Below are 56714 nucleotides of genomic sequence, written 5' to 3' on the forward strand. Positions count from 1 at the left end.
AATAGACGGTCAGCCCCGATAGCAGGACAAGCAACGTCAATGGACCGGCATAGCGCCAGGCGACAAGTGCGAACAGGGCTTTGATCGACATGGCCAGAGCGGCCAGCAGAAGAACTTCCAGCACGATGAGCGGGCGAATTTTGGCTGACATTTGAACCTCTTGGTGTGTGTCCGGTCTTGATGCCGCTCCGCCTGTGATCAGATGCAAAAAAGGCCGCCCTCAGGGCGGCCTTTTCAGTTGGCGATCGGGCTGACGCCTATTCGTGACGCAGCGCCGTGATCGGGTCGAGGCGGCTGGCCTGGTGGGCCGGGTAGAAGCCGAACAGCACGCCCACCACCGTTGAGGCGCCGATGGCGACCAGCGCGATGGTCGGTTTCACCGCGACATTGAGGTTCACGCCCAGGGCAGGGGCAAACTGTTCGATGCTAAGCGCAAGGCCCAGACCGAACAGCAGACCCAGAACCCCGCCGACAGAACACAGCACAACCGACTCGATCAGAAACTGGTTGCGGATATCCGCCCGGCGGGCGCCGATGGCGAGCCGCAGGCCAATCTCCCGCGTCCGTTCGGTCACAGACACCAGCATGACGTTCATGATGCCGATGCCGCCGACGATCAGCGTGATCAGACCCGCGACCGCGAGCAACAGGCCCATCACCGTCTCGGTGGCCCGGAAAGCGGTGATGAATTCTGCGAAGTTGCGGACCTGGAAGTCGTCTTCGTCACCCGGATCAATGCCGCGCCGCACCCGCAGGAAGTTCTCAAGCTCGGCGGTGGCGTAGTCCATGTCTTCACCGGCCGCGACTTTCACCCAGATGCGCTGGACCGGATCGCGGACGCCGGCGCGGGCAAAGCCCACCACCCGCGAACGGACGGTAGAGATGGGCGCCATGATAATGTCGTCCTGATCCTGCCCGAAGCTCGACTGGCCGCGTTCGGACAGTATGCCGATCACTTCAAAAGGCTGGCTGTTCAGGCGCACGGATGCTCCAAGCGCGCCGCCTGATGGAAACAGCTCCTCAGCCACGGTCTGACCCAGCACCGCGACCCGGTTACTGCGTTCCACATCGACCACCGAGAACATGCGTCCTTGCGAAATGGTCCAGTCCCGGATTTCGAGATAGTCCGGATGCACGCCGCTGATCTGGGTCGGCCAGTTCACGCCGTCGACGACTGCCGTGACCGAGCCGTCGATCGTGCCGGACGCGGCCACGATGACGTCTACCTGATCGCGGATGGCGTCCACATCATCAGAAGAGAAGGGCGTGCCGCTGCCGGCGCCGCCGCGTCGACCGCCCCGGTCATTGGATCCGGCGCGAATGTTCAGGGAGTTGGAGCCCAGTGAGGAAATCTGGTCCTGGACCGCCTGGCTGGCGCCATCGGCGAGAGACACGGTCGTGATCACCGCCATGACGCCGAAAATGACGCCCAGAATGGCCAGAAAGCTGCGCAGCGCGTTCACGCGCAGGGCTGTCAGAGCAACCCCGATCGCCGCCATCATATTCATTGGCTGTCCTCCACGATCAGGCCGTCGCGGAACCAGATCCTGCGTTTGGCGCGGGCGCCCACCTCATCCTCGTGGGTGACAAGGATGATGGTGATGCCTTCGGCATTGAGTTGATCGAGGATGTCCAGCACCTCGATGGTGGTTTGGCTGTCGAGCGCGCCGGTAGGTTCGTCGGCCAGGAGGATGGAAGGCTTGCCCGCCAGTGCGCGTGCAATCGCGACGCGCTGTTGCTGACCGCCCGAGAGCTGTGAGGGATGGTGATCCATCCGCTCGCCCAGCCCGACCATGCGCAGGCATTCCGCCGCCCGTTCATTGCGTTCCTTGTGCGGCAGACCGCGATAAAGGAGCGGCAGGGCCACATTGTCGAGCGCGGTGGTGCGGGGCAGCAGGTTGAACTGCTGGAAGACGAAGCCAACCTTGCGGTTGCGGAAATCGGCCAGCTGGTCCGGGCTCATGCCAGACAGGGCTTCTCCGGCGATGATGAGCTCGCCGGAGCTCGGTCGATCCAGCGCGCCCACCATGTTCATGAAGGTGGATTTGCCCGAACCGGACGGCCCCATGATGGCGACGTACTCGCCTGCATTGATGTCGCAATCCACGCCGGCGAGCGCATGCACATCGCCGCCCCCGAGGGTGTAAACCCGGGTCAGATTGCGCGCCTGAATGAGAGGCTCGGTCATCCGGCGGTCTCGCGCACGCGGGTGACGACGCGGTCGCCTGCGTTCAGGGCTTCGCCCACGATCTGGGTGTACTGGCCGTCTGACAGGCCGATGCCGACCGGACGCTCCTGAAGGCGGCCGTCTGCGGTTTCCACCCAGATCGAGCCGCGACGCACCTGATCGCGTTGCTGGGCGCGTTCCTGGCTCAGCTGGTCATAGCGCGCCAGCTGGTCCGTTGTGAGCACGCCAGACAGGGCGCGGCGGATCAGGGCTTGCGGGTTGGGCGGCGGCGCGCCGGGCGAGGGGTTCTGGAACTGGGCGCGCATCTGCTGGAAGGTTTCGCGCATGACGCGCTCGACTTCGGGGCGTTGCTCGTCCGTCAGCTCCAATTGCTCGGCCAGCCGTTCGATCATGGCTGCGCCGCGGCCTTCGCCGCCACGACCGCCCTGTTCAGCCTCATTGGCGACCACCAGCGATTCTGCAGCGCCCCGGGGCGTAAAGCGCAGGGCGGCGTTGGGCACCGACAGCGCGCCGTCGACCTGGCCGGTGACGATGGAGACGTTCGCCGTCATGCCGGGCAGCAGGCGCTGGCCCGGATTGTCGGCCTGGATCACCACTGTATAGGTGACGACATTGGCTTCATTGGTTGCCGCCAGACGCACCTGGGTGACTTCGCCGGCGAAGTCGCGATCAGGATAGGCGTCAACGTCAAAGGTCACGGTCTGGCCTTCGTCGATCTGGCCAATATCAGCCTCGTCAATCTCGGCTTCGATCTGGATGCGCGATAAATCTTGCGCGATCAGGAACAGCACCGGCGCGTTGAAGGAGGCGGCGACCGTTTGGCCTTCGTCGATCTGGCGGTCAATCACCACGCCTTCGATGGGAGAGCGAATGAAAGTCCGCTCCAGATCTACTTGTGCGCTTTCCAGCGAGGCGCGGCGTTGCTGTTCGCTAGCGCGGGAGTTTCGCAGATTGGCCTGGGCCACCAATAGCGCGGCGTTGGCGGCTGCGAGCGCTGATTCTGCAGTGTCATACTGCGCCTGTGAATAGGTGCCGCGCTGCACGAGTTCCTGCGCGCGGTCAAAGCTGCGTTGGGAGACTTCCAGATCAACACGGGCGCGTTCGAGGTTGGCTTGAGCCACAGCGACCTGCGCGCTGGCGACTTCCAGGCTGGCCTGAGCCTCCTCAACCCGGGTCTCGAAGGTTTGCGGATCGATTCGCGCCAGCAAATCGCCGGAAGAGACCGCGTCATTGAAGTCAGCGTGCAGTTCGAGGACTTGGCCGGACAGCTGCGAGCCGACTTCCACGGTGATAAGCGGAGCAATGGCGCCCGAGGAGGAAACGATTCGCGAGATGTCGCGCGCTTCGGCGGGCGAGGTTTCAACAACAAGGTCACCTGTCGCCGCCGAGCCGCCACGGAAAAAGATGAACCAGATCAAGGCGGCGGCGACGAGAATCGCTCCGCCTGCGTATAGAATGCGTGTCACGTGTTTGCCCCTGGCGAAGTCGTGGCGCTCATGCGCCGTCTTGCTTGAGATACGCCGTATCACGGTCTCATCCGTTGCTGAAAATGAAACAGATGACAGAATTGCCATCGCAGTTGAGAGGCATTCGCAAATATAGCCGTGTTTTCCCCACTTTAGAGCGCATTTGGACGGAGCTTTCAGCTTGCGAGGCCGCGGTCAGAAGACTAGCTTCCGCCCAACCGCGGCCGGGGATTCACTGTGCAAGCGTTTGTTCGGATTTATGTGGCCGGATACGCAAAACGGAATCACCGGTCCATTTGGCCATCTTGATGCGGGGAAGGGTGCGACCTCACATGAACGCGCTCCTGTTGGAATATCTGCCGATCCTGATCTTTCTGGGCATAGCCGCCGGGCTGGGCCTCGTGTTCATTCTCGCCGCCTTCGTGCTGGCGCCGTCTGATCCCGATCCGGAAAAGGTCTCCACGTATGAATGCGGCTTCAACGCCTTTGACGACGCACGGATGAAATTCGACGTGCGCTTCTATCTGGTGGCGATCCTGTTCATCATCTTCGACCTCGAAGTCGCCTTCCTGTTCCCCTGGCTGTTCCCGATCTTTGACGGCAGCATCGCGGCCTTCTGGTCGATGATGGTCTTCCTGGGGGTTCTCACGGTGGGCTTTCTTTATGAATGGCGCAAAGGCGCGCTGGACTGGGAGTAGGGCACATGTCTGACCTGATTGTTCCGGCGGGCTCCGCCGCTACGGCCAAGACGCCGCATTACGACCCGCAAAAGCACGACCCGTTCTTTGACGGCGTCAGCGATGCGCTGGCGGACAAGGGTTTCCTTGTCGCCGCAGCTGATGACCTGATCACCTGGGCGCGCACCGGCTCTCTGATGTGGATGACCTTTGGTCTGGCCTGTTGCGCGGTGGAGATGATGCAAGCCTCCATGCCGCGATATGACGTTGAGCGTCTGGGCGCCGCGCCGCGTGGTTCGCCCCGTCAGTCCGACGTGATGATCGTGGCGGGTACGCTCACCAACAAGATGGCTCCGGCCCTGCGCAAGGTCTACGACCAGATGCCCGAGCCGCGCTACGTGATCTCGATGGGCAGCTGCGCCAATGGCGGCGGCTATTACCATTATTCCTATTCTGTGGTGCGCGGATGTGACCGGATCGTTCCGATCGACATCTATGTTCCAGGGTGTCCTCCGACCGCTGAGGCGCTGGTCTATGGCATCCTGCAGCTTCAGAAGAAAATTCGCCGCGAAGGCTCGATCGAGCGCTAAGGCGCCCGTTTAGGAGACGCTCTTATGAGCATGACCGAAACGATGACTGAACTGGGCGCGCATATTTCCACCGCGCTGAGCGATGATGTCCGTAGCGTGGACGTCGCCCATGATGAGTTGACGCTCACCATTCACCGCGACCGCGTTGTGAAGGTGCTGCGCTTCCTGCGTGATGACGCCCTTTGCCGCTTCACGACGCTGATCGATATCTGCGGTGTGGACTGGCCGTCCCGCACGGATCGCTTCGACGTGGTCTACCACCTTCTCAGCATGCATCTGAACCAGCGTATCCGCGTGGTTCTGAGCACTGATGAAGACACCCCGGTCGCGTCAGCGGTCGAGTTATTCCCGGCTGCGAACTGGTTCGAGCGTGAGGCCTTCGATATGTACGGCATCCTGTTCGACCATCACCCGGATCTGCGTCGTATCCTGACCGATTATGGTTTCCATGGTCACCCGCTGCGCAAGGACTTCCCGCTGTCGGGCTTCAATCAGGTCGTCTATGACGAAGAGCAGAAGCGCGTGGTTTATGAACCGGTCGAGCTGGTTCAGGAATACCGTGACTTTGACTTCCTCAGCCCCTGGGAAGGCGCGAAATACGTGCTGCCCGGCGACGAAAAAGCGGGTGGGGAGGGCGCTTGATGTCTGAACCTGTCCAGGGAAGCTGTCTGTGCGGCGCCTGCTCCTTCTCGGTCACCTTGCGTGACGAGAATGTGGACGCCTGCCATTGCGGACAGTGCCGGACCTGGTCTGCGGGCCCCTTCATGGATGTGATGGCGGTCTCGGCCCCGGCTTTTGACAATGAGGACGCTGTTGGCGTGTTCCGCTCTTCTGAGTGGGGCGAGCGCCTGTTCTGCAAGACGTGCGGTTCGGCCTTGGCCTGGCGCATGGCGGATGATCACAACAAGATCGCCATCTCCGCCTTCGCTGTTCCGCTCAGCGACACTGCGACTTTCCGTTCGGAAGTCTTCATCGACGCGAAACCGCGTTTTTATGACTTCGCGCAGGACACCAAGAAGATGACCGGCGAAGAATTGATGGCGGCCATGGCGCCGCAGGGGAACGCCTGACATGGCTGAAACCGATATCCGCAATTTCACGATCAACTTCGGCCCGGTGCACCCCGCCGCTCACGGCGTGCTGCGCATGGTGCTGGAGTTGGATGGCGAAGTCGTCGAGCGCGTTGACCCGCACATCGGTCTCCTGCACCGCGGCACCGAAAAGCTGCTCGAACACAAGACGTACCTGCAGGGCATCGGCTATTTCGACCGCCTTGATTACGTCGCGCCGATGAACCAGGAGCACGCGTTCTGCCTGGCGATCGAGAAGCTCGCCGGCATTCCCGTGCCCAAGCGCGCCTCCTATGTGCGCGTTCTGTATTCCGAAATCGGCCGCATCCTGAACCATCTCCTCAACGTCACCACTCAGGCGATGGACGTCGGCGCGCTGACCCCGCCGCTGTGGGGCTTTGAAGAGCGCGAAAAGCTGATGGGCTTTTACGAGCGCGCCTCGGGCGCCCGTCTGCATGCTCATTACTTCCGCCCGGGCGGGGTGCACCAGGATCTGCCGCAAGAGCTGATTGATGACATCATCGCGTGGTGCGAGCAGTTCCCGCAGCATGTGGATGATCTCGAGACCCTTCTGACCGAGAACCGCATCTTCAAGGCGCGGAACGTCGATATCGGCGTCGTGACCAAGCAGGAGGCGCTCGAATGGGGCTTCTCCGGCGTCATGGTGCGCGGATCGGGCCTCGCCTGGGACCTGCGCCGCTCGCAGCCTTATGAGGTCTATGACGAGCTGGAATTCCAGATTCCGCTGGGCAAGAACGGCGACAATTACGACCGCTATCTGTGCCGCATGGAAGAGATGCGCGAGTCCGTGAAGATCATGAAGCAATGCTGTGACTGGCTCTCCCGCGAGGAGAACCAGGGCGATGTGCTGCCGGTTGACACCAAGTTCGCACCACCGCGCCGCGCCGAGATGAAGCGCTCCATGGAAGCGCTCATCCAGCACTTCAAACTCTACACCGAGGGCGTTCACGTGCCCGAAGGTCAGTATTACGCCGCCGTTGAAGCGCCCAAGGGCGAGTTCGGCGTCTATCTGATCGGTGACGGCACCAACAAACCCTACCGTCTGAAGATCCGTGCGCCCGGTTTCCCGCACCTTCAGGCCATGGACCATCTGAACAAGGGCCACATGCTTGCGGACGTCTCCGCAATCCTGGGCTCACTCGACATCGTGTTCGGGGAGATTGACCGATGAGCGCGCGTCGCATCGCCGCCGAGCAACCCGAAAGCTTCGCCTTCAACGAGAAGAGCGAAGCCAAGGTCGCATTCTGGCTCGCCAAATATCCTGAAGAGCGCAAGGCGTCGGCGGTGATCCCGCTGCTGTGGATTGCGCAAAAGCAGGATAACTGGGTGTCCGAACCCGCCATGCGCGAGATCGCAGCCCGCTGCGGCATGCCGTATATCCGCGTGTACGAGGTCGCGACCTTCTACACCATGTTCAACCTCGAACAGACCGGCAAACACCTGATCCAGGTTTGCGGCACGACCCCGTGCTGGCTGCGCGGCGCTGATGCGCTCAAGGCGGTCTGCGAGAAGAAGATCGGCAAGAAGGGGCGCGAGCACGTCTCTTCCGATGGCATTCTGGCCTGGGAAGAAGTCGAGTGCCTGGGCGCCTGCGCCAACGCGCCGATGGTCCAGATCTCCAACACCGAGGGAGACCTCTATTACGAAGACCTGACGCCGGAAGCGCTCGAGCAGATGCTTGATGATCTGCGCGCCGGCAAGGATGTGAAGGCGGGGCCGATCTCGGGCCGCTCCTGTTCCGAACCGACCCAGGCGACCGTGAAGACGCTCGTCGACGAGAGCCTTTATGACGGCTCTCGCGCCAAGAAAATCACGCTGCCCAACACAAAGGGCGCCGAGAAAGCCGAAGCTCCGAAAGCCGAACCGGCCAAGCCGCAGGAGAAGGCCGCCGAGAGCAAGGCCAAGCCCAAAGCGAAAGCCAAGTCGACTGCTCCCAAAGAGACGGCGTCGGATGCGGGCGCGGGCAAGAAGCCGTCGCTTCTGAAGAAGCCCAAGGGCGAAGCCGATGATCTGAAAAAGCTTTCCGGTCTCGGTCCGAAACTGGAAGCCTCGCTTAACGAAATCGGCGTGTATCATTACAGCCAGATCGCAAGCTGGTCGGCCGAGGAATCAGCCTGGGTTGATGCAGCGCTGAAGCTGCGCGGCCGTATCGAGCGCGATAACTGGATCGACCAGGCCAAAGACCTGGCCGGCAAGGCGGAAGGGTAATCCATGACCCAGCTGTTGCAGGATAAGGACCGGATCTTCACCAACCTCTATGGCCGCCATGACTGGCGCCTTGAGGGGGCGAAGCAACGCGGTCACTGGAACGCCACCAAGGAGATCCTTGAGCAAGGCCGTGACTGGATCATCGACGAGATGAAGAAATCCGGTCTGCGTGGCCGTGGTGGCGCAGGCTTCCCGACGGGCCTGAAATGGTCGTTCATGCCCAAGGAAGTGGGGGCGCGCCCTCACTATCTGGTGGTGAACGCTGACGAATCCGAACCGGGCACCTGTAAGGACCGGGAGATCATGCGTAATGATCCCCAGACCCTGATCGAGGGCTGCCTGATCGCGTCTTTCGCCATGCAGGCGCACGCTTGCTACATCTATATCCGCGGTGAGTACCAGTTCGAGCTGGGCCGGATGGAAGCCGCCATCAAGGAGGCGTATGACGCCAAGCTGATCGGCAAGGACAACATCCATGGCTGGGATTTCGATCTCTACATCCACCACGGCGCCGGCGCTTACATCTGCGGCGAGGAAACCGCGCTGCTGGAAAGCCTGGAAGGCAAGAAGGGCCAACCGCGCCTGAAGCCGCCTTTCCCGGCGAATGCGGGTCTTTATGGCGCGCCGACCACCGTGAACAACGTGGAATCCATCGCCGTTGCTCCGACCATCCTGCGCCGCGGCGCAGACTGGTTTGCGGGCTTTGGCCGCGAGGGCAATGCGGGCACGAAGGTGTTCTCGATCTCAGGCCATGTGAACGCGCCGTGCAATGTCGAAGAGGTGATGAGCATCCCGCTCAAGACCCTGATCGAGACCCATTGCGGCGGCGTGCGTGGCGGCTGGGACAATCTCAAGGCGGTCATTCCGGGCGGCTCGTCCGTGCCGCTGCTGCCCAAGGACATTTGCGACGACGTGCTGATGGACTTTGATGCCCTGAAGGAACACCGCTCGGGCCTGGGCACCGCCGCGGTGATCGTGATGGACAAGTCCACTGACCTCGTCAAAGCGATCGCGCGCATCTCGTACTTCTACAAGCACGAGAGCTGCGGCCAGTGCACGCCGTGCCGTGAAGGCACCGGCTGGATGTGGCGCGTTCTCGATCGCATGTCCCGCGGCGAAGCGGAGACCAGCGAGATTGACGATCTTCTGGATGTGGCCGGCCAGGTGGAAGGCCACACCATCTGCGCGCTCGGCGATGCGGCGGCCTGGCCGGTTCAGGGTCTGATCCGCCACTTCCGCTCCGAGATCGAGGATCGCATCAACAACTACCGCGCCGGCAAGCCGGTGTTCGTGCCCCAGGCTGCGGAGTAGGAACCAGACATGTCTGACAATCTGCGCACCATCGTGATCGACGGCGAGGAAGTCACCGTCCCCAACGATTACAACCTGCTGCAGGCGTCTGAAGCGGCGGGCCGCGAAATTCCACGCTTCTGCTATCACGAGCGCCTGTCGGTGGCCGGTAACTGCCGCATGTGCCTGGTGGAGCTGGTGGGCGCGCCCAAGCCCGTCGCCTCCTGCGCCTTTCTGGTGCGCGACATGCGCGGCGGGCCGAATGGCGAGCCGCCGCAAATGCGCACGCTCAGCCCGCTGGTGAAGAAGGCGCGCGAAGGGGTGATGGAGTTCCTGCTCATCAACCACCCGCTCGATTGCCCGATCTGTGACCAGGGCGGCGAATGCGACCTTCAGGACCAGTCTCTGGCCTATGGCCGCTCGGGGTCTCGCTTTGACGAGAACAAGCGCGCGGTCGAAGAAAAATACATGGGTCCGCTGATCAAGACGGAGATGACCCGCTGCATTCAGTGCACGCGTTGCGTCCGCTTCTCCACCGAGATCGCGGGCGTGCCCGAGCTGGGCGCGATCGGCCGTGGCGAGAACATGGAGATCACCACCTATCTGGAACAGTCCATGACGTCCGAGCTTTCGGGCAATGTCATCGATCTGTGCCCGGTGGGCGCGTTGACCTCTCGTCCCTACGCCTTCAACGCGCGTCCGTGGGAGCTGACCAAGACCGAGACCATTGATGTGATGGACGCGCTTGGGTCCAACATCCGCGTCGACAGCCGCGGCGGCGCCGTGCTGCGCATCATGCCGCGCCTGCATGACGACGTGAACGAGGAATGGATTTCCGACAAATCCCGCTTTGTGTGGGACGGCCTTGGCCGCCAGCGTCTGGATCGCCCGTTCGCCAAGACCAATGGCAAGCTCGCCCCGATTTCCTGGGATGATGCGCTGACCATCGCCGAAGAGAAGCTTTCCGGCGACGCCTCGAAGATTGGCGTCATTGCGGGCGACCTCAATGAGGTCGAGGGCCTGTACGCGGCGAAGAGCCTGTTTGATGCGCTCGGTGTGAAATCGCTGGACGCGCGTCAGGATGGCTCGAAACTCGGCGCGGGTCCGCGCGAAAGCTATCTGTTCAACTCCACCATCAAGGGGATTGATCAGGCCGACGCCATTCTGATCGTCGGCTCCAATCCGCGCGTTGAAGCGGCTGTGATGAACGCCCGCATCCGTCAGCGCTGGCTGACCGGCAAGTGCGAGATCGGCGTCATCGGTGAAGCCCATGACCTGACCTATGATTACACGCATGTGGGTGAGGGCGCGTCTGACCTGGCGGCTCTGTCCGGCAAGCGCTCTGGCTTCATCAAGACCCTCAAGGACGCTGAGCGTCCGATGATCATCCTCGGCGCTGGCGCGCTGGCCCGTGAAGACGGCCTGCAGGTGCTGCGCGCGGCGGGTGAGCTGGCTGACAAGATCGGCGCAGTCAAGGACGGCTGGAACGGCTTTAACGTGCTGCACACGGCGGCAAGCCGCGTTGGCGCGCTCGATCTGGGCTTCATCCCGGGTGAAGGCGGTCGCGATACGAACGCCATCCTCGACGGCGCGGTCGCGGGCGAGGTTGAAACCGTCGTGCTTCTGGGCGCGGACGAGATCGACATGTCCAGGCTGGGCTCCGCCTTCGTCATCTATGTGGGCCATCACGGCGACAAGGGCGCGCAGCGCGCAGATCTGATCCTGCCGTCCGCCGCCTATACCGAGAAGCCGGGCCTGTATGTGAACACCGAAGGCCGGGTGCAGATGGCGGAACGCGCCGTCTTCCCCAAAGGCGAGGCGAAAGAGGACTGGGCCATCTTCCGCGCTCTGTCCGCGCGCCTTGGCAAGACGCTGCCCTATGACAGCCTGAACGCGCTGCGCGCCAAGCTGATCTCCGATCACGAGATCCTCGGCCAGATCGACCATGCGCCGGGTGCTCTGTCGGCGGCTGAGTTCAAACCGGCCGAGCTGGGCGAAGCGGGCGATGTGTCCGATGCGCCGTTCAAAAGCCCGGTTGAGAATTTCTACTTTACCAACCCGATCGCGCGGGCGTCCAAGACCATGGCTGAGTGTTCAGCCGCGGCGGCCGTTGCGCGTCAAACCCTGCAAGCGGCGGAGTAGGGCGCATGTACGATTTCGTCACCCAATGGGGACCGCTTTTGGGCACGCTGGCGTCTGTCGGCCAGATCCTGGGCTTCATGGTCGTCCTGCTGCTCTCGCTGGCCTTCCTGCTGCTGATGGACCGCAAGGTCTGGGCGGCGGTTCAGATGCGCAAGGGGCCGAACACGGTCGGCGCGTTCGGTCTGCTGCAGTCCTTTGCCGACTTCATCAAGTTCGTGCTCAAGGAAATCATCGTCCCCGCCGGCGCGGACCGCCCGCTGTTCATCCTTGCGCCGCTGATGACCCTGGTTTTCGCCTTCATTACCTGGGCCGTGATCCCCGTGGCGCCGGGCTGGGTCATCTCCGACCTTAATGTGGGCATCCTGTACATCTTCGCGATCAGCTCGCTCGGGGTGTACGGCATCATCATCGGCGGTTGGGCGTCCAACTCGAAATACCCGTTCCTCGGCGCTCTGCGCTCGGCGGCGCAGATGGTCTCCTACGAGGTGTCCATCGGCTTCGTGCTCGTCACCATCCTTCTGATGGTGGGCAGCATGAACCTGTCTGACATCGTTGAGGCGCAGGCGGGCGGCTTCTGGAACTGGCACGTGCTGTCGTTCGACATGCTGCCGTGGCCGACTTTCGTGATTACCGTTCCGATGTTCGTGATCTTCTTCATCTCGGCGCTGGCGGAAACCAACCGTCCGCCGTTCGACCTTCCCGAGGCGGAATCCGAACTGGTGGCCGGTTATCAGGTGGAATACTCCTCCACCCCGTACCTGCTGTTCATGATCGGCGAATATCTCAACATCGTTCTGATGTGCGCCCTCATGACCGTCCTGTTCATGGGCGGCTGGCATGCGCCGTTTGATTTCGCGCCGTTCACCTGGGTGCCCCCGGTGTTCTGGTTCGCCATCAAGGTCGTGGCTTTCTTCTTCATGTTCGCCATGGTCAAGGCGCTGGTGCCCCGGTACCGCTATGACCAGCTGATGCGTCTGGGCTGGAAAATCTTCCTGCCGACCTCGCTGGCCGCCGTCGCCGTGATGGGCGCCATCGTCGTCTACTCGAACGCTGCTTAAGGGGCTTAGGATCTGACATGAGCCGGATTGCACAAACCCTGCGCGGCGCCGCCCTGATGGACTTCTGGGGCGCGTTCGCACTCGGCATGAAGTACTTCTTCCGCAAGAAGCCGACCATCAACTATCCCTTTGAAAAGGGACGCCTGAGCCCGCGTTTCCGCGGCCAGCACGCCTTGCGTCGCTACGCCAATGGCGAAGAGCGTTGCATCGCCTGCAAGCTGTGCGAAGCGGTGTGTCCGGCCCAGGCCATCACCATCGAGGCCGAACCGCGCGCTGACGGCTCCCGCCGCACCACGCGTTACGACATCGACATGACCAAATGCATCTATTGCGGTTACTGCCAGGAGGCATGCCCGGTGGATGCAATCGTTGAGGGCCCGAACTTCGAGTTCGCCACCGAAACCCGCGAAGAGCTTTACTACGACAAGGCGAAGCTCCTCGACAACGGTGATCGTTGGGAACGTGAAATCGCTCGGAACCTCGAACTCGACGCGCGCTATCGCTAACGCTATTACGGCGCGCGACTCCATACCGGGGCTGGGGATTCTCTCCAGCTCCACTTGATCTCAGTCCGGCGAGCCTCGCTCGTCGCCCGCAAGGGGGGCAACAGTGCTGTCAGCAGCGGCCTTCTACATTCTCTCAGCGACCGCGGTGCTCTCCGCCTTGATGGTGGTGATCGCCAAAAACCCGGTTCGGGCGGTCCTGTTCCTGATCCTCGCCTTCTTCTCGGCGGCGGGGCTGTTCGTCCTTCTGGGGGCCGAGTTCCTGGCGATGATCCTGGTCATCGTCTATGTGGGCGCGGTCGCGGTGCTCTTCCTGTTCGTGGTGATGATGCTCGACATCGACTTCGCCCAGCTCAAGGAAGGCTTCATCAATCACGCGCCGCTGGGCGGGGTTGTGGCGCTTGCGCTGGCCGGCATCCTGGCGATGACCGGGCTGAGCTGGGTCAGCGCCGACAGCGCCTCCGCCGCGCTGCAATCGCCGACGCCGGAGGACATGACGAATGTCGCCGCGCTCGGCGCGCTCATCTACGACCGTTACGTCCTGTTCTTCCAGATTGCGGGCCTCGTGCTGCTGGTCGCCATGATTGGCGCCATCGTTCTGACCCTGCGCCATCGCGATGGCGTCAAGCGTCAGGACATGCACGCCCAGGTGAACCGCAAGCGCGAAGACTCCGTTGAAATCGTCGACATCAAGAGCGGCGAGGGGATTGGCTGATGCTTGAAATCGGATTGGGTCATTACCTCGCCCTCGCGGCGATCCTGTTCACCATTGGCGTGTTCGGGATCTTCGTGAACCGCAAGAACGTCATCATCCTTCTGATGTCGATCGAACTCATCCTCTTGTCGGTGAACATCAACATGGTCGCTTTCTCCGCCCATCTCGGAGACCTCACCGGCCAGGTGTTCGCCATGTTCATCCTGACCGTCGCCGCCGCCGAGGCCGCGGTCGGTCTCGCCATCCTCGTCGTCTTCTTCCGCAACCGCGGCGACATCGCGGTTGACGACGTCAACCTGATGAAGGGCTAGCGCACGGTCATGGCTTATATCGTCGTCTTCGCCCCGCTTCTGGCTGCTGCGATCGCCGGTCTGCTGCAAAAGCAGATCGGGGACCGTCTGGCCCAGATCATCACCACCGGTGCGACCATCTCCGCCGCCCTGTGCTCCATCGCGCTGTTCTTTGACGTCGCCGTCAACGGCAATGCGCGCACCATCGAGCTGGCGCAGTGGATGGCGGTCGGCAATTTCGAGATCAACTGGGCGATCCGCCTGGACACGCTGTCGTCGGTCATGCTGGTCGTGATCACTTCGGTGTCCTCGCTGGTGCACGTCTATTCCTGGGGCTACATGTCCCACGATCCGCACCGTGCGCGCTTCTTCTCCTATCTGTCGCTCTTCACCTTCGCGATGCTGTCGCTGGTGACCGCGGACAACTTCATCCAGATGTTCTTCGGCTGGGAAGGCGTGGGTCTCGCCTCCTATCTGCTGATCGGGTTCTGGTACCAGAAGGACAGCGCCACCAGCGCCGCCATCAAGGCGTTCGTGACCAACCGCGTCGGCGATTTCGGCCTCGCGCTCGGCATTATGGCGATCTATCTGGTCTTCGGTTCGCTGCAGTTTGACGAGGTCTTCGCCCAGGTTCCGGCCATGGCGGAAGAGACGATCGCCTTCTTCGGCATGAACTTCCAGGTGCTCGAGCTGATCGGCTTCCTGCTGTTCATCGGCGCCATGGGCAAATCGGCCCAGTTCTTCCTCCACGTCTGGCTGCCGGACGCGATGGAAGGCCCGACGCCGGTTTCCGCGCTGATCCACGCCGCCACCATGGTGACCGCAGGCGTGTTCCTGGTCTGCCGCGCGCACGCCATTTTCGAACTGGCGCCGAACACCTCCGCCTTCATCACCTTCATCGGCGCGACGACGGCTCTGTTCGCCGCGACCGTGGGGCTGGCGCAGAACGACATCAAGCGCGTGATCGCGTACTCGACCTGTTCGCAGCTGGGCTACATGTTCTTCGCGGCGGGCCTGGGCCTGTATTCGGCGGCCATGTTCCACCTGTTCACGCACGCCTTCTTCAAGGCGCTTCTGTTCCTCGGCGCAGGCTCGGTCATTCACGGGCTGCACGACGAGCAGGACATGCGCAATATGGGTGGCATCTACAAGCTACTGCCGATCACCTGGATCATGATGATCATCGGTACGCTGGCGCTGACGGGCGTGGGCATTCCGCTGCTGGGCATCGGTTTTGCGGGCTTCTACTCGAAGGACATGATCATCGAGGAAGCCTTCATGATGGGCCAGGACGGCGTCGCCTTCGGCATGTTCGCCTTCTGGATCGGCGTCATCGCGGCCGGCCTCACCAGCTTCTATTCCTGGCGTCTGATCTTCATGACCTTCCACGGCAAGCACCGGGGCGAGCCTGAAGTGCTCAAGCACGCCCATGAAAGCGGCCCGGTCATGCTGATCCCGCTGGTCTTCCTGGCGGTCGGCGCCCTGTTCGCCGGCGCGGTCTTCAAGTCCGACTTCGTGGGCAAGGGCGCTCTGACCTTCTGGGAAGAAAGCCTGCCGGCAGGTCCGTACGCCGAGGGCAATTACGGTCACCTGATGGAAGACTATGGCCAGAGCCATGCGACCGAGCATGGCGTCGAGCTCAGCGAGGCGGAAGCCGCATCGCTGGAAGCGGCCATGTCCGAGGACGAGGCGCACGCCGCCCAGGAACATGCTGTTGACGCCGCAGACGCTCATGGTGACAGCCACGCCGTCGCTGGCGCGGATGACCATGGTGAAGGCGCTGACGCCGAACATCATGGCCATCACCCGCCGACCTGGGTGCTGTTCAGCCCGTTCGTTGTGACGCTGCTCGGTTTCGTGCTGGCCTGGTACTTCTACATGGCCAACCCCGAACTGCCGCGCCGCATCGCCGCCAATAACGGTCCGCTGCACCGCTTCCTGTCCAACAAGTGGTATGTGGACGAGATCTACAACGCCACCTTCGTACGTGCGACGCGCGTGCTCGGGGATGTGTTCTGGAAGTTCGGCGACCAGAAGATCATCGACGGGCTGGGCCCGAACGGCATCGCCGCCACGGCGCTGTCCTCGGCCCGCCGTATCGCCAAGCTGCAGAGCGGCTATCTCTATCACTATGCATTCGTGATGCTTATCGGGGTCCTTGGACTGGCCCTGTGGCTGATCGCTGGCGCTGGAGCGTAGGGTCTCATGCTGAGTCAACTTCCCATCCTCTCCGCCATCACCTTCCTGCCGGCCCTCGGGGCGGTGGCGATCCTCCTGCTGCGCGCGTTCGTTCGCTCCGAGGAGGGCGACGTGGTGGACCGCAACGCCAAGGGCATCGCGCTGTTCGTGACGGGCTTCGTGTTCGTGCTCTCCTTGCTGATGCTGGCGGATTTCGACGCCGGTCAGGCGGGCTTCCAGTTTGTGGAAAATCTACCCTGGCTGCCGGCGCTCGGCATTTCCTACAAGATGGGCGTGGACGGCATTTCGGTGCTGTTCGTGGTGCTGACGGCGTTCCTTATGCCGATCTGCATCCTGTCCAGCTGGAAGATCGACAAGCGCGTCACCGACTATATGGCCGCCTTCCTGCTGCTGGAGACGCTGGTCATCGGCGTGTTCTGCGCGCTCGACATGTTCCTGTTCTACATCTTCTTTGAAGGCTCCCTGATCCCGATGTTCCTGATCATCGGCGTCTGGGGCGGTCAGAACCGGATCTACGCGGCGTTCAAATTCTTCCTCTACACCTTCCTCGGCTCGGTTCTGATGCTGGCCGCGATGATCGTGATGTTCACCCAGGTGGGCACGACAGACATCGAAGTGCTGCTGGCGCATCCGTTCGCCCGTGATCTTCAGATCTGGCTGTGGCTGGCCTTCTTCGCTTCCTTCGCGGTGAAGATGCCGATGTGGCCGGTACACACCTGGCTGCCGGACGCCCACGTGCAGGCGCCGACGGCGGGCTCGGTGATCCTGGCGGGCATCTTGCTGAAGCTGGGCGGCTACGGCTTCCTGCGCTTCTCGATCCCGATGTTCCCCAACGCCAGCGAGTTCTTCGCGCCGATGGTGTTCATCCTGTCAATCATCGCGATCGTGGTCACCTCGCTGATCGCCTTCCGCCAGACCGACATCAAGAAGCTGATCGCCTATTCATCTGTCGCGCACATGGGTTTCGTGACCCTTGGCATCTTCACGATGACCGAGCTCGGGGTGCAGGGCGCGATCTTCCAGATGCTCAGCCACGGCGTGATCTCCGCCGCGCTCTTCCTGTGCATCGGCGTGATCTATGACCGCTTCCACACCCGCGAGATCTCCTTCTATGGCGGTCTGGTGCACAAGATGCCGGTCTATGCCGCCGTCTTCGGCCTGTTCGCCATGGCCAATGTGGGCCTGCCGGGCACGTCGGGCTTCATCGGCGAGATCATGACCATGACGGGCGCCTTCCAGGTCGATCCGCGGGTTGCGGCCGGCGCTGCGCTCGGCGTGATCTTCTCGGCGGTCTACATGCTGGTCGCCTACAAGAAGGTCGTCTTCGGCGTGATCACCAATCCCAAGCTGGAAACCGCGACCGATCTGAACTTCCGTGAATGGATCAATCTGGGCGTTCTGGCGGTTCTGGCGGTCTATTTCGGCTTCTTCTCCACGCCGATCACCGACACCACCCGCGCTTCCGTGGACCAACTCATTCAGCACTACCAGTCCGCACAGACGGTTGAGGCGCCTGCCGCCGAAGCCGCTCCGGCTGAAACCGCTGCGCACTAGCAAGGACAGGACATGACTGTTTCCACGCTGCTCGCTGACCTTCAACTGCTGACGCCGGAGCTTCTGCTCGCTATTGGCGCAATGGCGTTGTTGCTGATCGGGGTCTACACCAAGGGTGAAGCCAAGGCCGCCCAACGCATCATGACGCTGGCGACTGTGTTGCTGATCGCCGCGGCGGGCGTTTCTGTCTGGAAAGCGCAAGGGCCGGGCGGAACCGCTTTCCACGGCGCTTTCGTGCTCGACTCCTTCGCCATGTACGCCAAGACGGCGGTCTACCTTGCTGGTGCGGTCGCGCTGGTGCTGGCCGGTCATTATCTGCGCACCGAACAGCTCGCTCGCTTCGAGTTCCCGGTGCTGGTGACGCTCGCCGTCCTGGGCATGAGCTTCATGGTGTCGGCCAATGACCTTATCACCCTCTATCTGGGTCTTGAGCTGCAATCACTGGCGCTCTACGTGCTCGCCGCCTTCAACCGCGACTCCCTTCGCGCGTCGGAAGCCGGCCTGAAATACTTCGTGCTGGGCGCGCTCAGCTCGGGTCTCCTGCTGTACGGCTCTTCGCTTGTTTACGGGTTCTCCGGCTCGACCAGCTTTGACGCCATCGCGGTCGCGGCGGCGGAAGGCTCCCAGAATCTGGGCTTGCTGTTCGGTCTCGTGTTTGTGGTCGCGGGGCTGGCCTTCAAGGTTTCCGCCGCGCCGTTCCACATGTGGACCCCGGACGTCTATGAAGGCGCGCCGACCCCGGTCGCGGCCTTCTTCGCCACCGCGCCCAAGCTGGCCGCCATGGTGTTGCTGGCCCGCGTGCTGATGGAGCCCTTCGGCCCGATGACCGAGCAATGGCAGCAGGTCACCATGGTGATGGCGGTGCTGTCGATGGCGTTCGGCTCGTTCGGCGCGCTGATGCAAACAAACATCAAACGTCTGATGGGTTACTCCTCGATCGGCAATATGGGCTATGTGCTGGTCGGCCTGTCCGCCGGTACGGCGCTCGGCCTGTGGTCTGTGCTGTTCTACATGACCCTCTATGTGATCGGCGTAGCAGGCGCGTTCGCTGTCATCCTGTCCATGCGCCGTTCTGAAGGCATGGTGGAACGGATCGAGGATCTGGCCGGCCTGTCCCAGACGCGTCCGGCGCTGGCCTGGTCCATGACTGCGCTGATGTTCTCCATTGGCGGCATGCCGTTCATGATCGGCTTCTTCGGAAAGCTGTTCGTGTTCTACGCTGCCGTGCAGGCCGGTCTGATCTGGCTGGTGGTTCTGGCCGTGATCTTCTCGACGGTCTCGATCGCTTACTATCTGCGGGTCATCAAGGTGATCTGGTTCGATGAGCCGAATGGCGACTTCCTGCCGGCTCCGACCGGGGCCGCGATCATTTCCCGCCTTGCGGCGCTGATTGCTGTCTCCATGCCGGTCGTGGGCGTGATCATCGCCCTGGTGATGAACGCCGGGGCGGGCATTGGCGGCTAGTCAGCCCGACCTGCCCATCCGGTATTTCGAGACGCTGGACTCCACCAACGAGGAGGCCAAGCGTCAGGCTCTTGCGGGCGCAACCGGTCCCTTGTGGATCGTTGCGCGCCGCCAGAGCGCCGGGCGCGGCCGTCGAGGCCGTCCCTGGGCCTCCGACATCGGCAATCTCTTCACCACCGGGCTGTACCGGCTTGATTGCGATCCGGCGCGGGCGGCCCAGCTGTCCTTTGCGGCGGCTCTGGCGGTCGGTGATCTCTGCGCCAGCGTGATCGGGCCTGAAGCCGTTACTCTGAAATGGCCCAACGACGTTCTGGTTCATGGCCACAAGGTCAGCGGCATCCTGCTGGAATCCGGACAGCATATCCGGGGCGGGCTGTGGCTGGCTGTGGGGATTGGCGTCAATCTCGCCAATCACCCTGCAGACTCTGAACGACCCGCGACGGATCTTCATGTCCATGGCGGTGATATCTCTATCGAGAACGCCGCAGAGCGTTTGTCCCAACGCTTTGATTTCTGGCTGAACCGCTGGGCGCAGGATGGCTTCACGCCGATCCGCGAATCCTGGCTGTCACGCGTACACGGTCTGGGAGAGCGCTGCGTCGTGCGTCTGGATCATGAGACGCTGGAAGGCGTGTTCGCCGATCTCGGGCCCGACGGCTCGCTGCGTCTTGATTTGAAAGATGGCGGCCGGCGCTTTATCTCGGCGGGTGATGTGTTTTTCCCCGGCGCGCCGTCCTGACGCGCCGTCTTCAGGAGCCTGTTTATGCTTCTCGCGATCGATTGCGGCAACACCAACACTCTGTTTGCAGTGCATGACGGCGAGGGCTGGCGCGCGCAATGGCGCACGGCGACCTATTCGACTCGCACCGCAGACGAGTATGCGGTCTGGCTCCAGCAATTGTTGCAATTGCAAGGCCTTAGTCTGCAAGACTTAAAGGGTTGCGTGATCTCGTCCGTGGTGCCGCAATCGCTGTTCAACCTGCGCAATCTGGCGCGGCGCTATATCGGCGCCGAGCCGGTGGTCGTGGGGGATGCGCATGTGGATCTGGGCGTCGGGGTGAACCTGCCGCGTCCGGAAGAGGCGGGTGCGGACCGTCTGGTCAACGCGCTTGGCGGACGTGTCGTCTATGACGGCGCGATGATCATCGTGGATTCCGGCACCGCCACCACGTTCGACGTCGTGTCAGCGGACGGAAACTTTGAAGGCGGCATCATTGCGCCGGGCATCAACCTGTCCATGCAGGCGCTGCACCAGGCGGCGGCGCGTCTGCCGCGCATCGCCATCGAGAAACCTCAACGGGTTATGGGCAAGGATACGGTCGGCGCCATGCAGTCGGGCGTGTTCTGGGGCTATGTTGATCTCATCGACGGGCTTGTGACGCGGCTCAAAGCCGAGTACGGCCAACCCATGACTGTTATCGCAACTGGCGGCGTCGTCTCCCTGTTCGAGGGGGCGGCCCGGACCATCGACCATTATGACCCTGATCTGACCATGCGGGGCCTCCTGGAAATCTGGAAACGCAATGCGCCTCAGGGCGAGGGGGCATCGGTCTGATGAGCCAGGACGACAACGCGCTTTATTTCGTACCGCTTGGCGGCTCGGGCGAAATCGGGATGAACCTGAACCTTTACGGGTTCGGTCCCGAGGAAGACCGCAAATGGATCATCGTCGATTGCGGCGTGACCTTTGGCGATCTTACGACGCCCGGCATTGATATCATTACGCCTGATCCGCGCTTTATCGTGGAGCGCAAGCACCAGCTTCTGGGCATTGTGCTGACCCACGCCCACGAGGACCATATGGGCGCCGTGGCGCATTTGTGGCGTCAGCTTGAGTGTCCGATCTACGCGACGCCCTTCACCGCCTGGCTGATGCGTGACCGTCTGGCCGAGCACGGGCTTATGGGAGAGGCGGAACTGCACGAGATCGGCCTGCATACGCGGTTCGAGCTTGGCCCGTTCGATATGCAGCTGGTCACGCTGACCCACTCCATCCCCGAACCTAACGGCCTGATCATCCGTACGCCCGTCGGCACGGTGCTTCATACCGGCGACTGGAAGATCGACCCCGAACCGCTGATCGGCAATTCCACCGATGTCGCCGCGCTTGAGGCGGCTGGCGAAGAGGGCGTGATGGCGATGGTGTGTGACAGCACCAATGTTTTCACCGAGGGCGAGTCCGGTTCTGAAGCCGATGTGCGCGACAATCTGATCGAGCTTGTTGGCCAGCAGGAAGGCCGGGTGGCGATCGCCGCTTTCGCCTCCAACGTCGCCCGGCTTGAGACCGCAATCCGCGCCGGCGAGGCCAATGGCCGCCGGGTCTGCCTGGTGGGTCGGTCCATGCACCGCATGACCCAGGCCGCGAAAGCCGTGGGCCTTCTGGCCGATTGCCAGCCCTTCATCGAGGAAGAGGAAATCGGCTATTTCCCGCCCGACAAGGTGCTGCTTCTGTGCACCGGATCCCAGGGTGAGCCGCGTGCGGCGCTGTCGCGCATTGCTGAAGGATCACATCGCAATGTCACGCTAAGTAAAGGTGACAGCGTGATTTTCTCGTCCCGGATCATTCCGGGCAATGAGCGCGGCATCTTTGATCTGATGAACAGGCTGGCCGAGCGCGGGGTGAAGATCATCACCGAACGCGACGAGCATATTCACGTTTCCGGCCACCCGTGCCGGGATGAGCTGCGCCAGATGTACGCCTGGGCCAAACCCAAAACGGCGATCCCGGTTCACGGCGAATACCGCCACCTGGTGGAACACGCCCAGCTGGCGCGCGATCTTCAGGTGCCCAATGCTCTGGTGCCGCGCAACGGGTCGATCATCCGCATCACCCAGGACGGCGCGTCCATCGTGGACGAGGCCCCGGCCGGGCGGATGCATGTGGACGGCAACTTCCTTGTCGATGCGGATGCAGAGTCCATCAAGGAACGTCGGCGCATGGCCTATAACGGCCATCTGACCGTGGCGGCGGTGCTGGCGGACGGCAATCTGGTGTCCGAGATTGATGTGCGCGCCATGGGCGTGGCTGCGACCTATGAGTATGATCTCGATGACTTCCTCGATGATCTGGCCGATGCCGCGGAAGCCGCGTTCAAGCGCCTTGATCGCCGTGATCGCCGGGATGCGGGGGCTGTCGAGGAAGCCATTCGCCGGGGCGTGCGCCGGGAGGCCAGCCGCATCTGGGGCAAGAAGCCCCATGTGGAAGCCATTGTTCTGACCGTTTGAATTCGGGAGATGCCAGGATGAAGCTCGGACGTTTGAACCATGTGGGTGTAGCAACGACTGATGTTGAAGCGGCGGCGAAGGTCTACGCCCAACTCTATGGCGTCACCGAACGCACCGAAGCCAAGGACTTCCCGCATCTGGGCGTTCGCGTCGTCTTCGTGACCTTGCCGAACATGCAGATCGAGCTGATCGAGCCTCTGGGCGAGCAAAGCCCGATCCACAAATTCCTCGAGAAAAACCCCAAGGGCGGCCAGCACCATATGTGCTTTGAGGTCGCTGATATCGTCAAAGCCCGTGACGCCATGGTCGAGCGCGGCGCCAGCGTGCTGGGCACGGGCGAACCGTATATCGGCGCCCATGGCGTGCCGGTGATTTTCGTCCATCCCAAGGATACGGGCGGCGTGCTGGTCGAGCTGATGCAGGATCCGGCGCTTTATGACGGTGAGGGCGGTCATTGAGACGGATCGCCGAATACGCCCTTCTGGGCCTCGTCTTTGTGATCTGGATCGCCCAGGGCTTCCTGCCTGATCGGGGCGTGGGCGTGGTCACGGGCGTCGTGATCTACCTCATTTCCTGGTGGATGCTGTTTCTCGGCTCGCTGCCGCTTCAGGTGCGCGGCCAGTTCGAGGATGGTGAAGTCGTTGAAGGCTCAGAACCCGGAGCCCCCGTCTCGCCACGCATCAAGGAAAAGATGTGGCTCGCCGCCGTCCTGGCGGCCGGTGTCTGGCTGGTCCTGTTCTGCATTCTGGAATTTGGACTGATCAGCCTGGATTCCATCCCCTGGGGCCCGGCCTTCGTGGAATACGAATAGGGTCAGCCTTCTTCCGCACCTCCCTCCGACATTGAGGCGTGCTCCCAGCTCATCAGCAGGACGCCAGCGAATACGACGGCGAATCCAGCCAGGTGGACCCAGCGAAACGCTTCGCCCAGAAGCATGTAGGAGAGGACTAGCGCGGAGACCGGCATGACGCCCATAAAGGCCGCGGCTGTTGACCCTTCCGCTTTCTGAACGCCCGCATACCAGAGCCAGCTACCGAGCGCGAGCGTGCCTACCCCATACCAGATCAAAGCGCTCCATACGCCTGCGTCAAAGTCCTGTGGCGTGAAGTTTGGCCACTGCCAGAGCGCCAGCGGTACGAACAGCGGTATGGACAGGGCCGAGGCGAGAAACGTCACCAGCACCGGGTCGATGGATTTCGTCAGCGTCTTGCCCAGAAGCGTATAGGTGCTTTCACAACACACTGCGGCGAACACGAGTGCGCCGCCCAGAAGCGCGCCTTCGGTTTCATTCAATGACGCGCCGAGCTGGAGAATGAGAACGCCCAGAACGGCGAGGGCGATGGCGGTGAGTTTGCGCCAACTGGCCTGATCGCCCAGAAATATCATTGATGCCGCCGCTGTTACGGCGGGCGTTGTGCTCATCACAATCGCGCCCGTCACGCCAGACGCGAGCCGCATGCCGTAGAGCATGAAGGCGGAAAAGCCGACCATTCCGAACACAGCAATGAGGCCAATCCTAATCCAGTCACCAATGCTGATGTCTGAAATGTGCGCCCGCTTGACATAGGCGGGGGGTGCCAGGAAAAGCGCGCCCAGTCCGACGCGGAGCAGGGATGCGATAAAGACCGGCGCAGCCTGGGTGACGATCTTGCTCACCGGTGTCGCGGAACCAAACATCGCCATGCCCGCGAACAGCCGGGCGATGGTCAGGCTCCTTGAAGGCGACGAGGGGGCGGTGTCGTCAGAACCGTTGCTCATGTGGCGGGTCTCTTTACCGGACGCCATGTGAGATCACCCGCATACGGTGCGCAGGGATGGCTTGTTCTTAGCCAACGCTAAGTCTAATCGTGGGGTTCCGCAGTTTTTCATTCACGCCGGATTCTTCCCATGCGCCTGTCTCGCTATTTCCTGCCCGTTCTGAAGGAAACTCCCTCTGACGCGCAGATCGTCTCTCATCAGCTCATGTTGCGCGCCGGCATGATCCGCCAGGAAGCGGCGGGGATTTACGCCTGGCTGCCGCTGGGGCTTCGGGTCCTGCGCAAGATCGAGAAGATTGTGCGTGAAGAGCAGGACCGGGCCGGGGCGATCGAGCTTCTGATGCCGACCCTGCAGCCTGCCGATTTGTGGCGCGAAAGCGGTCGCTATGACGATTATGGCAAGGAGATGCTGCGCATCGTGGATCGCCATGAGCGCGATCTTCTGTACGGACCGACCAATGAGGAGATGATCACGGAGATCTTCCGGGGTTATTGCCACTCCTACAAGGACCTGCCGAAGATCCTCTATCATATCCAGTGGAAGTTCCGTGACGAGATCCGCCCGCGGTTTGGCGTCATGCGGGGGCGCGAATTCCTGATGAAGGACGCCTATTCCTTCGATCTGGATTACGAAAGTGCGGTAAAGGCTTACAACAAAATGTTTGTAGCCTACCTGAACACCTTCTCGCGCATGGGGCTGAAGGCTGTGCCGATGCGCGCTGATACCGGGCCCATTGGCGGCGATCTTTCGCACGAGTTCATCATCCTGGCTGAAACCGGCGAGAGCGAGGTGTTCTGCGACTCCCGTCTGGTGGATATGGCGGCTCCGGGCGAGGTGGATTTCGACGGCGATCTGCAGCCCTATGTGGATCAACGCACAGCTCTGTACGCCGCGACCGAGGAAATGCATGACGCCGCGCGCTTTGAAACTGAAGTGCCGCAAGAGCGTCGTCTCTCCGCCCGCGGCATTGAAGTGGGCCATATCTTCAATTTCGGCACCAAGTATTCGGACCCGATGAAGGCGCTGGTCGCCGGACCTGATGGCAAGGATACGGCGGTTCATATGGGCTCTTATGGTGTTGGCGTGTCACGTCTTCTGGGCGCGATCATCGAGGCCAGCCATGACGAGAACGGCGTGATCTGGCCTGAAGCCGTCGCGCCGTTTGGCGCGGGCGTGATCAATATGCGCGCAGCCGATTCGGACTGCTCCAAAGCGGCGGACGAGATATACGCCAAGCTGGATGCCGCCGGGCTGGAGCCTTTGCTGGATGATACCGGTGCGAGCGCGGGCGCGAAGTTTGCGACCATGGACCTGATTGGCGTGCCCTATCAGGTGATCGTGGGGCCGCGTGGTTTGAAAGAGGGCAAGGCCGAGGTGAAGATCCGCGCCAGCGGCGAGCGCCTTGAGCTGAGCCTTGAAGACGCCGTCAATCGCCTTGTGGAGGGCGCATTCAAGTGAGTTCAGACGCCGCCGCGACCGAAGCTGCCCCGCAATCGGGCGCGGCGCCGTTTTCCCGCTATGAATTCCTTCTGGCGTTCAAATATTTGCGGGCAAGGCGCAAGCATGGCGGCGTCACCCTGATCTCCATCATTTCCTTTGTCGGCATCATGCTCGCCGTGGCGGCGCTGATCAGCGTCATGAGCGTGATGAACGGCTTCCGGCATGAATTGCTGACGCGGCTTCTGGGCGTTCAGCCGCATATCTATGTCACCGTTCCTGTGGATCAGGCCGAGACGTCTCTGACCCTGGCGGACCGTATCCGCGAGCTGGAGGGGGTGCGTCAGGCGGGGCCGGTTGCGACCGGACAGGCGCTGGTGACGTCAGGCCGCTCGGCGACTTTCGCATCGGTCTCCGGTGTCCGCCCTGAAGACCTCGCCCGCTTTGATCTCATCACGGGCGCGCATGGCGCAGAAAACGCTGGCGGCGGGCTCGTCTCCGGGTCAATCGCCCAGTTTGGCGAGGGCCGGCATGGCGGCGACATCATCATCATGGGCACCGTGATGGCCAACCAGCTGGGCGTGGGCGTGGGCGACCAGGTCCGGCTGATCTCGCCCCAGGGCGCGAACACGGCGCTCGGCATGACGCCGCGCTCAAAGTCCTACACCATTGGCGGGCTTCTCAGCGTGGGGGTTCAGGATCTCGATCAGATCCTGATCTACATGCCGCTGGAACAGGCCGCCTTGTTCTTCAACAAGTCCGCCCAGGGCGATTACATTGATGTCCGCATCGCCAATCCCGATGCACCCGAGCCGGTGATGGAGGCGATCCGCGCCATCGCCCCCCAGGGAAGCGTGATGTTTGACTGGCGGCGGCAGAACCAGGCGTTCTGGAACGCCCTGCAGGTTGAACGGGTCGCCATGCGGCTGATCCTGTCGATCATTGTGGCCATCGCCGCCATGAACATCATTTCCGGTCTGGTGATGCTGGTGAAGAACAAGACCCGTGACATCGCCATCTTGCGCACCATGGGCGCCAGCCAGGGCTCCATCATGCGCATCTTCCTGATTTCAGGCGCGGCTGTAGGCGTGCTGGGCACGTTGGGCGGTCTGGTGCTGGGGCTGCTCATTGTGGTCGGCATCGGTCCGATCCAGGACTTTGTAAGCTGGGCAAGCGGCGTGAATGTGTTCGATCCCAGCGTCTATTCGCTCTATCGCCTGCCAGCGCGGCTGGACTGGGGCGAGGTGGGCTTCGTGACCTTCTGGGGCTTCTTCACTGCGCTGATCGCCACGCTGGCGCCCAGCTGGCGGGCAGGCCGCATCGATCCTGTGGAGGCGCTGCGTTATGAATAAACCGGCGCTCTCCCTGCGAGGGATTACTCGCATTTACGAGACTGAAGGCGAACGCCTTGAGGTGCTCACCAAGGCGGATCTCGATCTGAATGCGGGCGAGCTGGTGGGGTTGGTCGGGCCGTCTGGATCGGGCAAGTCCTCGCTCCTGCACGCTGCGGCGCTGCTGGAGGCTCCCAATGAGGGCGAGGTCTGGATTGGCGGCCTGAACGGACTGGCTCTGTCAGAGCGGGAACGGACGGCCCTGCGGCGTCGTGACGTGGGGTTTGTCTATCAATTCCACCATTTGCTGCCTGAGCTGGACGCGCTCGATAATGTGGCTCTGCCGCGCATGATCGCCGGGGCCAGTCAGAAAGAGGCGCGTGAAGCCGCCGAGCAGCAATTGTCGGCGCTTGGGCTGGGCGGTCGCCTGCGTCACCGGCCGGGCCAGTTGTCGGGTGGCGAGCAGCAGCGGGTCGCCATTGCGCGCGCGCTTGTGAATGCGCCGCGTATCCTTCTGGCCGATGAGCCCACTGGCAATCTCGATCCCGCGACTTCGGATCAGGTGTTCGAAGCGCTGGCGCGCGCCTGTCGTGAGGCAGGGGCGGCGGCCTTGATCGCGACCCATAATCACGAGCTCGCGGGCCGGATGGATCGGGTGGTGACGCTCGATCAGGGGCGCGTGGTGGCCTGGGCCGAGGGCTGAAATCGGCTCGATTCTCGTTCTGGAAATGTTCTAAGCTGATGGTTTTCCGCAGCTTTCAAGAACGAATCAAAATCCGCTTGACGGGCGGAACAAAAGCAGAAAATATGCAATGGAACAAAACAGGAATAGCTGCTTTAACGGCAGCTGATCAAGGAGTTGTCCCATGCGTAACCTGATCGAAGATATGACCTCCGCCGCCGTCATCGTCGGCTTCATCGCTGTCGCGCTCAGCCTCTCAGCCGCACTCGCGGGCTGACCTTTGAGTGGGGCGGGGTCTACACTGACTGACTGATTCCGCCTGACCTGGAGCGCCTGCCGTGAGCGATGCCCCCTTTGTCCATCTGCGTGTTCGTTCGCCGTACTCGCTTCTGGAGGGCGCCATCCGCATCAAGGAGACGGCTGCGCTGTGCAAGACCTTCTCCATGCCGGCTGCCGCGCTCACCGACAGCAACAATCTGTTCGGCGCGCTTGAATTCTCTGAAGTCCTCTCCGGCGAGGGCGTCCAGCCCATTATTGGCGTCACGCTCTCCATCCAGGTGGAGGAGCCGCGCCCGGGGGAGCGCTCCCGTCCGGATGGCACGCTGGTTCTGCTGGCCCAGTCAGAGCTGGGCTACGCCAATCTGATGAAACTGTCCTCGGCGGCGTATCTTGATGTCGCGGCCACGGACGAACCCCATGTTCCGTTCGACAGGGTGCTCGAGCTCAGTGACGGGCTGATCTGTCTGACAGGCGGTTTTGATGGCGTTCTGAACCGCTATGTCTGCGCTGGCCGGACCGGCCCGGCGCAGGAGCTGCTGGATCGCTTGCGCGCGCGCTTCCCCGATCGTCTCTATCTCGAACTTCAGCGCCATGGCCGTGCGGATGATGTGACGGCGGAAGACTGGCTGGTGGATCGCGCGTATGCGCTGGACCTGCCACTTGTGGCGACCAACGAGCCGCACTTTCCCCGCTCCGAGCTCTATCAGGCCCATGATGCGCTTCTGTGCATTTCCGAGGGCGCCTATGTCAGCATGGATGATCGGCGCAAGCTGACCGCCGAACATGATTTCAAGTCCGGCGCGGCGATGATCGAACGCTTTGCGGACCTGCCTGAAGCCATCGCCAATACGATCGAGATTGCGCAGCGTTGCGCCTTTCGACCGCGCACCTCCAAACCCATCCTGCCAAGCTTCCCCACGGAGGGGGATCGGAACGAGGCGGAGGAATTGCGCGCCCGGTCGATCGCCGGGCTTGAAGACCGTCTGTCGAAGATCGAGCTCGCGGATACGCGCGACGCCTATTTCGAACGTCTCGACTATGAGCTTGGCGTCATCGAGCGGATGGGCTTTCCCGGTTACTTCCTGATCGTGTCGGACTTCATCCAGTGGGCGAAGGCGCATGACATTCCTGTGGGGCCGGGGCGGGGGTCAGGCGCGGGCTCGCTGGTCGCCTGGGCGTTGACCATCACCAACCTGGATCCACTGCGCTTCGGTCTTCTGTTCGAACGCTTCCTGAACCCCGAACGGGTCTCCATGCCCGACTTCGACGTCGACTTCTGTCAGGACCGTCGGGGCGAGGTGATCCGCTATGTGCAGGAGCGCTATGGTCAGGACCGGGTGGCCCAGATCATCACCTTCGGTACGCTGCAGGCGCGCGCCGTGGTGCGCGATGTGGGCCGGGTGCTGCAACTGCCCTTCGGTCTCGTGGACCGGATCGCCAAGCAGGTGCCCAACAATCCGGCTCAGCCCATCACGCTGGCCGAAGCGGTGAAGACCGAGCCCAAGCTTCAGGAAATGCAGCGCAATGACGAGATGGTGGACCGTCTCATCAATGTGGCGCTGCAGCTTGAGGGATTGTTCCGGAACGCGTCCACGCACGCCGCCGGCGTGGTGATCGGGGACCGTCCGCTTACCGACCTTGTGCCGCTCTATCGCGACCCGCGGTCAGACCTTCCGGCCACCCAGTTCAACATGAAATGGGTGGAGCCGGCCGGGCTGGTGAAGTTCGACTTCCTGGGGCTGAAGACCCTGACGGTGATTTCCCGCGCGCTCAGCTATATCGAGAGCGCCGGGCAGGCGCGTCCGGATATGGACGCGATCAGCCTCACGGATCCTGCGACCTACGAGCTTCTGGGCGTAGGCGCGTCCATCGGCGTGTTCCAGCTTGAAAGTACGGGCATGCGCGACACGCTGCGCAAGCTCAAGCCTGACAGCATCGAGGACATCATCGCTCTGATCTCGCTTTATCGGCCGGGGCCGATGAAGAATATCGATGTCTATGTGGACCGCAAATTCGGCCGCGCCGAGCCTGACTATCTCCATCCTGATCTCGAACCTGTCCTGAAAGAGACCTACGGGGTCATCATCTATCAGGAACAGGTGATGCAGATCGCCCAGATCCTGTCCGGCTATTCCCTCGGGGAAGCCGACCTTCTTCGCCGCGCCATGGGCAAGAAGAAGAAAGAGGAGATGGACCAGCAGCGCGTGCGCTTCAACGAGGGCGCGGAAAAGCGCGGCGTGTCGCGCGAGAAGGCGAATTATATCTTTGACCTGGTGGCCGAGTTCGCCGGTTACGGCTTCAACAAATCCCACGCCGCCGCCTATGCCCTGATCGCGTACCAGACCGGCTGGCTTAAGGCCAATCATCCTGCCGCCTTCATGGCCGGCCTGATGAGCCTTGATAGCGCCAACACCGAAAAGCTCGCCGTCTTCTTCCAGGAAGCCAAACGCATCGGGCTGGAGGTCTTGCCGCCTGATGTGAATGCCTCCGAAGCCGATTTCTCGCTCGAGCACGGTGGTATCCGCTATGCGCTCGGCGCGATCCGCAATGTAGGCTATTCGGCGATGGAGCATGTGGCCGCCGTGCGCAAGGCGGGCGGGCCGTTCAAGGACGTCTTTGATTTCGCAGAGCGTGTGGATCCGCGTCAGGTGAACAAGCGCGCGTTCGAGAATCTGGCGAGAGCAGGCGCTTTCGACACGCTTGAGCCCGATCGCGCCAAGGCGCTCGCCTCGGCTGAAATTCTTCTGTCGGTGTCCCAGAACGCCCAGTCAGAACGCGACAGCGCGCAGGCCTCCCTGTTCGGCGGCGGCGGCGAGGGCGGCGGGACGAAGCTTGAACGTCCCAATCTGCCCGAACCCGAGCCCTGGGATCCGGTTCGGCGTCTGGACGAAGAGCTGGCGGCGATTGGCTATTACCTGTCCGGCCACCCGCTTGATGACATGATGCCCGCTCTGGCGCGTCGCGGTGTCGTCGTGTTCGCCGACCTGCCGTCAAAGGCGGCGGAAGGCGCGCGTGCGGCGCGTCTGGCCGCCGTGGTGCGTCGTCGTCAGGAGAAGGTTTCCCAGCGGTCAGGCGAGAAGTTCGCCTTTGTCACCCTGTCTGATCCATCAGGTGAGTTCGAGGCGCTGGTGCCGCCCAAGGTGTTGCGTGAGATTCGCGATGTGATCGAGCCGGGCGCTTCGGTTCTGGTGAACGCCAAGATCGAGGCGCAGGATGAAGGCTTGCGGCTAATCATTGATGGCGCGGATACGATTGATCCGTTCGCAGCTGAACATATCGGGCAGGGGCTGAAGATCCGGGTCGGCGAACAGGCTGCGCTCGAACCTTTGCGCAAGCGCATTGACCGGGCGAATGACCGCGAGGGCGCGGTGAAGGGCTCCATCCATCTCATCGTACCGCTTTCTGATGGTCGACTGGCGGAGTTGCGCTTGCCCGGACGCCATGCCGTGGATCCTGCGGCGCGCGCCGCCGTCAAGGCGGTGGCGGGCGTTCTCGAGGTGGAAACGCTCTAGTTCGGACCTTCCGTCCGGGCTTTGCTGACAAAGACCGGCCCTGTCGTGCAACAAAGCCGGAAATCTCCGCTCTCATGGCTTGCTACAAAGCCCTCATGCCCGTATAAGCGCGCCCGATCCCGCACGCGGAGCTTCGGCTTTTCATGGTGAAAAGTCGCTCCGGTGTCGCAAGTCATGTCTGAAGACCGGTTCGGTTCAAGGGCAAGAGGCGCGGCTCCGCTCCGTGGAGGCCAACCGGAAAAGGACCCGAAATCATGGCTCTCCCTGAATTCTCCATGCGCCAGCTGCTTGAAGCCGGCTGTCACTTTGGTCACCAGACCCACCGCTGGAACCCGAAGATGAAAGAATACATCTTCGGCGAACGCGCCAACATCCACATCATTGACCTGTCGCAGACCGTTCCGATGCTGCACCAGGCTCTGGTGAAGGTGCGTGAAGTCGCCGCCAAGGGCGGTCGCGTTCTGTTCGTGGGCACCAAGCGTCAGGCCGCCGAGCCGATCTCGCAAGCCGCTTCGCGTTGCGCTCAATACTACATGAACCACCGCTGGCTGGGCGGCACGCTCACCAACTGGCAGACCATTTCCAAGTCCATCGCGCGTCTGCGCGAGCTGGAATCCCTTCTGGACGCCGAAGGCGGCCCGACCGGTCTGACCAAGAAAGAAATCCTGATGCTGACCCGCGAGCGTGAAAAGCTCGAGCGTTCCCTGGGCGGCATCAAGGAAATGGGCGGCACGCCGGACCTGATGTTCGTGATCGACACCAACAAGGAGTCCATCGCCATTCAGGAAGCCAAGCGCCTTGGCATCCCGGTTGTGGCTGTGGTCGACACCAACTGCGACCCCGATCCGATCGATTTCCCGATCCCGGGCAATGATGACGCCTCCCGCGCTCTGTCGCTGTACTGCGACCTGATCGCTGACGCAGTGCTGGACGGCATCTCCGACAGCCAGGCGGCTCTGGGCATGGATCTGGGTGAATCCGACATGCCGAGCGACGTCGTGCTGGGCCTGGACGAAGGCGAAGCCGCCGCTGAAGAACCCAAAGCTGAAGAAGCCGCTGCTGTTGAAGCGCCGGCTGAAGACGCCAAATCCTAATAGCGCCAAAGCGCGATCCAAGGAGACCTCCCCATGGCTCAGATCACCGCCGCTCTCGTCAAAGAGCTCCGCGATAAATCCGGCGCGGGCATGATGGACGCCAAGAAGGCGCTCGTGGAAGTTGATGGCGACATGGAAGCCGCCATCGACTGGCTGCGTAAAAAGGGCCTGTCCAAGGCCGCCAAGAAGGCTGACCGCGTTGCGGCTGAAGGCCTGGTGGCCGTGAAAGCGGAAGAGCGTGGCGCCGGCATGGCCGCTGCTGCGGTCGAAGTGAACGCTGAAACCGACTTCGTGGCTCGTAACGAGCTGTTCCAGAACGCTGTTGCTGAAGTCGCGGGCCTCGCGATCAATGCTGGCGATCTGGCGTCGCTGAAATCGGCTCAGACCTCCGCTGGCAAGTCTGTTGACGACACCATGACCGACCTGATCGCCAAGATCGGCGAGAACATGTCTGTCCGCCGTGTTGAAACCCTGTCCGTGGATCCGGGCGTTGTGGCCGCTTACGTGCACAACGCAGCGGGCGACGGCATGGGCAAGATCGGCGTGCTGGTTGCGCTGAAGTCCGAAGGCGACAAGGCCGTTCTGGCCGAGCTGGGCCGCAAGATTGCGATGCACGTCGCAGCCGCGTCCCCGGCAGCGGCTCTGGCCGTCCATGAGGGCGAGCTGGACCAGGCCGTGGTCGAGAAAGAGCGTGAAGTGTTCGCGGGCCAGGCTCGTGAATCCGGCAAGCCGGAGCAGATCATCGAGAAGATGGTCGAAGGCCGCCTGCGCAAATTCTACGAAGAAGTCGTGCTTCTCAAGCAGGTCTTCGTGTTCGACACCGACAAGACCGTTGGCGAAGCTGTGAAAGCGGCTGAAGCCGAAGCGGGCGCCCCGATTGAACTGACCGGCTTTGTCCGCATGGTTCTGGGCGAAGGCGTCGAAAAGAAAGAAGAAGACTTCGCCGCAGAAGTCGCAGCCGTCGCCAAAGGCTAAGATTTTCGGCCCGGGCTTGTGTATACACGTCCGGGCCGGATTCCATCTGAAGACAGCATTCATGCGGAGATTGCCGTGACTGACACCGAGGACCGACCGTCAAAAACGCCTAAGGGCCCGTACAAGCGGGTGCTTTTGAAGGTTTCCGGTGAAGCCCTGATGGGCGATCAGCCTTATGGCATCGACATGAACACGGCCGACCGCATTGCCCGCGAAGTGGGTGAGGCGGTTGAAGCCGGTTACGAGCTTTGTCTCGTTATTGGCGGCGGAAACATATTCCGCGGCCTTACCGCCGCCGCCAAGGGCATGGAGCGCGCCGCAGCCGACTATATGGGCATGCTCGCGACCGTGATGAACGCCCTGGCCATGCAGACGGCGCTGGAACGCGTCGGCGTGCAGACCCGCGTTCAGTCCGCCATTCCCATGACCACCGTGTGCGAACCCTATATTCGACGCCGCGCCGTGCGCCATATGGAGCGCGGGCGCGTGGTGATCTTTGCGGCGGGCACGGGCAATCCGTTTTTCACCACCGACACGGCGGCTGCTCTGCGCGCTGCCGAAATGGGGTGTGACGCCTTGTTCAAAGGCACCAGCGTGGATGGCGTCTATGATGATGACCCGCGCAAGAATCCGCAGGCCGAACGGTTTGAGCGCCTTGACTATATCGACGTTCTGGCGCGCGATCTGAAAGTTATGGATGCATCGGCGGTGACGCTGATGCGCGACAACCAGATTCCGATCGTGGTCTTCAACATCCGTGAGCAGGGCGGTCTCGCCCGGGTTCTCGATGGTGAGGGCGTCTGCACGGTCGTGGGCGGCTAAGACGCGCCCGATACAAACAGGGGAGACACGGACATGTCCGGTTTCGACATCAAAGACATCGAGCGCCGCATGGATGGCGCGATTGACTCGCTGAAGAAGGAATTCGGCGGTCTGCGCACGGGACGCGCCAGCGCCAGCCTGCTCGACCCGATCAAGGTGGAAGCCTATGGCGCGCTGACCCCGATCAACCAGGTCGGCAACGTGTCTGTGCCCGAGCCGCGCATGGTCACCATCACGGTTTGGGACAAGTCTCTCGCAGGCGCTGTGGAAAAGGCGATTCGCAACTCCTCTCTGGGTCTGAACCCGGTTTCTGAAGGTGAAACCCTGCGCATCCCGATCCCGCCGCTCAACGAAGAGCGCCGAGTGGAGCTGGCGAAAACCGCAGGTTCCTACGCTGAGAACGCCCGGATCGCTGTGCGCAATGTGCGCCGCGACGGGATGGACCAGCTCAAAAAGGACGAGAAGGACGGCGAGATCAGCGAAGACCAGCACAAGAAGCTGGCGGACCAGATCCAGAAGCTGACCGATACCAAGGTTGCCGCCATCGACACCCTGCTGAAGACCAAGCAGGAAGAAATCACCCAGGTCTGATTGGGGGCGCTCTGACCGGGCGCCCGTGACGGCGGGAGGGCCGTTTCCATGAGCGAGACCGAACCGTCCGGCCTGACGCCGCAGCATGTCGCCATCATCATGGACGGCAATGGGCGTTGGGCGGCGTCTCGGGGGCGGCCGCGCGCCTTTGGACACCGTAAGGGCGTGGAGGCGGTTCGCGAGGCTGTGCGCAACGCTGGTGAGCTCGGCGTGCGCTATCTCACCCTGTTCAGCTTCTCCACAGAGAACTGGAATCGTCCCGCCGCCGAGGTGGAGGCGCTCTTTGAGCTGCTGCGCCGGTTCGTGGCGGCCGACCTCGACCGGCTGCACGCCGAGGGGGTTCGCGTACGTATCCTGGGACGGCGAGAAGGGCTGGGCGAGGAATTGCTCAAGCTGATCGGTTCGGTCGAGCGCCAGACGGCCGGAAATGACCGTTTCTTTCTGAACATCGCTTTCAACTATGGCGGGCGGGATGAAATCATCCGTGCGGCGCGTCTGGCGGCTGAAGCTCATGGCGGTGACCTGTCCAGGGTCAGAGAAACGGACTTCGCCCGCTATCTGGATACGGCTGATTTGCCCGATCCGGACCTCGTGATCCGCACCAGCGGCGAGCATCGCATATCCAACTTCCTGCTCTGGCAGGCCGCCTATGCCGAGTTTGTCTTCATGGATACGCTCTGGCCCGACTTTGACAAGGCGGCGTTCGAGCAGGCCTTGAGTGAATTCGCCAGTCGTGACCGCCGCTATGGCGGCGTGCGTCATGGCTGATGAATCAGCTCCCGAGAGCCCGGGAAAAAGGGGACGGCGCGATCGCGGCGATCCCATGTTTTCCCGGCGTGTCCTGTCAGCTCTGGTGCTGGCGCCCATCGCGCTCGGCATGATTGTCTGGGGCGGGGTCGCGTTCTCGATCTTCATCGCCGCTTTCGCCGCCGCCATGGCCTGGGAATGGGTGCGGATGTCGGACAAGGACGCGCCGCCGCGCGCGTTCGCGATCGCGACCGGCACGGCGGTCGGCGGCGTGCTTCTGGCCGCTCAGCTGGAGGTGTATGGCGCTGCAGTCTGGATTCTGGGTGGCGCCCTGGCGTCTTTCGCTGATCGTCGTCCCCGTCATCGCGGGTATGAGGCGTTGTTCGGCGTGGCCTATGTGGCGCTTGCCGCGTCGTTGCTTGTGGCCTTGCGGCATGAATCCGTGGCGGGGCTTGGCGGTATCGTGTTCCTGATCAGCGTGGTCTGGGCGGCGGACACCTTCGCCTATCTGGCCGGATCCTGGTTGGGCGGCTGGAAGCTGTTGCCCGCTGCAAGCCCGAACAAGACCTGGGCCGGACTGATCGCCGGGCTCGCATTCGGCGTTATCGCCGGAGCGTTCGCCGCCTGGTGGGCGGGATGGGATCCGCGGCACGGGGCTTTGCTGGCGGCGCCGACGGCGGTGACCGCTGTTGCAGGCGACCTGCTGATGTCGCTGGCCAAGCGCCGGTTCGGCGTCAAGGATGCGGGTACGGTGATACCCGGCCATGGCGGGGTGCTCGATCGCGTGGACGCTCTGATGCTGGCGACCCTGTTCGCAGGCGTCTGGGCCTGGGCCGGGCCGGGCGGATGGCCAGGAGGAAGCGCATGAGCGCTCGGACAGTCACAATTCTGGGCGCGACCGGATCGGTTGGTCGGGCAACGCTGGACCTGATCGAGCGTGCGCCTGAAGGGACGTTCGAAGTTGTTGCGTTGACAGCGAATACCCAGGTGGATGAGCTGGCTCAGCTGGCGATCCGCACGGGCGCGCAATTTTGCGCCGTTGCCTCCCCTCAGGCGGGTCCCGCACTGGAAGCGGCGCTCAAGGGAAGCTCGATCCGCTGCGGCGCCGGTCCGGACGCCATCTGTGAAGCCGCCCGGTTATCCGCTGACTGGGTGATGGCGGCGATTGTGGGGGCCGCAGGCCTTCCGCCGACGCTGGAAGCGGTCAAGCGGGGCGCGGCTGTGGCCTTTGCCAACAAGGAGGCGCTTGTTTGCGCCGGAGACCTTTTCATGCGCGCTGCGCATGATGCCGGTGCGCGTTTGCTGCCCGTGGATTCTGAGCATAACGCGATTTTCCAGGCGTTTGACGAGCAACAACGCGACAGCGTGCGCCGGATCATTCTGACCGCATCCGGCGGGCCCTTCCGCGGCTGGACGCTTGAGCAAATGGGCCAGGCCAGCCCGGCGCAAGCCGTCGCCCATCCCACCTGGAGCATGGGCGCGAAGATCTCGGTCGATAGCGCGACCATGATGAACAAGGGGCTGGAGATCATCGAGGCCTGTCATCTGTTCGGGTTGCCCCAGACTGATGTGGATGTGCTGGTGCATCCTGAATCCATCGTCCACGGTCTTGTCGAATATGCCGATGGCGGCATGCTCGCCCAGCTGGGCATGCCGGACATGCGTACGCCGATCGCTCATGCGCTCGCCTGGCCGGACCGGATCGAGACACCCGTCGAGCGTCTGGACCTCGCATTGCTCAGCCAGCTGACCTTTGAAGCACCTGATCCTGTGCGGTTTCCGGCGCTCGGACTGGCGCGCGCGGCCTTTGATGCCGGCAAGGGTGCTCCGGCGATTTTCAATGCCGCCAACGAAGTGGCGGTCGCCGCCTTTCTGAATGGTCAGATTGGCTTTCTTGACATCGCGGCATGCGTCTCGGACTCTCTGGAGCGAGGGGAGAAAGATGGCGTCGCCTCGGTCGAGCCATCTGACTTTGAAACTGTGTTGGAGGTCGACCGGCAGGGACGCCGTCTGGCGACTGATGCGGTTGAACAGCGCGCCCGGCCGGGCGGCGCTGTGTAAGGAGACCAAATGCTCGACTGGCTTGGATCTGGCGCGCTGTCCATTTTCGCCTTCATCCTTGTGATGGGCTTTGTCGTGATCATCCACGAGCTCGGTCATTACTGGGCCGGGCGGATGTGCGGCGTGCATGCGGACGCCTTTTCCATGGGGTTTGGTCCGACACTGTTCTCACGCACGGACAAGCTGGGCACGGTCTGGAAGGTCAGCGCCTTGCCGCTGGGCGGTTTCGTCCAGTTCCGCGGCGACGCCAACGCCGCCAGCGCTCCCGACTACGAAACCCTGGAAGAGCTGCGACGCGAACATTCTGATCCCGATAGCGTCCTGCACTTCAAACCGGTCTGGCAACGCGCCTTCATCGTGGCGGCGGGGCCTTTAGCGAATTTCCTTCTGGCGATCGTGCTCTTTGCGATTCTGGGGCTGGCCCAGGGCGAATCCCGGCTGGAGCCTCTGGTGGGGGAAGTCATCGCGGACAGCCCGGCTGAAGAAGCGGGTTTCCAGGCGGGCGATCGTGTTGTCCGGATGGATAACACGCCCATTCTCGGCTTCACCGACATGACCGAATACGTCGTCACGCGTGCAGGGCGTCCGATCGCCGTGACTGTTGAGCGTGATGAGCAACCCATCGTCCTGAACGTGACGCCAGCGCGGGTGATGCGCGATGACAATCTGGGCGGCGAGCGTCCTCTGGGCACGATCGGCATTCGCAGCTCGGCCGAGGCGGAGCGGGTGATCTATCGTCCTGCGATCTGGGAAGCGCCGATCTATGGCGTGACGCGCACCATTGATACGACCGGAACGATTGTCAGCTACCTCTCCCGTCTTGTGACCGGGCGCGCCTCCACAGAGCATATCAACGGTCCGGTCGGGATTGCGACGACGGCGGGACAGCTGGCGAATCTCGCGGTCAGCGATAATGGCGCCCCCCAATCGGTGGGCCTGATGACGCGGCTTCAGCGCCTGCTCATCGTCATGGTGGCGCTGTCGGCTCTGCTGAGTGTCGGACTGGGGTTAATGAATCTTCTGCCCATTCCGGTTCTCGACGGCGGTCACCTTGTGTACTACGCCTATGAAGCTATAGCTAAACGTCCGCCGAGCCCGTCCGTTCAGGAATTGGGGTTCCGGTTGGGACTCGGCTTTATTCTGGCCATGTTCGTGGTGGCCACTTGGAATGATTTGAGTTATCTGCGCGGTCAGTTCCTGTGATGGGGGCGTCGCAGGCGAGGGACGAGGGCCTTTCATGAATGTGATCTTCAAGGGATTGGCGGCGGCGCTGCTGAGCGTGATTTCCGCAAGTGCGGGCTTTGCGCAGGACGCGGGCGTTAACCAACCCCAGCCGGAGATTCAGGCTGAATCGTCTGAAACCGTCCAGGAAACCCGCCAGCAGCCGATCCTGCAGATCGTGGTGGAGGGCAATGAACGGGTCGAAGCAGACACCATCCTGTCCTACCTTCTGATCCAGCCGGGCGACCTTCCCAATGGGCGCCTGATCAACCTGTCGATCCAGACCCTTTACAGCACGAACCTGTTCTCTGACGTCCGCGTGGCGATCGATGGCCCGTCCCTGGTGCTCTACGTTGTGGAGAACCCGATCGTGAACCGCGTGATTCTCGAAGGCAATCGCGCGATCGGCGACGACAAGATCACTGACGAGATCGAACTCCAGGCCCGCGCCATCTTCACCCGCTCGCGGGTTCAGTCTGATGTGCAGCGTATTCTGGAAGTGTATCGCCGGTCAGGCCGGTTCGCCGCTCAGGTGACGCCGCAGATCGTTGAACTGCCGCAAAACCGCGTGGATCTGGTGTTCGAGATTTCCGAAGGCCCGGTCACCGGCGTCGAGCGGATTTCCTTTGTCGGCAACGAAGCCTATTCCGACCGCCGTCTGCGGGGTGAAATCGTCACCACCGAGGCGCGCTGGTGGAAGTTCTTCAGCTCCAATGACAACTATGATCCGGACCGGATCGAGTATGACCGTGAGCAGCTGCGCACTTTCTACAATGACCGGGGCTTTGCCGACTTCCGCGTGACCTCGGTGTCCGCTGAACTCGCGCCTGACCAGTCCGAATTCTACGTCACCTTCACCATGGATGAGGGCGAGCGTTACAATTTCGGCGAGATCGTTGTTGAAACCGAGATTTCCGATCTCAACACCGAATACCTCGAAGCGGTCATTCCGACCCAGCCGGGGCGGCTTTATGTGGGCAGCCTGATCGAGGACGCCACGGACTCCCTGACCTATGCCGCTGGCGCAGCAGGCTATGCCTTCGTGGATGTCAGCCCGCGCGTGAACCTGAACCGTGAAACCCAGACGGTCGACATCACCTATGTGATCGAGGAAAGCCCGCGAGTTTATATCGAGCGCATCGACATTATCGGCAACACCCGGACGCTGGACCGCGTGATCCGTCGCGAGCTGGACCTTGTGGAAGGCGACGCCTTCAACCAGGCGCTGGTGAACGTCTCGCGTTCGCGCGTTGGGCAGCTGGGCTTCTTTGAAGACGTTGAGGTTGAGCCCGTGCAAGGCAGCGCTCCGGACCGGGCTCAGGTCCAGGTTCGTGTGGCGGAACAGCCCACGGGTGAGCTGGCCTTCGGCGCCGGCTTCTCGTCCACGGATTCCTTCCTCGTGGACTTCTCGATTTCTGAACGCAACCTGCGGGGCCGCGGTCAGTTCCTGCGCCTGCGCGTGTCCACGAGCTCGCGTCAGCAGCAGATCGATATCCGCTTTACCGAGCCGCGTTTCCTTGATCGGAACCTGGCGGCGGGCTTTGACCTGTTCCGGGTCCGGTCTGACTTCTCAAGCGAAGCGTCATTCGAGACGGAATCCACCGGTTTCACGCTGCGTGCGGGCTTCCCGCTGACGCGCGCCGTGCAGGCCGGGGTGAACTACACCCTGCGGACAGACGATGTGCGCATTTATTCCGGCGTGTCGGAATCCATCCAGCGCGCCGCCGGTTCCCGCATCACCTCGCTGATGGGGTATTCGCTGCGCTGGAACCGCACGGATGACTATCGCGAGCCGACCCGCGGCTTCCAGCTGAGCTTCAACCAGGACTTTGCAGGCCTGGGCGGCGATGTGCGCTATGTGCGCTCGGAACTGCAGGGCGGGATCTATCGCAGCGTCTGGCGTGACCGTCTGGTCTTCAGCGCTACGGGCTCAACGGGCTATCTCTTCTCTTGGGGCGGGGACACCGCGCGGATCAACGATCGCTTCTTTAAAGGCGGCAACTCCTTCCGCGGTTTCGAAACGGCGGGCATCGGCCCGCGCGTCGTCCAGCGTCGTGAAACGGCGCTTGAGGATGGCGATGAATACGTCTCGGGCGACGCCCTGGGCGGAAATTTCTACGCGATCGGCGCCTTTGAAATGGGCTTCCCGCTGGGCCTGCCGGAGCAATACGGCATCCGCGGCAGCCTGTTCACCGAGTTCGGCACGGTTGGTCTTCTGCCGGACGACGACCAGATTGCTGATGATGGCACGGACACCGCCATCTTCACTGTCGACGACCTTGCGCTGCGCGCATCGGCCGGTATGAGCATCTTCTGGGATTCTCCCTTCGGCCCGGTGCGGTTTGACCTGGCGCATGCCTTCATCAAGGAAGATTACGACCAAGGGGCGTTCTTCCGCTTCAGCACACGAACGGGGTTCTAAACTCATGAAACGTCAGATTTTCGCCGCCATGCGTCCGCTGCGCGTGCTCTCAGCCGCTCTGGTTCTGAGCATCGGCTTCAGCGCTGCGAGCTTCGCCCAGAGCGTTCTGGTGATGAACGAGCAACGCATCCTGCGCGAAAGCGCTGTGGGCCAGCACATCACCTCTCGTCTTGAAGTTATCGGTCAGGAAATCACGGCCGAGCTTGAGCCGCAGCAAGCCGCCATCCAGGCGGAAAGCGAAGCGCTGAACGCTGAGCTGTCCGCCCTGTCTGAAGACGCCATCCGTCAGCGTCCGGACCTGGCGTCCCGCTATGAAGCCCTGCAACGCGACGCGGCCGGTTTTGAACAGACCCGCCGTATCCGCGCTCAGGAACTGGCTGCGACCGAACAGCAAGCCATGCGTCCGGTGCTGCCGATCCTTCAGGAAGTCCTGCAGGAAATCGTCAACGAGCGGAACGCAGACGTGCTGATCGACCGCTCTGCCGTGGTCTATGCGCGTGACTCCGTGGACATCAGCCAGTCCGCCATCGAGCGCCTGAACCAGCGGATCTCCACCACGCCGGTGAACCGCGTTCGCGTTCCCACCCAAGCTGCTCAGCAACAGCAGTAAGTAGGTTGGTCTGATATGGGGGCCGACCCGCGATTTTTTGAGCGGCTCGGTCCGCTCAAGGCTTCTGACATCGCCGCGCTTATCGGATCTGATCTGATAGGCGACGGCGATGTCGCTGTTTCTGACGTTGCTACTCCGGACAGCGCCCAGGAGGGCGCTCTGATGTTTCTGGCTGGCAAGGCCCCGCCAGAGATGCCGCCCGCAGCCGGGGTCGCTATTGTTCCGGATGCGAGTTGGGCCGACGCTCTGCCGCACTGCCAGGCGGTGATCGTTCATCGTGTGACCCGCGCCGGCTTTGCCAAGGCCGCAGCTCGCCTTCTGGCGCCCCGGTTTCATGACGGTCCGGACTTTATCCATCCGACAGCGACCATTGCGGACAGCGCGCGTCTCGCACCGGGCGTGATCGTGGGGCCGGACGCCGTGATCGGTGAGCATGCCCGCATCGAAGCTGGCGCGATCATCGGGCCGGGCGTCGTCATCGGCGATCACACGCGCATCGGGGTTCGCGCCAATGTCCAGTGTGCGCTCGTAGGCGCGCAGTGCGAGATTTCCGCCGGCGCAGTTGTGGGCGAGGCGGGCTTTGGTCTGGCCTATGAGAATGGTGAGGTTTTCACCCTGCCGCATCTGGGCCGTGTGATCATCGAGGATGAGGCGACCCTGGGCGCGAACGCGACTGTGGATCGCGGCATGCTCAAGGATACTCGCATCGGCAAGGGCGCACGGATCGATAATCTGTGCCATATCGGCCATAATGTGGATGTGGGCGAATACGCCGTCATGGCGGCTTTCGCCGGCATTTCCGGCAGCACCATCATTGGCGCTGGCGCACAATTTGGCGGGCGTGTCGGCGTCGCGGACCATCTGAAGATCGGCGCCGGGGCGCGTCTGGCCGCTGACGCAGCGGTCATGAAGGATGTACCGCCCGGTGAAACCTGGGCCGGTTCGCCCGCCCAGCCGATCCAAAGCTTCATGCGCGAGACAGCCTGGCTGCGCCGCGCGGTAAGCCGCAAGTCAAAACCCGAGCGCAAGAAGGACGACTGATGAGTGATCTTGAGACTGCGATCGGGCCTGACGAAATCCTGCGTCGCCTGCCGCATCGCTATCCCTTCCTTCTTGTGGACCGCGCCGAGCGTTATGTGCCGGGTGAATCCATTGTCGGGTTCAAATGCGTCTCTGCCGCCGAGCCTCATTTTCAGGGCCATTTTCCCGAGAATCCGGTCATGCCGGGCGTTCTGATTATCGAGGCTATGGCGCAAACGGGCGCCATCCTGATGTCCAAGACGCTCGATGCCGATATTTCCAACACCCTGATCTATTTCATGGGCGTAGAGCAGGCGAAGTTCCGCCGTCCCGTGCGCCCGGGTGATGTGCTGGAAATGCCGGTCGAAGTGACGGCCAATCGTCGCGGCGTCTTCAAGTTCAAGGGCGAAGCGCGCGTGAACGGCGTACGCTGTGCGGACGCGACCTTCTCGGCCACTTCTGCGCCGCGCGAAGCCTGACGGAGTTTTCATGACCACGACTATTCATCCGACCGCCATCGTGGACGAAAGCGCCCGGCTGGGCGAGGGCGTTGAGATTGGTCCGTTCTGCGTCGTGGGTCCGAATGTCCAGATCGGCGACCGGACCCGGCTGCAGTCTCATGTCAGCCTGAGCGGCAATCTTGAGCTGGGTTCCGATTGCAAGATCCACCCCTTTGTCGCCCTTGGCGAACCGCCGCAGGACTTCAAGTTCAAGGGCGGCGATGTGCGCCTGATCATTGGCGACAACAACACACTGCGCGAGCATGTGACCATGCATATGGGCACGGAAGGCGCAAAAGGCGTCACCAAGGTCGGCTCGAACAACTTCTTCATGGTCGGCGCGCACGTCGCCCATGACTGCACCGTGGGCAATCATGTGGTGTTCGCCAACAACGCTACGCTGGGCGGGGATTCCACAGTCGCCGATTATGTGATCATGGGCGGCCTGTCTGCGCTGCACCAGCAATGCCGGATCGGCAAATACGCCTTTATTGGCGGCGGCGCGCCGGTGACGGGTGACGTCATTCCCTATGGCATGGTCGATAATCTGGGCGCTCTGGCGGGGCTCAACCTTGTGGGTCTGAAGCGCCGCGGCTTTTCACGTGACGCCATCCATGATCTGCGCGCGGCATATCGCCTGGTCTTCGCTAATGAAGGCGCCTTCCATGAGCGGGTCGAGGACGCGGCGCGTCTGTTCGAGAACCGTCCGGAAGTCATGGACATCGTTGAGTTCATTCGCACCCCGGCCAAACGCCCGCTCTGCTCGCCGGAAGGGCGCTAGGTGTGGCGGTCTATCAGCGTCTGGGACTGATCGCCGGGGGCGGTGACTTGCCGGTTTATGTCGCTCAGGCGGCGCAAAGTGGCGATCGTCTGGCCTGCGTCATCGCGCTCAAGGGGTTTGCAGACCCCACGCGCTATGACTGCCCGGTTATTCGCGGCATTGCCCAGTTGGGGCAGGTGGTGAAAGATCTGCGTCAGGCGGATTGCGACGCCGTGTGCTTTGCCGGGATCGTCACCCGGCCGGACTTCTCGGCTTTGAAACCCGACCTCAAAGGCATGGCCTTCCTGCCGCAGGCGCTGACCGCCGCCGCGCGAGGAGATGACGCCTTGTTGCGCGCGATCGTCGGCTTCTTCGAGAAAGAAGGCTTCACCGTCATCGGGGCCAATGACATTGCCGATGAATTGTTGGTGGAACCGGGCCTGATCGGCTCGATTGAGCCAAGCGCCGTCACGCGCTCTGATGCTGCAAAGGCGCTTCATATCGCTGGCGTGACCGGGGCCGAGGATATCGGGCAGGGCGCTGTGGTGTGTGAAGGTCTGGTCCTCGCGGTTGAAGCCCAGGAGGGCACGGACCAGATGCTGGCGCGTGTGGCGGGCTTGCCGGCTGAATTGCGTGGCGATGAATTGTCCCGCAAAGGCGTTCTGGCCAAACGGCCCAAGCCGGGTCAGGAGCGTCGTATCGACTTGCCGGTCATCGGGGTATCCACCGTGCATGGGGCGGCCAGGGCCGGTCTGGCTGGCATTGTCATTCCCGCGGGCGGTGCGATGGTGCTGGGCCGTGAGGCTGTCGCACAGGCGGCGGATGCCAGCGGACTGGCCGTTTGGGCGGTAGAGATGGATGGGCAAGCGGATGACGCAAACGCGTGATCTTGAGAATGCAGGACAACGAGCACCGCGAATCTTTCTCGTTGCGGCGGAGCCATCCGGGGATGCGCTGGCCGGGGATTTGATCGACGCGCTACGCGCGGCTCGTCCCGAAGTGGAGATTGCAGGCGTAGGCGGCCCGGAAATGGCCAAACGCGGCGCTGTCTCGCCCTTTGATATTTCAGAGCTGTCCGTCTTTGGCCTGTTTGATGGCCTGAAGATTATCAATCTTGTCCATCAGCGCGCCCAGGAAACCGCGGACGCCGCCAAAGCCTTTGGGGCGGATGCGGTCGTGCTGATTGATTCCTGGGGCTTCATGTTGCGTGCGGCGTGGAAACTGCGCGAAGCGTTGCCCGATACGCCGCTCATCAAATATGTCGCGCCTCAGGTCTTCGCCGCCCGACGCGAACGCGCCAAGGTGGCCGCCGACACCTTTGACCATCTGCTCGCTATTCACCCGTTCGATGCGCCGTATTTCACCGAGCACGGCATGGATGTGAGCTTTGTGGGTAATCCGGCGCTGGAGCGGGATCTGAGCGGGGATGGGGCTGCTTTTCGCGCCCGCCATGACATCGCCGAGACAGATTCGTTACTCCTGATCCTCTTCGGTAGCCGCAAGTCCGAACTGACCCGTCTGCTCCCGCGCTTTGCGGATGCGGTGAAGCGACTGAAAATCGAGCATCCGGATATGAAGTTCGTCACCCCGCTCGCATCCTCTATCGCCGAGCAGGCGCGCGAGATGATTGCGGCTGAACCCGCGTTATCAGACCTGATCATCGTGGAGAGCGATGAGCGCCGTGACGCCTTCCACGCTGCAGATGTCGCTTTGGCCTGCTCAGGCACGGTGACGCTGGAACTGGCGCGACTGGGCGTGCCGACCGTAGCGGCCTATCGACTGGGCTGGTTGGCCTGGGCGGCGGCGCGTTTCTTCCTGATGAAGTCCAAATACATTTCGCTGGCCAATATCGCTGCGGATGAGATGCTGATTCCCGAGCATGTGCAGACCCAGTGCCGCGGCGATGTTCTGGCGCAAAGCGTTGGTGCATTGCTGGATGACCCGGCTCGCCGGTCGGACCTGTCCCGGCGCTTGCGTGAAGTCACCGATCATATGCGCGGCGAGGGCGGATCCCCCTCAGCGAACGCCGCCGCAGCGGTGCTCTCCCTGGTCTAGCGAAGTACATCCCGCTGTTGGGTCATGCCCTTGTGCTTCGTAACGTAGCATATATGCTATATTATGAAATTTAAGCAGGAGATGATCATGCGTGCTCAGGGACCGCTCCACGGATTTTACAAAGCGGACTCCAGTGACGATCCCCGAAAGGCGCAAGCCTGGGCGTCGATACCCAAACGGCGCGGTCTGGTGGTCGTGACAGTGATGGTGTTTGTGGTGTTCGCAATCATGCTGTCCGTCTTGATCGACGGCATCCTGAAGGCGCTCATTGATCAGGCAGGGTTCAGTCAGGTCATGATGGGGTTTGCGCCTGTTCTGCTGATCTGCGCGGTGGATGCCTTCTGGCTGGACAGGCTGGTGTTTCTCGCCAGTCGGCCAGGCTTCGCCGTGCCGGGTGAGCCCTATGATGAGCGCCAGCAAGCACTTGTCGCCATGGCGACCCGACAGGGATTGAAATTGGCGCTAGTGCTTTTGGCTATCGTCGCGGCGGTTGGCGCATCCCCCTTGCCCGCGGGATATGCAATCGGTGTCGGCCTGGCGTCGATCGCACTGGCCATGTCCGGCCCTCAACTGGTGCTGGCCTGGACGTTGAATGCGTCTGATTTCGATTTCTCTGGCGAAGAAGATGAGGACGCGGATGGCTGATCCCGTCGCTTTTCTGAACCGGGTGAAGACCTATCGCGTGGATCGCGGCCTGTCCCGTCAGGAACTCGCGACCCGGGTACAGGTGCATCCGCAAACCATTGGCGCTATCGAGCGGGGGCAGTTCAATCCCACGATCGAGGTGGCGCTCCGGCTCTCTGAAGCCCTTGGCGTCGGGCTTGATGCCTTGTTCACAAGGCGCGAATTCGGTCCGCTTTAAAGCTAAGGTGCAGATAAAAGAAAACCGGCGAAGCTTTTGCTTCGCCGGTCTTATTGGGTTCGAGGGAAAGCGCCTAGCGCTTGTCGATCCCCACGAAGTCGCGTTGCGTCGCGCCGGTGAAGGCCTGACGCGGACGACCGATTTTCTGGCTCGGATCCTCGATCATTTCCGACCATTGCGCGATCCAGCCGACGGTGCGGGCCAGGGCGAACAGCACGGTGAACATCTCGGTCGGGAAGCCCATCGCCTTCAGGGTGATGCCCGAATAGAAGTCGATGTTCGGATAGAGCTTCTTCTCGACGAAGTAAGGATCTTCCAGCGCGATCTTTTCCAGCTCCATGGCCACGGCCAGCAGCGGGTCATTGCGCACGCCCAGCTCGTCGAGCACGGCATGGCAGGTCTCACGCATCACTTTGGCGCGCGGGTCATAGTTCTTGTACACGCGGTGACCAAAGCCCATCAGACGGAAGGGATCGTTCTTGTCTTTGGCTTTCGCGACGTATTCGGGGATGTTGTCCACCGAACCGATCTCGTTGAGCATGTTGAGGGCGGCTTCGTTCGCGCCGCCGTGCGCCGGGCCCCACAGCGAGGCGATGCCGGCTGCGATACAGGCGAACGGGTTGGCGCCCGAAGAGCCCGCCAGACGCACGGTCGAGGTCGAGGCGTTCTGTTCGTGGTCGGCGTGCAGGGTAAAGATCTTGTCCATTGCGCGGGCGAGGGTCGGGGACACCTCGTATTTCTCGGCCGGGACAGCAAAGCACATCTGCAGGAAGTTCGACGCATAGTCGAGATCGTTCTGCGGAGCCACGAAGGGCTGACCGATGTGGTATTTATAGGCGCGCGCCGCGATGGTCGGCATCTTGGCGATCATGCGGTGAGACGCGATCAGGCGAGCCTGCGGGTCATTGACGTCGGTGGAGTCGTGATAGAAAGCCGACAGAGCGCCAACCGTGCCGACCATGATGGCCATCGGGTGCGCGTCACGGCGGAAACCGCGGAAGAACTGGTCGAACTGGTCGTGCAGCATGGTGTGACGACGGATCGTCCAATCAAACTCTTCGAGTTCCTTGGCGTTCGGAAGCTCACCGTTTTGCAGCAGGTAAGCGACTTCAATGAAGCTGGCGTTGTCGGCCAGCTGGTCGATCGGATAGCCGCGATACAGAAGCGTGCCTTCGTCGCCATCAATATAGGTGATCTGGCTTTCGCAAGACGCGGTGGAGGTGAAGCCGGGGTCAAAGGTGAAAACGCCCGCATTCTTGTACAGCGCGCGAATGTCGATCACGTCCGGACCGATAGAGCCGCCATATACAGGCAGGTCATAGGTCTCGCCGTTAATCGACAGCTGCGCGGAACCTTTCGGTTGAATCTTGTTTTCCATATCTCCAACCCCTTTTGTGTGGGTCATGATGGACGCGGCCTGAATAGGGGCGCGACCTAGTCCATCACGTCATTGAGCCGATCCAGAACTTCATCACGTCCCAGAACCGCCAGTACAAAACTCATGTCCGGCGCTGGCGCGCCGCCGGTGAGAGCCGCCCGAAGCGGTTGACCCACCTTGCCGAAGCCAACCTCTTCAGCCTCTGCGAAAGCGTTAAGCACATCGCCCAAAGCTGCTTCAGTCCAGTCCGGCGTATCCCTTAGCACGTCCGCAAGACGTGACAGACGCGCCTTGGCGTCATCATTGATCGCCTTGGCGGTTTTGCCCGTCAGTTCGATCGGGCGCGGACGAATAAGGAAATAGGATTGATCCTCCAGCTCTGCGAGGGTCGCTGCGCGTTCTTTCAGCACTTTCATCGCTGAAGAAACCCAGACTTTCGCCTGATCATCAAGACGCAGATCGTCGCGGCCTTGCAGGCGGTCCCAGAGCAGATCCGTCAGACGCGCATCCTCTGCGCGTTTCATATGCCAGGCGTTGACGCTCGACATCTTGTCAAAATCGAGCCGCGCCGGCGCCTTGCCCAGACCCTTGAGGTCAAAGGCGGCGGCCATGTCAGCATCGGTGAAATATTCCTGATCGCCCTTGGACCAGCCCAGGCGCAGCAGATAATTGCGCAGCCCTTCAGGCAGATAGCCCATATCGCGATAAGCTTCGACGCCCAGAGCGCCGTGACGCTTGGAGAGCTTCTTGCCGTCCGGACCATGGATCAGCGGGATATGGGCGAAGACCGGAATCTCCCAGCCCATCGCCTGATAGATCTGGGTCTGACGACCGGCATTGGTCAGGTGATCATCGCCGCGGATGATGTGGGTGACGCCCATATCATGGTCATCGACCACTACAGCGAGATTATAGGTCGGGTTGCCGTCGCCGCGCAGAAGCACGAGATCGTCAAATTCCTTGGCGCCCCAACGAACCTGACCCTGAACCGTATCCTCGATGACAGTGTCAGTATCCGCCGCACGGAAGCGCACCACGAAGGGGGCGTCCGCCGGCGCTTCTGAAGCATCACGATCGCGCCAGGGCGAGCGCAGGGCGCGACCTTCGGCGAAAGCCTGCTCGCGCAGCGCTTCGGTTTCTTCCGGCGTGCAATAGCAGCGGAAGGCCGCGCCTTTTTCGATCAGCGCGTCCACGACTTCACGGTGACGGTCTGCGCGGGCGAACTGTGACACGGCTTCGCCATCCCATTTCAGGCCCAGCCAGCTCAGTCCATCCAGAATCGCCTGCACGGTTTCATCGGTGGAACGCGCACGATCCGTATCCTCGATGCGAAGCTTGAATTCGCCGCCATTCGCCTGAGCGAACAGGGCGTTGAACAGCGCCGTACGCGCGCCGCCGATATGCAGATAGCCGGTCGGTGAGGGCGCGAAACGCGTGATGATTTTCATGGTGTCTTGCAATTGCGAATTCATGCTGCAGTGCGAAGGGAGGTGCTCTTTAGCACGCCAAAGCGTCTCCGTCATAGCCTCCGCCTGATGTTCACGCCATGATGAAGGTGTGAAATCGCTAAAGTTTCCACCTGTGGGGGAAATCCCAGACTTGCGCCGAGCCGTGACGGCTGGGCTGGGCGGCGCGTTGGCGCTCACAGTTCCAGACCCCAACCGCCTGATCCTGTGGGCGCCGGTGGCGCTGGCTGTCGGCGCAGCAGCCTATTTCTCATGGCCGTCAGAGCCGGGCTTGGCGCCGGTGCTGTTCGGGGCGGGACTGAGCTTTGTCGCGGGCATTGTCTGGTGGTTCAGACGGAACGTCCTCACACTTTATGCGCTCGTGCTTGTGAACTGCCTGACACTTGGCTTCGTTCTGTCTCGGGAGCGGGCTCATTCGCTGGGCGCGCCAGAACTTGGGGCCTTTCAGTCTGAACGCAGTGCAGAGGTCACGGGCTGGATTGAGCGGGTGGAGCGGCTTGAGGGGCGGGCGCGTCTTGTCATCCGGGTGCATGCGCTCGAGAATGCCGATACGCCGCCCTATCGGGTTCGTATCCGTGCGGGGCTCGCAGCGTTCGAGCCAGGCGATGCGATCCGCGTGCGGGCTCGCTTGTCGCCGCCATCCGCCCCGGTTGCCGCTGGTGGCTATGACCCGGCGCGTGCCGCCTGGTTCGATCAGATCGCTCTGACGGGCTACGCCATCTCGGACATGGAGCGCACCGAGATTGATACACGGGCGCCGCTCAGCCTGTCCCTGGCGGGCTTTCGCTGGCGTTTGTCTGAGCGGTTGCAATCTCAAACCGGGACGCGGACCGGAGCTGTCGCCGCCGCCTTGCTGACCGGGGAACGCGCCCGCGTCAGCACCGAGGACGCCGAGGCGTTACGTCTGTCAGGGCTTGGGCACATTCTGGCGATATCCGGCCTTCACATGGCGCTTTTTGCGGGCGGGGCGTACTGGCTGATCCGTCTGGTGTTTGCGATGTGGGAGCCTTGGGCGCGCGCGCATGACCCGCGCAAGCCGGCTGCTCTAGGCGCACTGATCGCCGCCAGCCTCTATTTGATCATCTCCGGGGCGGCGGTTTCCACCCAGCGGGCCTACATCATGGCCTTCGTCGTTCTGGTGGGCGTGTTGTTTGACCGTCAGGCTTTTTCCATGCGCTCACTGGCGCTGGCGGCGATCCTGATCCTGCTCATTGCGCCTGAAAGCGTCATTGAGCCCGGTTTCCAGATGAGCTTCTCCGCTGTTGCGGCCCTGATCGCCAGCTTTGACGCCTATAAGCGTTGGCGACCTGAATCCGGTCTGTCGTCATCCGTGTTTGGAAAGCTCAAGGATGCGCTGGCCGGGCTCAGCGCCACCTCGCTCATTGCCGGGGCGGCGACGGGGGCGTTCGCGATCTTTCATTTCCAGCGCATGGCCGCCTATGGCCTTATCGCCAACCTCCTCGCTATGCCGCTTTTTACGTTCTGGGTCATGCCGGCGGGCGGCGCGGCGCTCATCTTCTCTGTCGTGGGGATGGAGCGGCCCTTTCTGTGGATTATGGACCAGGGGCTGCGCCGGGTTCTGGATGTGGCGTACTGGGCGTCCACCATGGAGGGCGCTGTTGTGGGGGCGAATGCGGCGGACCCGGCGCTGGTGGCGCTCTACGGACTGGGCTTTGCGTGTCTGGTGATCGGGCTGGGATGGATGCGGGTGACCGGGGGGCTGCTGATCATGGCGGCGATGACGCTGTTCATGGTCCAGACCCCGCCCCAGATGATGATCACCGATGGCGGGGTGGTGCTGGCTCGCTTTGAGGGCGCGGAGGGCTACACGGTTACAGATCGCCGTCGCGGACGGTTCGATGCCCGGGTCTTTCTGCAGCGGGCCGGCGTCAGCGACAGCCCGGATCGCGCCGCCCTGAGCTGTGACAGTCTGGGCTGCACGGGGCGAACTTCAGACGGTTTGTTGCTGGCCGTGACAGCCTCCGCCGAAGCGCTGGAAGATGATTGCCATGAGGCGGACCTCATCGTTTTTGACGGGGAGGTTTCCGCCTGGCGCAAACGTCGTTGCGCGGCGCTGATTCTCGATACTGTCGCTCGGGAAGAGCTGGGCGGACTGGAGTTCTGGGTCCATGACGGGCAGGTCATCCGCATGCGCAGCGCGCAAGCGGCGCGCCGCAATCGCTTGTGGGGCGGCGCTTCCGGTTCCTGAGCGGACTAGAGCGCTTTCAGGCCGCGTTGCTGCATGCGCCAGAGCAGGGCGTCGATCCGGTCCTGACCGAAGAAGGGCTCGCCCTGAAAGACCATTAGGGGCACGCCCCAATGGCCGGCGGCGTCCTGATTGGCTTCGTTCTCGATGATTTGACTATCAATACGGTCTGATTGGGCATCTGATTGCGTGTTCAGCGTGTCCGGATCGAGCCCGGCGGCGCGGGCCGCGTCATCCAGTGCGCCATCCTCGGTCCAGGGCGTGTCATGTCCTGCAGCGCTTCCGCCCCAGATGCGGCGGCTGGCGTGGGCGATATAGGCCAGGCCGTCGCCGTCCTCGCAGGCCAGAACGCCCAGCTGGTTGAGATAGGCGATCCGCGGCTGTTCCGGGGCGATCTTGAGCGTATGGATGTCCTGTACGATCGGGTCAGGCGAGGGGGCGGAAATGGGCAAGCCCAGTCGTTCCGCCTCGCGCGCTACATCCACGATTACATAATGGATCCAGCGTGGATCCCGCTCTTCAAAGAATTCAGGGCTTCGAACCGCCAGCGGGCGCACGATGCGCACATTCACATTGAAGGCGTAGTGCTGACGCAGCTCTAAAAATCGCTGGGCGGCGATATAGCTGTAGGGGCTGCGGAAAGACCAGTAGAGGTCAAAGCTGAGCGGGGTGGCGTCGGTCATGAGCTGGCGTCCTCAGAAGGGTGCGCCAGACTACTGCCCCGAAAGCAGATCGCCTAGTGATAGCGACGGATAAGTCCCACAAGGCGACCCTGAACCTTCACCTCGTTCGGGCCGAAAATCCGGGTCTCATAGGCCGGGTTCGCCGCTTCAAGGGCGATGGAGCCGCCTTTCTTGCGCAGCTTTTTCAGCGTGGCTTCCTCGTCATGAACAAGCGCCACGACGATGTCGCCGGTATTGGCCGTGTCGCCGCGCTTGATGATCACAAGGTCGCCATCAAGGATGCCGGCCTCAATCATGGAGTCGCCGTGGACTTCGAGGGCGAAGTGTTCGCCGCCTGAAATCATGTCCGCCGGGACGGGCAGGCGGTCGGTTTCGTGCTGGATCGCCTCGATCGGCACACCGGCGGCGATCCGGCCAAGGACCGGCACTTCCACGCCATGGGTGCGCTCATCAGAGGTGGCGGAGCCGAAATCGGCGCTGACGACATTGGTCTTGGCAGGCGTGGACTGGGCGCTCGCGCCGCCAGAGGGCAGCTTGAGCACTTCCAGAGCGCGGGCGCGGTGGGCGAGGCGGCGGATGAAGCCGCGCTCTTCCAGAGCCGAGACCAGACGGTGAACGCCGGATTTGGAAGCGAGATTGAGCGCCTCTTTCATTTCGTCAAAGGAAGGCGACACGCCGTCTTCGGACAGACGTTTGTTGATGTAGAGCAAAAGCTCGTGCTGCTTTTTGGTCAGCATGATCGCCTCTTGGAACAAAATAGAAACTCTATAAGGGTGTTCTATGCATGTTCCGTCTTAACGTCAAGTGAAGGCCCGGTGTTATGCCCGACCAATCAGGGCGCGCGTCGCCGCTGTCACATCGTCCTGGCGCATCAGGCTTTCACCCACCAGCAACGCCTTGGCCCCAGCCTGTTGCAAACGCACGGCGTCGTCACGGGTGAAAATGCCGCTTTCGGCCACCAGAACACGGTCTTCACCCACCATAGGGGCAAGGGTTTCAAAGGTTTCAAGGCTCGTCTCAAACGTGCGCAGATTGCGATTGTTCACACCAACGAGCGGGCTGGGCAGGGCGAGGGCGCGCTTCATTTCCTCTGCGTCATGCACTTCGACCAAGGCATCCATGCCCCATTTGAAGGCTTCTTCGATCAGGGCGGCGGCGAGGGAATCATCCACGCTCGCCAGAATCACCAGAATACAGTCCGCGCCGAGCGCGCGTGATTCGGCGACTTGCCAGGGATCATAGAGAAAATCCTTGCGCAGGACGGGCAGGTCCACTGCAGCGCGTGCGGCGACCAGATAGTCGTCATGGCCCTGAAAACTGGGCTCATCGGTCAGAACGGACAGGCAGCTCGCGCCGCCGTCTTCATAGGCTTTGGCGAGGATGGGCGGATTGAAGTCCGCGCGGATCAGGCCCTTGGAGGGGCTGGCTTTCTTTACTTCGGCAATCAGGCCCAGACCGTTCGCGGCGGCATCGCGCTCCAATGCCGCCTTGAAACCGCGAACAGGGCTCGCATCCTGCGCCCGCTCGCACACCGCCTCATAGGATAGGCGGGCTTTGCGCTCGGCGACGTCAGCGCGCTTATAGGCTTCGATACGGGTCAGAACATCGCTCATTGCGGTCTCGTCAAATTGGTTCAGGCGTTGCTGGCGCGAACAAGGGCGTCGAGCGCCGCTTGCGCGCGGCCCTCATCAAGGGCGCTGGCGGCAAGCGCTGCACCCGATTTCAGATCATCAGAGAGACCGGCGAGTTTGAGCGCCGCAGCGGCGTTAAACAGCACGATATCGCGATAGGGGCCTGTGGCGCCTTTCAGAAGATCGCGGATCGCCTCGGCGTTCTCTTCAGGTTCTCCGCCCTTGAGATCGTCGAGACCTGCGCGGGGCAGACCGGCGTCTTCGGGCGTGATCTGGTATTCGCGGATCGTTCCATCAGGGAAGAGCTCGGCCACATGGCTGACGCCCGTGGTGGTGATTTCATCCAGCCCGTCTTCGCCATGCACAATCATCGCCGCTTCAGCGCCAAGACCCCGCAGGGCCTCGGCCATGGGAAGGAGCCATTTGCGATCAAACACGCCCAGAAGCTGACGCTTCGCGCCAGCCGGGTTTGAGAGCGGCCCCAGAAGATTGAAGATGGTCCGCACGCCCAGAATTTTTCGTGCCGGTCCCACATGGCGCACGGCGCCGTGATGGGCTTGTGCGAAGAGAAAACCCACGCGCGCTTGGGACAGAGCCGCTTCCACCTGAGTCGGTGAGGCGAAGAGGTTCACGCCGAGGCTTTCAAGCACTTCGGCGGATCCTGACTTGGAGGAGGCGGCCTTGTTGCCATGTTTTGCGACGACAGCGCCTGCGCCTGCAGCGACCAGAGCCGCAGCGGTGGAGATATTCCAGGTGCCGCGGGCATCCCCGCCGGTCCCGCATGTGTCTATGGCAGTGGCGGGGGCGGCAACAGGCGTCATCCGGGCGCGCATGGCCTTGGCGCCGATCATCAGCGCTTGCGGGCTTTCGCCCAGCGCGGTGAGGGCCAGCAGAAAGCCGCCAACCTCGACCGGGTCCGCCTGGCCATCCATAAGGGCGTCAAACGCCGCCTCAAGGGCGGCGGCATCCGGCTCCTGACCCTGCGCCAGGGCCTGAATGGCGGGGCGCATGCGGCTCATGCAGCTTGTTCCACAGTCATCCCTGCGAGGCGCAGGAAATTGCCGATAAGCGCATGACCATGCTCGGAGGCAATGGATTCGGGGTGGAACTGCACGCCGTGAATGGGGCGGGTCTTGTGCATCAGACCCATGATCTCACCGTCGGCGGTATGGGCGTTAGCGACCAGGTCAGTGCCGTCCGGCAGATCGACCGCGAGAGAGTGATAGCGTGTGGCGTTATAGGGCGAGGGCAGGCCCTCGAATACGCCGGTCCCGTCATGCTCGATAGGACTGGTTTTGCCATGCATGATGGCTTTGGCCTGAACCACCTTGCCGCCGAACACCTGACCAATGGACTGAAAGCCCAGACAGACGCCAAAGATCGGCAGATCGTGGGGCGCGGTTTCGATCAGCTCAAGACAGATGCCGGCCCGGTCCGGATCGCACGGGCCCGGACTGATCAGAATGCCCTTGGGGTCCAGCGCCAGCGCGTCGGCGGCGCTCATGGCGTCATTGCGGATGACGCGCGTCGGGGCCCCCAGCTCCTGGACGTAATGGACCAGGTTGAAGGTGAAGCTGTCATAATTGTCGATGATCAACAGCATGGGCGGCTCGCAGCATCTGTGAAAATGAGCTGTGGAACTTAAGCAAGCCCGTGCGCGCCGCCAACCGCGACTCGCTGTAAATACGCTTTGATGATGCGAACTGCTTCATATGCGCCGCACCTGGGCTCGGCTCTGGCCGCCGGTTTCATGCTGGTTGCGGCGCTTGCCTATAATCTTGGCGCCCAGTCTGTGGAGCCTGACCAGACGGAAACCTTGGCGAGCACGGGCCAGGCTGATGCAACAGCCTTCTGGCCCGGCGTGATCCGCGTTGAAGCCTCGAACCGGATTGAAGCTGACGTGTATGTGCGCGGTGAAGAACCGGTTCCGGTAGAGGTTTCTGCGTCTTCA

55 protein-coding genes (2 of these 55 cut by a window edge) are annotated in these 56714 nt (G+C 62.3%); 43 read left to right on the forward strand and 12 right to left on the reverse strand.

Going from position 1 to position 56714, the window contains the following annotated elements; genetic code table 11:
- From ACFELO_RS06375 to ACFELO_RS06390, 4 genes are all read right to left on the reverse strand, one after another.
- Positions 1-151, reverse strand: partial view of a lysostaphin resistance A-like protein gene (locus ACFELO_RS06375; RefSeq protein WP_440959705.1) — the start only. It extends 554 nt beyond the left edge of the window; 151 of the gene's 705 nt are visible here — the first part of the coding sequence; it begins with the start codon at positions 149-151; its stop codon lies beyond the left edge, outside the window.
- 106 nt (positions 152-257) lie between these two features.
- Entirely contained in the window at positions 258-1508 is a 1251-nt protein-coding gene (locus tag ACFELO_RS06380; RefSeq protein WP_440959706.1) for an ABC transporter permease, read from the reverse strand.
- Entirely contained in the window at positions 1505-2188 is a 684-nt protein-coding gene (locus tag ACFELO_RS06385; protein WP_440959707.1) for an ABC transporter ATP-binding protein, read from the reverse strand. Before ACFELO_RS06385 ends, ACFELO_RS06380 begins: the two co-directional genes overlap by 4 nt.
- Complete coding sequence (locus ACFELO_RS06390) at positions 2185-3654, reverse strand: efflux RND transporter periplasmic adaptor subunit (protein WP_440959708.1); 1470 nt, start codon at positions 3652-3654, stop codon at positions 2185-2187. Before ACFELO_RS06390 ends, ACFELO_RS06385 begins: the two co-directional genes overlap by 4 nt.
- A gap of 332 nt (positions 3655-3986) precedes the next feature.
- On the opposite strand from ACFELO_RS06390, the gene ACFELO_RS06395 reads away from it, so the two are divergent.
- From ACFELO_RS06395 to ACFELO_RS06490, 20 genes are all read left to right on the forward strand, one after another.
- Complete coding sequence (locus ACFELO_RS06395; RefSeq protein ID WP_440959709.1) at positions 3987-4352, forward strand: NADH-quinone oxidoreductase subunit A; 366 nt, start codon at positions 3987-3989, stop codon at positions 4350-4352.
- Entirely contained in the window at positions 4322-4921 is a 600-nt protein-coding gene (locus ACFELO_RS06400) for a NuoB/complex I 20 kDa subunit family protein (RefSeq protein ID WP_440959710.1), read from the forward strand. Before ACFELO_RS06395 ends, ACFELO_RS06400 begins: the two co-directional genes overlap by 31 nt.
- Positions 4922-4951: 30 nt before the next feature.
- Positions 4952-5563: an NADH-quinone oxidoreductase subunit C gene (locus ACFELO_RS06405; RefSeq protein ID WP_440959902.1), complete on the forward strand. Its 612-nt coding sequence runs from the start codon at positions 4952-4954 to the stop codon at positions 5561-5563.
- Positions 5563-5991 (forward strand): GFA family protein, encoded by a 429-nt coding sequence (locus ACFELO_RS06410; protein ID WP_440959711.1) that lies wholly within the window; start codon positions 5563-5565, stop codon positions 5989-5991. Before ACFELO_RS06405 ends, ACFELO_RS06410 begins: the two co-directional genes overlap by 1 nt.
- A gap of 1 nt (position 5992) precedes the next feature.
- Positions 5993-7183, forward strand: a complete 1191-nt coding sequence (locus tag ACFELO_RS06415) for an NADH-quinone oxidoreductase subunit D (protein WP_440959712.1) — start codon at positions 5993-5995, stop codon at positions 7181-7183.
- Positions 7180-8220: an NADH-quinone oxidoreductase subunit NuoE gene (gene nuoE / locus ACFELO_RS06420; protein WP_440959713.1), complete on the forward strand. Its 1041-nt coding sequence runs from the start codon at positions 7180-7182 to the stop codon at positions 8218-8220. The genes ACFELO_RS06415 and nuoE overlap by 4 nt, the downstream gene beginning before the upstream one ends.
- A 3-nt stretch (positions 8221-8223) precedes the next feature.
- The gene (nuoF, locus tag ACFELO_RS06425; protein WP_440959714.1) at positions 8224-9531 is read left to right on the forward strand and encodes an NADH-quinone oxidoreductase subunit NuoF; all 1308 of its coding nucleotides are present in this window, start codon (positions 8224-8226) and stop codon (positions 9529-9531) included.
- A 9-nt stretch (positions 9532-9540) separates the two neighbouring features.
- Positions 9541-11652 carry an NADH-quinone oxidoreductase subunit NuoG gene (nuoG, locus tag ACFELO_RS06430; protein WP_440959715.1) on the forward strand — a complete coding sequence of 704 codons (2112 nt, stop codon included), beginning with the start codon at positions 9541-9543 and terminating at the stop codon, positions 11650-11652.
- Positions 11653-11657: 5 nt separating this feature from the next.
- On the forward strand, positions 11658-12710 hold the full coding sequence (nuoH, locus tag ACFELO_RS06435; RefSeq protein ID WP_440959716.1) for an NADH-quinone oxidoreductase subunit NuoH: 1053 nt from the start codon (positions 11658-11660) through the stop codon (positions 12708-12710).
- Between the two features lie 17 nt (positions 12711-12727).
- On the forward strand, positions 12728-13216 hold the full coding sequence (nuoI, locus tag ACFELO_RS06440; protein WP_440959717.1) for an NADH-quinone oxidoreductase subunit NuoI: 489 nt from the start codon (positions 12728-12730) through the stop codon (positions 13214-13216).
- 103 nt (positions 13217-13319) lie between these two features.
- Positions 13320-13928, forward strand: a complete 609-nt coding sequence (locus ACFELO_RS06445) for an NADH-quinone oxidoreductase subunit J (RefSeq protein ID WP_440959718.1) — start codon at positions 13320-13322, stop codon at positions 13926-13928.
- On the forward strand, positions 13928-14239 hold the full coding sequence (gene nuoK, locus ACFELO_RS06450) for an NADH-quinone oxidoreductase subunit NuoK (RefSeq protein ID WP_009800975.1): 312 nt from the start codon (positions 13928-13930) through the stop codon (positions 14237-14239). Before ACFELO_RS06445 ends, nuoK begins: the two co-directional genes overlap by 1 nt.
- 9 nt (positions 14240-14248) lie before the next feature.
- Entirely contained in the window at positions 14249-16417 is a 2169-nt protein-coding gene (gene nuoL, locus ACFELO_RS06455) for an NADH-quinone oxidoreductase subunit L (RefSeq protein WP_440959719.1), read from the forward strand.
- Between the two features lie 6 nt (positions 16418-16423).
- Complete coding sequence (locus ACFELO_RS06460; RefSeq protein ID WP_440959720.1) at positions 16424-17971, forward strand: NADH-quinone oxidoreductase subunit M; 1548 nt, start codon at positions 16424-16426, stop codon at positions 17969-17971.
- A 12-nt stretch (positions 17972-17983) separates the two neighbouring features.
- Positions 17984-19435, forward strand: a complete 1452-nt coding sequence (nuoN, locus tag ACFELO_RS06465; protein ID WP_440959721.1) for an NADH-quinone oxidoreductase subunit NuoN — start codon at positions 17984-17986, stop codon at positions 19433-19435.
- Complete coding sequence (locus ACFELO_RS06470; RefSeq protein WP_440959722.1) at positions 19425-20174, forward strand: biotin--[acetyl-CoA-carboxylase] ligase; 750 nt, start codon at positions 19425-19427, stop codon at positions 20172-20174. Before nuoN ends, ACFELO_RS06470 begins: the two co-directional genes overlap by 11 nt.
- Positions 20175-20198: 24 nt before the next feature.
- Complete coding sequence (locus tag ACFELO_RS06475; protein ID WP_440959723.1) at positions 20199-20990, forward strand: type III pantothenate kinase; 792 nt, start codon at positions 20199-20201, stop codon at positions 20988-20990.
- Complete coding sequence (locus tag ACFELO_RS06480; RefSeq protein ID WP_440959724.1) at positions 20990-22660, forward strand: ribonuclease J; 1671 nt, start codon at positions 20990-20992, stop codon at positions 22658-22660. The genes ACFELO_RS06475 and ACFELO_RS06480 overlap by 1 nt, the downstream gene beginning before the upstream one ends.
- Positions 22661-22677: 17 nt before the next feature.
- Positions 22678-23118, forward strand: a complete 441-nt coding sequence (gene mce, locus ACFELO_RS06485; RefSeq protein WP_440959725.1) for a methylmalonyl-CoA epimerase — start codon at positions 22678-22680, stop codon at positions 23116-23118.
- A complete protein-coding gene (locus ACFELO_RS06490) occupies positions 23115-23471 on the forward strand; it encodes a DUF1467 family protein (protein ID WP_440959726.1) in 357 nt (118 codons plus the stop codon). The genes mce and ACFELO_RS06490 overlap by 4 nt, the downstream gene beginning before the upstream one ends.
- 2 nt (positions 23472-23473) lie before the next feature.
- Here the strand turns inward: ACFELO_RS06490 and ACFELO_RS06495 are convergent, their stop codons facing one another.
- Positions 23474-24418, reverse strand: coding sequence for a DMT family transporter (locus ACFELO_RS06495; protein WP_440959727.1), 945 nt, complete (start codon positions 24416-24418; stop codon positions 23474-23476).
- Positions 24419-24547: 129 nt separating this feature from the next.
- Between ACFELO_RS06495 and proS the strand changes: the two genes are divergently transcribed.
- From proS to ACFELO_RS06600, 21 genes are all read left to right on the forward strand, one after another.
- Positions 24548-25876 (forward strand): proline--tRNA ligase, encoded by a 1329-nt coding sequence (gene proS, locus ACFELO_RS06500; protein ID WP_440959728.1) that lies wholly within the window; start codon positions 24548-24550, stop codon positions 25874-25876.
- Positions 25873-27207 (forward strand): lipoprotein-releasing ABC transporter permease subunit, encoded by a 1335-nt coding sequence (locus ACFELO_RS06505; protein ID WP_440959729.1) that lies wholly within the window; start codon positions 25873-25875, stop codon positions 27205-27207. The genes proS and ACFELO_RS06505 overlap by 4 nt, the downstream gene beginning before the upstream one ends.
- Positions 27200-27889, forward strand: a complete 690-nt coding sequence (locus ACFELO_RS06510; RefSeq protein WP_440959730.1) for an ABC transporter ATP-binding protein — start codon at positions 27200-27202, stop codon at positions 27887-27889. The genes ACFELO_RS06505 and ACFELO_RS06510 overlap by 8 nt, the downstream gene beginning before the upstream one ends.
- A gap of 317 nt (positions 27890-28206) precedes the next feature.
- Positions 28207-31659 carry a DNA polymerase III subunit alpha gene (dnaE, locus tag ACFELO_RS06515; RefSeq protein WP_440959731.1) on the forward strand — a complete coding sequence of 1151 codons (3453 nt, stop codon included), beginning with the start codon at positions 28207-28209 and terminating at the stop codon, positions 31657-31659.
- A gap of 254 nt (positions 31660-31913) precedes the next feature.
- Complete coding sequence (gene rpsB / locus ACFELO_RS06520) at positions 31914-32753, forward strand: 30S ribosomal protein S2 (protein WP_440959732.1); 840 nt, start codon at positions 31914-31916, stop codon at positions 32751-32753.
- Positions 32754-32786: 33 nt separating this feature from the next.
- Complete coding sequence (gene tsf, locus ACFELO_RS06525; RefSeq protein WP_440959733.1) at positions 32787-33728, forward strand: translation elongation factor Ts; 942 nt, start codon at positions 32787-32789, stop codon at positions 33726-33728.
- Positions 33729-33803: 75 nt separating this feature from the next.
- Positions 33804-34550 (forward strand): UMP kinase, encoded by a 747-nt coding sequence (pyrH, locus tag ACFELO_RS06530; protein ID WP_292982011.1) that lies wholly within the window; start codon positions 33804-33806, stop codon positions 34548-34550.
- A 33-nt stretch (positions 34551-34583) separates the two neighbouring features.
- Positions 34584-35141, forward strand: a complete 558-nt coding sequence (gene frr, locus ACFELO_RS06535) for a ribosome recycling factor (protein ID WP_440959734.1) — start codon at positions 34584-34586, stop codon at positions 35139-35141.
- A 48-nt stretch (positions 35142-35189) separates the two neighbouring features.
- The gene (gene uppS, locus ACFELO_RS06540; RefSeq protein WP_440959735.1) at positions 35190-35909 is read left to right on the forward strand and encodes a polyprenyl diphosphate synthase; all 720 of its coding nucleotides are present in this window, start codon (positions 35190-35192) and stop codon (positions 35907-35909) included.
- A gap of 55 nt (positions 35910-35964) precedes the next feature.
- Positions 35965-36756, forward strand: a complete 792-nt coding sequence (locus ACFELO_RS06545) for a phosphatidate cytidylyltransferase (RefSeq protein ID WP_440959736.1) — start codon at positions 35965-35967, stop codon at positions 36754-36756.
- Positions 36753-37949 (forward strand): 1-deoxy-D-xylulose-5-phosphate reductoisomerase, encoded by a 1197-nt coding sequence (dxr, locus tag ACFELO_RS06550; RefSeq protein WP_440959737.1) that lies wholly within the window; start codon positions 36753-36755, stop codon positions 37947-37949. The genes ACFELO_RS06545 and dxr overlap by 4 nt, the downstream gene beginning before the upstream one ends.
- Before the next feature lie 9 nt (positions 37950-37958).
- Entirely contained in the window at positions 37959-39152 is a 1194-nt protein-coding gene (locus ACFELO_RS06555) for a M50 family metallopeptidase (RefSeq protein WP_440959738.1), read from the forward strand.
- A gap of 34 nt (positions 39153-39186) precedes the next feature.
- Positions 39187-41592, forward strand: coding sequence for an outer membrane protein assembly factor BamA (bamA, locus tag ACFELO_RS06560; RefSeq protein WP_440959739.1), 2406 nt, complete (start codon positions 39187-39189; stop codon positions 41590-41592).
- Between the two features lie 4 nt (positions 41593-41596).
- Complete coding sequence (locus ACFELO_RS06565; protein WP_440959740.1) at positions 41597-42202, forward strand: OmpH family outer membrane protein; 606 nt, start codon at positions 41597-41599, stop codon at positions 42200-42202.
- A gap of 15 nt (positions 42203-42217) precedes the next feature.
- Positions 42218-43243, forward strand: a complete 1026-nt coding sequence (gene lpxD, locus ACFELO_RS06570) for a UDP-3-O-(3-hydroxymyristoyl)glucosamine N-acyltransferase (protein ID WP_440959741.1) — start codon at positions 42218-42220, stop codon at positions 43241-43243.
- Positions 43243-43701 (forward strand): 3-hydroxyacyl-ACP dehydratase FabZ, encoded by a 459-nt coding sequence (gene fabZ, locus ACFELO_RS06575; protein ID WP_009800948.1) that lies wholly within the window; start codon positions 43243-43245, stop codon positions 43699-43701. The genes lpxD and fabZ overlap by 1 nt, the downstream gene beginning before the upstream one ends.
- A 10-nt stretch (positions 43702-43711) precedes the next feature.
- Positions 43712-44503, forward strand: coding sequence for an acyl-ACP--UDP-N-acetylglucosamine O-acyltransferase (gene lpxA / locus ACFELO_RS06580; protein WP_440959742.1), 792 nt, complete (start codon positions 43712-43714; stop codon positions 44501-44503).
- Positions 44504-44505: 2 nt separating this feature from the next.
- Positions 44506-45369: an LpxI family protein gene (locus ACFELO_RS06585; RefSeq protein WP_440959743.1), complete on the forward strand. Its 864-nt coding sequence runs from the start codon at positions 44506-44508 to the stop codon at positions 45367-45369.
- Positions 45353-46537 (forward strand): lipid-A-disaccharide synthase, encoded by a 1185-nt coding sequence (gene lpxB / locus ACFELO_RS06590; RefSeq protein ID WP_440959744.1) that lies wholly within the window; start codon positions 45353-45355, stop codon positions 46535-46537. Before ACFELO_RS06585 ends, lpxB begins: the two co-directional genes overlap by 17 nt.
- Before the next feature lie 87 nt (positions 46538-46624).
- Positions 46625-47182 (forward strand): hypothetical protein, encoded by a 558-nt coding sequence (locus ACFELO_RS06595; protein WP_440959745.1) that lies wholly within the window; start codon positions 46625-46627, stop codon positions 47180-47182.
- Positions 47175-47399, forward strand: coding sequence for a helix-turn-helix transcriptional regulator (locus tag ACFELO_RS06600; RefSeq protein ID WP_440959746.1), 225 nt, complete (start codon positions 47175-47177; stop codon positions 47397-47399). The genes ACFELO_RS06595 and ACFELO_RS06600 overlap by 8 nt, the downstream gene beginning before the upstream one ends.
- Positions 47400-47472: 73 nt before the next feature.
- Here the strand turns inward: ACFELO_RS06600 and gltA are convergent, their stop codons facing one another.
- Both gltA and gltX read right to left on the reverse strand, forming a co-directional pair.
- Positions 47473-48777 (reverse strand): citrate synthase, encoded by a 1305-nt coding sequence (gene gltA / locus ACFELO_RS06605; RefSeq protein WP_440959747.1) that lies wholly within the window; start codon positions 48775-48777, stop codon positions 47473-47475.
- 56 nt (positions 48778-48833) lie between these two features.
- Entirely contained in the window at positions 48834-50249 is a 1416-nt protein-coding gene (gene gltX, locus ACFELO_RS06610; protein WP_440959748.1) for a glutamate--tRNA ligase, read from the reverse strand.
- Positions 50250-50376: 127 nt separating this feature from the next.
- On the opposite strand from gltX, the gene ACFELO_RS06615 reads away from it, so the two are divergent.
- Positions 50377-52452 carry a ComEC/Rec2 family competence protein gene (locus tag ACFELO_RS06615; protein ID WP_440959749.1) on the forward strand — a complete coding sequence of 692 codons (2076 nt, stop codon included), beginning with the start codon at positions 50377-50379 and terminating at the stop codon, positions 52450-52452.
- Positions 52453-52457: 5 nt separating this feature from the next.
- Here the strand turns inward: ACFELO_RS06615 and ACFELO_RS06620 are convergent, their stop codons facing one another.
- The 5 genes from ACFELO_RS06620 to ACFELO_RS06640 form a co-directional block, all read right to left on the reverse strand.
- A complete protein-coding gene (locus tag ACFELO_RS06620) occupies positions 52458-53132 on the reverse strand; it encodes a 2-hydroxychromene-2-carboxylate isomerase (RefSeq protein ID WP_440959750.1) in 675 nt (224 codons plus the stop codon).
- Positions 53133-53185: 53 nt separating this feature from the next.
- Positions 53186-53869 (reverse strand): transcriptional repressor LexA, encoded by a 684-nt coding sequence (gene lexA, locus ACFELO_RS06625; RefSeq protein WP_440959751.1) that lies wholly within the window; start codon positions 53867-53869, stop codon positions 53186-53188.
- 81 nt (positions 53870-53950) lie between these two features.
- Positions 53951-54745, reverse strand: a complete 795-nt coding sequence (gene trpC / locus ACFELO_RS06630; protein ID WP_440959752.1) for an indole-3-glycerol phosphate synthase TrpC — start codon at positions 54743-54745, stop codon at positions 53951-53953.
- A 20-nt stretch (positions 54746-54765) separates the two neighbouring features.
- On the reverse strand, positions 54766-55782 hold the full coding sequence (gene trpD / locus ACFELO_RS06635; RefSeq protein ID WP_440959753.1) for an anthranilate phosphoribosyltransferase: 1017 nt from the start codon (positions 55780-55782) through the stop codon (positions 54766-54768).
- Positions 55779-56366 (reverse strand): anthranilate synthase component II, encoded by a 588-nt coding sequence (locus tag ACFELO_RS06640; RefSeq protein WP_440959754.1) that lies wholly within the window; start codon positions 56364-56366, stop codon positions 55779-55781. Before ACFELO_RS06640 ends, trpD begins: the two co-directional genes overlap by 4 nt.
- 90 nt (positions 56367-56456) lie before the next feature.
- On the opposite strand from ACFELO_RS06640, the gene ACFELO_RS06645 reads away from it, so the two are divergent.
- Positions 56457-56714, forward strand: the 5' end (the start) of a protein-coding gene (locus ACFELO_RS06645; protein ID WP_440959755.1) for a divergent polysaccharide deacetylase family protein. Its footprint extends 720 nt past the window's final position; only the first 258 of its 978 coding nucleotides appear in the window; it begins with the start codon at positions 56457-56459; the stop codon falls past the right edge of the window.

It is taken from the genome of Oceanicaulis sp. LC35 (assembly GCF_052055585.1).
Classification (GTDB): Bacteria; Pseudomonadota; Alphaproteobacteria; order Caulobacterales; family Maricaulaceae; genus Oceanicaulis.

What these genes read in the sequence shown, in the direction of transcription:
- ACFELO_RS06380 (WP_440959706.1), bottom strand. Translation starts at nt 1,508, where the DNA reads ATGAATATGATGGCGGCGATCGGGGTTGCTCTGACAGCCCTGCGCGTG.
- ACFELO_RS06385 (WP_440959707.1), bottom strand. Translation starts at nt 2,188, where the DNA reads ATGACCGAGCCTCTCATTCAGGCGCGCAATCTGACCCGGGTTTACACC.
- ACFELO_RS06395 (WP_440959709.1), top strand. Translation starts at nt 3,987, where the DNA reads ATGAACGCGCTCCTGTTGGAATATCTGCCGATCCTGATCTTTCTGGGC.
- ACFELO_RS06400 (WP_440959710.1), top strand. Translation starts at nt 4,322, where the DNA reads ATGGCGCAAAGGCGCGCTGGACTGGGAGTAGGGCACATGTCTGACCTG.
- ACFELO_RS06405 (WP_440959902.1), top strand. Translation starts at nt 4,952, where the DNA reads ATGACCGAAACGATGACTGAACTGGGCGCGCATATTTCCACCGCGCTG.
- ACFELO_RS06410 (WP_440959711.1), top strand. Translation starts at nt 5,563, where the DNA reads ATGTCTGAACCTGTCCAGGGAAGCTGTCTGTGCGGCGCCTGCTCCTTC.
- ACFELO_RS06415 (WP_440959712.1), top strand. Translation starts at nt 5,993, where the DNA reads ATGGCTGAAACCGATATCCGCAATTTCACGATCAACTTCGGCCCGGTG.
- nuoE (WP_440959713.1), top strand. Translation starts at nt 7,180, where the DNA reads ATGAGCGCGCGTCGCATCGCCGCCGAGCAACCCGAAAGCTTCGCCTTC.
- nuoF (WP_440959714.1), top strand. Translation starts at nt 8,224, where the DNA reads ATGACCCAGCTGTTGCAGGATAAGGACCGGATCTTCACCAACCTCTAT.
- nuoG (WP_440959715.1), top strand. Translation starts at nt 9,541, where the DNA reads ATGTCTGACAATCTGCGCACCATCGTGATCGACGGCGAGGAAGTCACC.
- nuoH (WP_440959716.1), top strand. Translation starts at nt 11,658, where the DNA reads ATGTACGATTTCGTCACCCAATGGGGACCGCTTTTGGGCACGCTGGCG.
- nuoI (WP_440959717.1), top strand. Translation starts at nt 12,728, where the DNA reads ATGAGCCGGATTGCACAAACCCTGCGCGGCGCCGCCCTGATGGACTTC.
- nuoK (WP_009800975.1), top strand. Translation starts at nt 13,928, where the DNA reads ATGCTTGAAATCGGATTGGGTCATTACCTCGCCCTCGCGGCGATCCTG.
- nuoL (WP_440959719.1), top strand. Translation starts at nt 14,249, where the DNA reads ATGGCTTATATCGTCGTCTTCGCCCCGCTTCTGGCTGCTGCGATCGCC.
- ACFELO_RS06460 (WP_440959720.1), top strand. Translation starts at nt 16,424, where the DNA reads ATGCTGAGTCAACTTCCCATCCTCTCCGCCATCACCTTCCTGCCGGCC.
- nuoN (WP_440959721.1), top strand. Translation starts at nt 17,984, where the DNA reads ATGACTGTTTCCACGCTGCTCGCTGACCTTCAACTGCTGACGCCGGAG.
- ACFELO_RS06475 (WP_440959723.1), top strand. Translation starts at nt 20,199, where the DNA reads ATGCTTCTCGCGATCGATTGCGGCAACACCAACACTCTGTTTGCAGTG.
- ACFELO_RS06480 (WP_440959724.1), top strand. Translation starts at nt 20,990, where the DNA reads ATGAGCCAGGACGACAACGCGCTTTATTTCGTACCGCTTGGCGGCTCG.
- mce (WP_440959725.1), top strand. Translation starts at nt 22,678, where the DNA reads ATGAAGCTCGGACGTTTGAACCATGTGGGTGTAGCAACGACTGATGTT.
- ACFELO_RS06495 (WP_440959727.1), bottom strand. Translation starts at nt 24,418, where the DNA reads ATGAGCAACGGTTCTGACGACACCGCCCCCTCGTCGCCTTCAAGGAGC.
- proS (WP_440959728.1), top strand. Translation starts at nt 24,548, where the DNA reads ATGCGCCTGTCTCGCTATTTCCTGCCCGTTCTGAAGGAAACTCCCTCT.
- ACFELO_RS06510 (WP_440959730.1), top strand. Translation starts at nt 27,200, where the DNA reads ATGAATAAACCGGCGCTCTCCCTGCGAGGGATTACTCGCATTTACGAG.
- rpsB (WP_440959732.1), top strand. Translation starts at nt 31,914, where the DNA reads ATGGCTCTCCCTGAATTCTCCATGCGCCAGCTGCTTGAAGCCGGCTGT.
- tsf (WP_440959733.1), top strand. Translation starts at nt 32,787, where the DNA reads ATGGCTCAGATCACCGCCGCTCTCGTCAAAGAGCTCCGCGATAAATCC.
- frr (WP_440959734.1), top strand. Translation starts at nt 34,584, where the DNA reads ATGTCCGGTTTCGACATCAAAGACATCGAGCGCCGCATGGATGGCGCG.
- uppS (WP_440959735.1), top strand. Translation starts at nt 35,190, where the DNA reads ATGAGCGAGACCGAACCGTCCGGCCTGACGCCGCAGCATGTCGCCATC.
- ACFELO_RS06545 (WP_440959736.1), top strand. Translation starts at nt 35,965, where the DNA reads ATGTTTTCCCGGCGTGTCCTGTCAGCTCTGGTGCTGGCGCCCATCGCG.
- dxr (WP_440959737.1), top strand. Translation starts at nt 36,753, where the DNA reads ATGAGCGCTCGGACAGTCACAATTCTGGGCGCGACCGGATCGGTTGGT.
- ACFELO_RS06555 (WP_440959738.1), top strand. Translation starts at nt 37,959, where the DNA reads ATGCTCGACTGGCTTGGATCTGGCGCGCTGTCCATTTTCGCCTTCATC.
- bamA (WP_440959739.1), top strand. Translation starts at nt 39,187, where the DNA reads ATGAATGTGATCTTCAAGGGATTGGCGGCGGCGCTGCTGAGCGTGATT.
- ACFELO_RS06565 (WP_440959740.1), top strand. Translation starts at nt 41,597, where the DNA reads ATGAAACGTCAGATTTTCGCCGCCATGCGTCCGCTGCGCGTGCTCTCA.
- lpxD (WP_440959741.1), top strand. Translation starts at nt 42,218, where the DNA reads ATGGGGGCCGACCCGCGATTTTTTGAGCGGCTCGGTCCGCTCAAGGCT.
- fabZ (WP_009800948.1), top strand. Translation starts at nt 43,243, where the DNA reads ATGAGTGATCTTGAGACTGCGATCGGGCCTGACGAAATCCTGCGTCGC.
- lpxA (WP_440959742.1), top strand. Translation starts at nt 43,712, where the DNA reads ATGACCACGACTATTCATCCGACCGCCATCGTGGACGAAAGCGCCCGG.
- lpxB (WP_440959744.1), top strand. Translation starts at nt 45,353, where the DNA reads ATGACGCAAACGCGTGATCTTGAGAATGCAGGACAACGAGCACCGCGA.
- ACFELO_RS06595 (WP_440959745.1), top strand. Translation starts at nt 46,625, where the DNA reads ATGCGTGCTCAGGGACCGCTCCACGGATTTTACAAAGCGGACTCCAGT.
- ACFELO_RS06600 (WP_440959746.1), top strand. Translation starts at nt 47,175, where the DNA reads ATGGCTGATCCCGTCGCTTTTCTGAACCGGGTGAAGACCTATCGCGTG.
- gltA (WP_440959747.1), bottom strand. Translation starts at nt 48,777, where the DNA reads ATGGAAAACAAGATTCAACCGAAAGGTTCCGCGCAGCTGTCGATTAAC.
- gltX (WP_440959748.1), bottom strand. Translation starts at nt 50,249, where the DNA reads ATGAATTCGCAATTGCAAGACACCATGAAAATCATCACGCGTTTCGCG.
- ACFELO_RS06620 (WP_440959750.1), bottom strand. Translation starts at nt 53,132, where the DNA reads ATGACCGACGCCACCCCGCTCAGCTTTGACCTCTACTGGTCTTTCCGC.
- lexA (WP_440959751.1), bottom strand. Translation starts at nt 53,869, where the DNA reads ATGCTGACCAAAAAGCAGCACGAGCTTTTGCTCTACATCAACAAACGT.
- trpC (WP_440959752.1), bottom strand. Translation starts at nt 54,745, where the DNA reads ATGAGCGATGTTCTGACCCGTATCGAAGCCTATAAGCGCGCTGACGTC.
- trpD (WP_440959753.1), bottom strand. Translation starts at nt 55,782, where the DNA reads ATGAGCCGCATGCGCCCCGCCATTCAGGCCCTGGCGCAGGGTCAGGAG.
- ACFELO_RS06640 (WP_440959754.1), bottom strand. Translation starts at nt 56,366, where the DNA reads ATGCTGTTGATCATCGACAATTATGACAGCTTCACCTTCAACCTGGTC.